This window comes from Enhydrobacter sp. (assembly GCA_025808875.1).
Taxonomy (GTDB): Bacteria; Pseudomonadota; Alphaproteobacteria; order Reyranellales; family Reyranellaceae; genus Reyranella.
The window spans coordinates 5,120,219-5,174,246 of sequence record CP075528.1 but is presented as its reverse complement, the minus strand read 5'-3'; the positions used below and the strand labels follow the sequence as shown (position 1 = coordinate 5,174,246).

The following is a 54,028-nucleotide window of genomic DNA, read 5'->3' as shown; positions in this document are numbered from 1 at the left end:
CTTGCCGACCTGGAAGCGCTCGATTTCCGACCAAGCATAGCGCCGCTCCGATCGTGGGCCGTCGACGGCGCTGAAGCCGCTCTCGTCGATCCGCAGCCTGCCGCGCTCGCCGCGTGCCGTCCGCAGGGCGTAGTAGCTGACCAGGACGACCCAGGGGAGGACAAGGAGGGTCATCCACTCCATGGATCCGTCCGCCCTGGTGTACGTGAACAGGAGATGGCAGACACCGAGGAAGGTCCAGACGATGGCGAGCACGATCCATGCCCTGCCGGGCGGACTGACGATCTCCAACCTCCAGGGCATCGACTCATCGGTTGGCGTGCCGTCCATCATCACTTGCTCCTTGGCGTGCCCTCGAGCCCCAAGTGCACACCTCCTCGCTCACGCCCTCGACAGCAAACGCTCCACGGCGCCGAGCAGCGCCGAATTCACGGAATCGAGCGTCATCGCCAGATACAGGGCATAGAGGCCCCAAAGAAAGAACCCGAGGATGGCGCGATCGACGAAACGACCGAACCGACCCTGCGCCCCGTACAGGGCGGCAACGACGAAGGCGACGGCAAGGCCGCGGGTCTCGGCGTCGCCGAGGTCGACGCCCGCCCGATCGGCGACGAACATCACCACGAATACCGCGAGCACGGCGACGAAGCCGGGCGCAATGCTCAGGAACAGCGACGACAACGAGTCCGTTCGGTCGTGTCCGGCCGCCGTGGCGGGCTCACCGGTCGGCGTCCGGCGCTCCTCCAGTCCAAGCCACGCGCCGTAGAATGTACCGAACGCCACGACGAACAGCATGATGGCCGATGCCAACGTCGTCGGCTGCTCGCCGAGCGGATCGAGATCGGCAAGACCGGTTCCCGCATGGACCAGGAGGAAGGTCGCGGCGAGGGCGGCGAAGACAGCAGCGGCGAAGACGGGCCTCCCGGTCGATACGATCCGGCCGGCCAGCTCGGCCGTTCGCGGAAAGCGCGCCCCGCTCGCGCGAGACAGAGAGATCGTGAATGCCAGAGGCAGACCGATGATGGCCGCGAACAGCACGACGACGCCGGCATTTTCGGTCCGCTCCAGCCAGAGACCTCCGAAGGCGACCAGCAGCGTGGCCAATGGGAACCCGACGAAGTGGAAAAGCGGCGGCGGCCGAACCGCCCACCAGCGGCCGAGGACCCATCGCTGGGCCGCCGCCATCGCCCATCCCCAGAGGGGGGTGACGGCCAGCAGCACCAGTATGAGGCCGGACCTTTGCTCGTATCCCGCCGCCAGAATTCGATCCGCGATCGGCCGACCGACGAGCCAAAGTCCCCCGCCGATCGCATAGGTGACAAGGACTCCGGTCAGCAGCGCGGCCAGCGTGGCACGCACGGCGGACCAGCGATCCGCAAGCACGGATCGCACCGGCAGCCAGGCGGCGAGGAAGTACAGCGTCATCACCGCGAGGCCGCCCGCAGCGCTGCCGATGAAGATGGCGGAGAGGCCGACCAGGCCGGGGATTCGAACGAAGCGAAGTCCGTCGATGTGCGTCGGGGCGTTCATGCCTCGGGGGACCCGACGCACCCCAGCGCAGCAAGCCGGTGCCGCCGCACCAGGACGCCGGCGACCGCGCCCATGGCCAGCATCCCCGTCGCCGCGGCAAGCTCGCCATGGTCAAAGGCAGCGGCCATCGCCACGATCGACGACATCGAGACAGAGGCGCCAAGAGTTCCCGCCACGGTGCCACTGCCAGCGGCGGCCGTCATGGCACAGGCATTCTCCGCGAGTGCGAGAGGCAGGGAAATCACAATCGCCACAGCCGCCGCGATCAAGCCGGCCTGCCGCGCGAAGCGCGCACGGAGCAGTCGTTCGAGCGATTCCGCACGACCATCACCTGCTGCTTGCGCATGCATGGCCGATGACGCCCCGCAGCGTGCTCTCGCATTCACGAGTTCCATATCGCTCCGACATTCCCACGGAGCAACGATTCCCCAGAACGGACGCCACAGGCAATACGCCACATGTACTAGTGGCGAGACCCAAGTTGCTGGTCCATGGCGGTGCCAATGAGTTGCGCAGCGGCGCAGAAACCGCCGGCGCCCTTGCCGTAGCGACTGGTGGTGCTTCGGGCCAGTTTGAACACGCCGCGAGGCATGGGATCGCATTCGGTGCGCGGATCTTCCGTTAGAGACTCATGCCCCCGCCGGGACGTCCTCAGTCGCGCTGAAAGTCGACATGAAGGCTGACGCCCCGATCGGGCCGGTCGGACGGGCCGGGCCCGACGACGACGAAGACCTGGCCATCCTGAACCTCGGCGCGCCATCCGGTCATCGACGGATCGCCGAAGCTCCACGCGCCGAACGAGACGTCGGACCGGGTCCGCAGCAATGCCGCCACGAGTTCGACCACCGGCTTCCTCGTCGCGGATTCCGAAGAGACACCGCAACCGCGCTCCTCGTGACGGTCGCGGCCGGGGGCGACATAGCCCCCGGTGCTCGTCCGCGGATCCCACACCTCGTACATCCGGTTGATTCCCGCCCGGGTCAGCTCGAAGCCGCGCGCGCGCAATTCGTCGACGGCGGGGCCGAACTCGGTCAGGGAGCGCAGGCATACTTCCGCGAACAATCGCACCAACTGCCGCGCCGGCGAATCGTCGGCTCGGGCAGCGCCGGCAGCCATACTCGCGATCGCCAATCCGGCCGCAGCCGACGCCAGCCCGGCCGGAAGCCGCCCTGACCATCGATATACGCACCCGGGTCGTGGCCGGCGACTCACGGAAGCGGCCGCAATCGGATCAACGGGGCCGCCAGCCTTGCCCGGGCCACCGGTAGGTGCCGCTCCCGTCCTGCAAACAGCTCAGCACGGCGCCGTTCGAGTCGAACCGCACCGACTGGGTGCCGGCGGGACAACTCACGCACAGCAGGTTCTGGTTGTTGAAGTTGTAGCCCAGGTAGCCGGACTGACAGGGCAGGATACAGAACTTGTCGCTCCTGTTCGGCCTCGGCTGGTCCACCGTGCCGATCGGGCAGGTCCGGTTGTTCGGCAGGACGCTTACACTCCACGCATAAAACGCGCCTCGGACGGATCGTCCGCCGAGCGACGCGCCTCCACCTCCGCCGGCAGAACCCGAGCCTGAGCCCGCACCACCACCGCTACTGCCGGCCTGCAGGTTGAAGTCCCTGGGATTGCACTTGTAGTGCTCGACAGCCCGCAAGAGAGCGGCGCGATCCTTGGCGGCAAGATAGCCATCGACATACGGCGTGCGATCGCCGCCGAAACTGATGTCCCTGCACTTCGTCTTGACAGGACGGATGTTCTCGCCCCTCTGGGCGGTTTGCAGTCCGTTGTAGAGGCACTGGCAGTTGTTGAGATACTGCGCATGCGCTTCCGGCGCAGCGAGCACGATGAGCAAGCTCGACAACAGCAATGCCGGGAGACCGGCACCCAATAGCCTCACAAGCCTCGAGCTTGCCGCGGCGTCGACTCGCATCATCGTATCCCCTTCACGGTACCTCTTCGGAATGCCGTTGCGCAGGGTGCAGATCAGCCGAGGCCTGCATCACCGCGTCGTGGGAAGCATATCGGCTGTCCGTGAGGGCGAAAGTAGTACACTTCGGCTAGTCGGCACCGGCAGTGCTTCGGCTTACTCTTGCCGTCCTTAGTCACGTGCTCGGGGATCACTTCACTTGACGCCTTCGGCCTTCTTCCGAAATGGCCTGCACATTGGCGGTGCGTTAGGTGCCGCTTGCCTGATGGCCATGGGACAGGCCTTCGCCAGCGATGTCGTCACGATCTTCAACGCGCAGCAGCAACGCGACTGCCCGCCGGCATCCTGCGAAGGCGCCTACGTGATCGATCGCACCGCCAACGGCTTCGAGGTCAGGAAGCAACCCGGCCAGAACGTGGTCGATCTCGTGGTGGATGTCGAAAACGGCTATCTGCGCCTCAACGACGAAGGGACAGGTGGCGGCAACTTCGTCGTGACGGTGGCTCTATTCCGCGCAGAAGGAACGGCTCCGTTCGTCCTGGTGAGCGCCAACTCGTACGATGGACCCGCGATCTACAATAGCGTGCTGTACCTCGCGCGCTACGATCGCGGTCGCTTCTCCCGGGCGCCGGGAGCCTTTCCTCACCTGAGACCACACCATCTCGTTGCCGACGCGGCGCCGACTCACGATCACACCGGCGTCCTGATGGGAGACTTGAAAAGCGACGAAGTCTCGGACCCGCGGGACGAAGAATTCATCGCCTATATTCTGCCGCGGCGCGGCACGGTGGTGCGCGCCTATCTCATCCGATTCGACTCGACGGCGTGCGTGAAGGCAAACTGGCTGTCGCAGCCGCCGTCGCGTCGGGAGCAAGCGTGCGCCGGGCTGGATGAGAACATGGCGGCCATGAGAGAAATCCGCTTCGACCCGAAAAGCGGGCGCTTCACGGCAGGGCCGCGGATTGCCGCCAAAGCACCCGATCTGATGGAGGACGGCAAGTGAGCGGCGCGACAGACGACGCGCGGCGAGCCCTGGATGCCGCGCACGCGGTCAAGCGCGTCATCGTGGTCGACGATCACCCCGTCTTCCGCGACGGGCTTTGCCGCGTATCGAGGCGCGCGCATCCCGCCGCCACGATCGAGGAGGCGAGCACGCTCGAGGCCCTCGAAGCCCACCTCCTGCGAAAGCCGCGGCCCGACCTCATTCTGCTCGATCTCTCCTTCCCCGGCAGCCTGGGAGCCGAGACGGTGTACTCCCTGCGCAAGAGGTGTCCGCTGGCGACGATTCTGGTCGTCAGCATGAATGACGACGCCGAGACCGTACGTTCGGTCCTCGACAAGGGCGCCAACGGCTTCTGCAGCAAGGCGGTACCGGCGAGCGAGATGGTTGCAGCCCTCGACGCCGTGGCACGCGGCGAGCTCGTCGATCTGCGCGCCGCCGGGCCTTCGACGGCAGACGGACATACCGGCACCATCCTGCCGCCGCTGCCGCCGCGGCAGACCGAAGTGCTGTGCCTGCTGGTGCGCGGCTACTCGAACAAGGAGATCGCGCGCGAACTCGCCCTCTCGCCCTTCACCGTTCGCATCCACGTGTCCTCGTTGCTGCGCACTCTGGGCGTGAAGACCCGTGCGGCCGCGGCCGCGATCGGGGCGGAGGCGGGCCTTTGACGCACGGACGATGACCGGGCGCGCGCGGTCCGGCCATCGGAGCTATCCGCTCGACAGCATCGCGGATCGAAGCTGGCCGGGCGCCACGGGCTTGCGCAGGACCACTATGCCCTGCGAGCCGGCCTGCTCCTCCAGTTCGTCGTCTATCGCGGCGGACATCAGGATGCGCCTGCGCGGCGGCCCTGACCCGGGACCGTAGCCCACCAGGATGTCGAGTCCGTCATGTCCGCCTTGCAGATGGCGGTCGATCAGGAGGATATCATGGCCGTCGATATCGCGCGGCGGGTCCGCCATGGCCGTCACGTCGTATCCCCATTGACGCAGCAGGCGGCTCATCGCATCGAGCACGAGCGGATCGTCGTCGACGACCAGCACGGACTTGTCGATCACAGCCGGCTGACGCGAGCCACGAGAGGTCGTCGCGACGCGAGGGGCATCGGTGGTTCTCAGGCCGTCGAGAGAGAACGCGCTGCCCCGTCCCAGTCGAGACGACGCGACGAGCCTCAGTTTGAGAAGGGCGGCCAGGCGGGACACGATGGCAAGGCCGAGCCCCAACCCCTCGGGCTGCCGAGTGCCCGGCTGGGGCAGTCGCACGAAGTCCTCCATCACGGCCGTCAGACGGTCGGCGGGAATGCCCGGCCCCTGGTCGAGCACGACGATGCCGAGACCGTCGGGTCGGCGGCGAACGCCCACGAGCACCTTGCCTCCCGACGCGTACTTGATCGCGTTGGTGACGAGGTTCTGCACCATCGTCTGCAGCAACCCCGGATCGGTTTCGACGCACGCGGAGGTCCGGACGATGCGCAACGCCACGCCCTTGGCCTGAGCGGCCCGGCGATTGGTGGCGTCGATGGAGGCGAACACCTGGGCCAGGGGCACCGCCGAGATCACCGGCTGGATGCGACCCGTCTCGAGGGCGGACACGTCGAGCAGCGAGCGGAACTGCAGGGCCAGCACCTCGGTGGCCGTCTCGATCTGCCGGATGGCGCCGCGAATGTCGGGCGATAGACGCCGCTCCATCAGCCAGCCGACGAGCAGGCCAATGGCGTGGACGGGCTGGCGCAGGTCGTGGCTGGCCTGCGCGAGGAACCGCGACTTGCCGACATTGGCCGCCTCCGCGGCGCGGCGCTGAACCTCCAGTTCGGCGTTGACGCCGCCCAACTCGTCCAGACTCGCCTGGAGTTCGGCCGTCAGGCTGATGCGGTCACGCAGAAAGCGATTGATGCGGCTGGCCAGCACGGTCAGCGTCGCCAGATAGAGAAGGACCATGATCGCCGTGCTGATTCCGGCCGTGCCGACGTGATGGGCGGCGTGGGCGAGCGCGAGCAGGGGCAACGAAATCCAGAGACTGGCGAAGCAGGACCTGAGAAAGGCGTTCTGCGATGCCACGGCGCCGAGCGCGGTGCCGCCGAGGGCGATCGTGTAATAGAAGAAGGGTTCGAGCGAACCCAGGCTCGCGAGCATCGCGCCCGTTCCCCAGGCGATGGCGACGGCGGCGGTGAGCGAGGTGTGGAGCCAGCCGAAGATCGTTGGCCGCCACGCCGAGCGGGCGCGCCCGTAGGACACGGCCAGGGCGATCTGACCGAGGCTCAGTCCGACCTGGAGGACGGTCCAGTAGGTCAGCCATCGATCGGCGAAGACATCCCGGGGGCTGGTGCTGTCGACGGCGAGGGCCGCCAGCAGGACGACGGCGATATGGATGGACCAGCTTTTCGGCCCGTCCACGAACAGATGGTCGAGGCGCCAGTCGTGTCGCGTGGCGTCAGGGGGCGCCACGCCGCCCCCGCGCCGATCCTTTCCCCGCGTCTCTTGCATATCTACTGCACTTTGACAGTTTGCACTCTCAAAGCAACCCACGGCCCCGTCGCAGGACCGGCCCGGCCGACGACGCGAAGACGTCACACCGAAAGCGGCGATGGGTCAGTGCAGGACGACGTCAAAGCCGTTGACGTCGACGCCCGAGCCGGTGCCGTCGCGCGCCGCGCGTGCGCGACCGCCAAGAACGGCGGCGAGGTCGCCATCGCCATCGTTCGCCGGACGCAGCCAGTCGTGGTCGACACACGGGTTGGAAGCACATCCGCGGATTCGGCCGGCCTGCCGACCCGAGGTTCGCGGTTCTGTCCTCTTGGGAATGGCGTCCCCGAGAGGATTCGAACCTCCGACCTCCGGTTTAGGAAACCGCTGCTCTATCCAGCTGAGCTACGGGGACGTGGCGTCCCTATAGCACGAATCTCAGTCGTCGAGCCGCTTGTGCCGCAGCGACTTCAGCGCGCCGTGCCGCTTCTTGCCGTCGAGCCGGCGCTGCCGGCTCGCCCGCGTCGGGCGGGTCGGCTTGCGCGGCACCGGCGGACGGGCGGCGTCGCGCAGTAGCGCCAGCAGGCGCGCCAGCGCCTCCTCGCGGTTGCGCTTCTGGCTGCGCTCGCCCTGGGCCACGATCACCAGTTCGCCGTCGCGGGTCAGGCGGGCGCCGGCCAGGCGCTCGGCCCGCCGCTTCACCGCGTCGGGCAGCGACGGCGAGCCGCGCAGGTCGAAGCGCAGCTGAACGGCCGTGGCGGTGGTGTTGACGTGCTGGCCGCCGGGCCCCGAGGCGCGCACGAAGCTCTCGCGGATCTCCGCCGGATCGAGCCACAAAGTCGCGCTCACCCGGATCGGCGCGCCGGCCGGGCTCACTCGCGCCCGCCCGCCCGCCGCAGCATGGCCTCGATGCTGGTCCTGCCCGACTGCCGCGCGTAGGAGAGCGCGGTGCGCCCGGTGAAGTCGGGCACGTTGGGATCGGCCTTCTTCTCGAGCAGCAGACGCACGATCTCGGCATGGCCGAGGCGGGCCGCCACCATCAGCGCCGTCACGCCCTGGCGGGTCTGCGCGCCGGGCCGGGCGTTGCGCTTCAGCAGGAGGTCGGCGATGTCGGCATCGCCCTTCTCGGCGGCGCGGATCAACGAGGTGTAGCCCTCGCGGTCGAGCGCGTCGACCACGGCGCCCGATTTGAGGAGCGTTTCGACGACGCCGAGATGGCCGTGGAGCGTCGCCACCATCAGCAGCGGCTGGCCCGTCGTGTCGACCTGGTTGGAGTTCTCGCCCCGGAGCAGGAACTGGCGCACCTTCTCCTCGTCGCCTTCGCGCACCGCGCGCACGATCGGCTTGAGCGTCAGCAGATCGAGCTGCGCCAGCGCCGGGGCCATCGGCACGACCGACGCGACAGCCAGCAGGGCGGGAGCGAGGAAGGCGCGGCGGATCATCCCTTGCCCCGCGTTTCCTGGTAGCGCACCTCGATGCGATCCCAGATCTGCGCCTCGAGCGAGACGCCGTCGAAGCGGTCGATCTGCTGCAGGCCGGTCGGCGACGTGACGTTGATCTCGGTGAGGAAGTCGCCGATCACGTCGATGCCGACGAACAGCAGGCCGCGCCGCGCCAGCTCCGGCCCGATGATCTCGCAGATCTCGCGGTCGCGCCGGCTGAGCTCGGCCTTCACCGCCTTGCCGCCGACATGCATGTTGGAGCGCGCCTCGCCCGCCGCCGGCACGCGGTTGATCACGCCCGCCGCCCTGCCGTCGATCAGGATGATGCGCTTGTCGCCCTGGCGCACCTCGGGCAGGTAGCGCTGGGCGATCACCGGCTCGCGGCTGCGCTGCGCGAACATCTCGAGCAGCGAGGCGAAGTTCTCGTCGTCGGGCCGCACGCGGAACACGCCGGCGCCGCCGTTGCCGAACAGCGGCTTCAGGATGACGTCGCCGTGCTCCTTCCAGAACTCGCGCAGCGCGAGCGGGTCGGAGGTGATGAGCGTCGGCGGCATCACGTTGTCGAAATGGGTGACGAAGAGCTTCTCCGGCGCGTTGCGCACGCTCGCCGGGTCGTTGACCACGAAGGTCCGGGGATGGACGTGCTCGAGCAGGTGCGTCGTCGTGATGTAGGACATGTCGAAGGGCGGGTCCTGCCGCAGCAGCACCACGTCCGTCTTCGCCAAGTCGAGCATCTCGGCGGCGCCGAGGGTGAAATGGTTGCCCTTCTCGCGCCGGAGCTTCATCGGCTGGGCGCGCGCCATCACCTTGCGGTCGCGGAACACGAGGTCCCTGGGCGTGTAGTGCCAGACCGAATGGCCCCGCCGCTCGGCCTCGAGCCCGAGCACGAAGGTCGAATCGCCGTCGATGTCGATGGTCGAGACATGGTCCATCTGGATGGCGACAGTGAGCTTCATGGAGGGCTTTCCGTTGTGCTTGCGGGCCGGCTGCCGTCAGTTAAGCCCACGGCGCAGTTCCTGCAACAGGGCCGAGGCGCGCCGGCGCAGGGCGGGATCGGCGCCGTCCGAGCCGACATGCAGGAACCGCTCGAAGGCGGCGATCGCGGCGCGGCGCTTGTCGAGCCGGGCGTTGAGCTGGCCGGCCTCGAACAGCAGCTCCGGCCGGTCCGGCGCGATCGCCAGCATGCGATCGAGCGAATGCGTCGCGCCGAGCCAATCCTCGCGTTGCACCAGGCGCAGCCGCACGTTGTTCTCCAGCCGCAGGATCACGTCGCGATCCGGCACGGCGTCGAAATGCGCCGGGCTGAGCTCGGCGTCGTCGCCCAGCACCTTGCGCACCAGCCCGCGCAGGTCGGCGGCATCGCGCACGGCGCCGTCGTGGAACGGATCGATGACGTGCCGCGCACCGTCGATGGCGACGCGGATCAGGAAGTGACCGGGAAAGGCGAGGCCCTCGGCGTGCCAGCCCTGGCGCCGCGCGACGTGCAGATAGATCACCGACAGCGCCACCGGCAGACCCTTGCGCCGCTCGATCACGCGGGCGAGATCGGCGTTCTGCAGGTCGTCGTAGGTCTCGCTGTCGCCGCGATAGCCGTAGGCACGGGCGATGACTCCGGCCAGCGCCTCCGGCACCGCGCCGCGGCGGTGCACCAGGTTGGCCACGTCCTCCGCCAGCACCGCGACGTGCTGTCGGAACGGCCCGAGGTCGAACGTCTTCGCGCTGTACATCAAGCTCAGCACGAAGGCGGCCTCGAGCAGGTCGAGTCGCACGCCGTCGCCCGCGCACAGATCGCGCAGCCTCGCCAGCAGGCGGGGGTCGTTGGGGGGGATCGACACGGTATTCACTGCGGCGCTCACTCTGGCGCCCGCCAGACGTCGGGCAGATGGCGCGGCCACAGACCGCTCACCAGCACCGCGTCGAAGCGCACCGAGCACACGGCATGGCCGGGATGGCGGGCGATGAACAGGCTCGCCGCGCGCGCCACCCGGCCGAACTGGCGCCCGCCCAGCGCCTCGATCGCGACCAGCGCGTCGCGCCGCGCCTTGACCTCGACGAAGGCCAGCACGGCGCCGCGGCGCGCCACGATGTCGATCTCGCCAAGCCGCGTCTTGTAGCGCCGCGCGAGGATGGTGTAGCCGGCGAGGCGCAGCCGCCACACGGCGCGCCACTCGGCGACATGACCGAGGCGCTCGGCCTTCTGGCGAGCCGCGGTGGTCATGCCGCGAGCTCCCGCTTGAGCGCGAGCGCGCGGGCATAGACGTCGCGTCGCCTGAGACCGTAGCGCGCGGCCACCTCGGCGGCCGCGTCCTTGACCGAGGCGCCACCCAGGGCGGCGCGCAGCGCGTCGTCCAGCACCTCGGCTGCGGGTGCCGCCGTCGCTTCGGGCGGGCCGATCACGATGGCGATCTCGCCCTTCACGTCCGGACTCTTCGCATAGTGGCGCGCCAGCGCATCGAGCGGGGCGCGGCGCACCTCCTCGAAGAGCTTGGTCAGCTCGCGCGCCACAGCGGCGGGACGCGCGCCGAGCAACTCGGCCAGGTCGGCGAGCGACGGCGCCAGCCGGTGCGGGGCCTCGAAGAAGACCAGGGTCGCCGGCACGGCGGCGGCCTCGGCGATGGCGCGGCGCCGCTCGACGGCGCGCGCGGGCAGGAAGCCGCCGAAGAAGAAGCGTTCGGTCGGCAGGCCCGACAGGCCAAGCGCCATCGGCACCGCCGAGGGGCCGGGCGCGGCGGTCACGGCATGGCCACCGGCCAGCGCGGCGCGCACCAGGCGGTATCCGGGATCGGACACCAGGGGCGTGCCGGCATCGGACACGAGGGCGACGCGCCGGCCTCCGGCCAGGGCGGCGAGGATGCGCGGCTCGGCGGCGTCCCGGGTGGCGTCGCTGTAGGCGATAGTGGGCACGCCGATGCCGTAGGTGCTGGCGAGCTTGGCGAACACGCGGGTGTCCTCGCAGGCGATCAGATCCGCGCCGCGCAGGACGTCGAGCGCACGCAGCGTGATGTCGCGCATATTGCCGATCGGTGTGGCGACAATATGCAGGCCCGGCGCCAGCGATGGTTTACGCGGCGCCTGCCCGTCGGTAGCTTGTGACCGTTCGTCCACGTCCATATGCGTTCCGTCCGCCGGAGACACGCGCCGATGCGTCCAGCCTTTCTCGCGCTCGCCACTCTCGCCTTCCTGTTGGGCGCCTGCTCCGACTCTCCCAAGACTAGCACGGCTCCGCCGCCCGCCACGACTGCGCCGCCGGCCGGTTCGCCGATCACCGCCTCGGGCAAGACCCGGATCGCGCTGCTGCTGCCGCTGAGCGGCCGCGCCGCGCCGATCGGCCGGTCCATGCAGCAGGCCGCCGAGCTGGCGCTGTTCGACGCCGGCGCCCGCGAACTGGCGCTGGCGGCCTACGACAGCGGCGATTCGGCCGACCAGGCCGTCCAGGCCTATCGCAAGGCCCGCATCGACGGCGTCGCCCTCGTGCTCGGCCCGCTGTTCGGCACTTCGGCCACCGCGCTCAGACCGCTGGTGCGGCAGGGCGGCGCCAACGTCATTTCCTTCTCGAACGACGAGCAGGCCGCCCAGCCCGGCGTCTTCATCATGGGCATCGCCGCGCCGCCGCAGGTGCGCCGCGTCGTCGATCACGCAGTGCAGGCCGGCATCAAGCGCTTCGCCGCCTTCGCGCCGCGCACCGCCTACGGCGAGCAGATGATCCGCACGCTCGAGAGCCATGCCGCGGCGCGCGGCGGCACCGTTGCCGCGGTCGAGCTCTACGACGACGGCGCCGATCTCGGCGGGCCGGCGCGGCGCCTCGCGACGGCCGTCCAGGGCGACGGCAAGCTCGCGCTGCTCGTTCCGGTGGCGCCGCCGCGCATCACGACGGTGCTGGCGGCGCTGACGGCGGCCGGGCTCGAAGGCGCCGACGTGCAGCTGATCGGGACCGGCGTGTGGGACGTCCAGGGCATCGGCGCGGAGACGATGCTGCGCGGCGCGTGGTATGCCGCGCCCGATCCGGCGCGGCGCGCCGATTTCGAGCGCCGCTTCGTGTCGACCTACGGCCGGCCGCCGCATCGGCTGGCCACGCTCGCCTACGACGCCGTGGCGTTGGCCGGGCAACTCGCCCGCCAGAAGCCGGGCGGCGACTTCTCCGCCCTGGCGATCGCCGATCCCAACGGCTGGTCGGGAGCCGACGGCGTTTTTCGCTTCCTGCCCGACGGCCGCTCCGAGCGCGCGCTGGCGGTGATCGAGATCCAGGGCGACCGCTCGACGGTGATCGGCCCGGCGCCGCGCAGCTTCGTGTCGCCGTCGAACTGAGCGCCATGCCCCACCTGCCGCGCGCCGTCCTGTTCGATCTCGACGACACCCTGATCCGCGCCTACGCCCAGCCCGAGGAGGCATGGACGCGCCTGCTCAACGTCTTCGCCTTTGAACTCGACGCGCACAATCCCGTCGCGGTCGAGCGCATTCGCGCCGCGGTGATGGAGGAGGCGCGCGCGTTCTGGAGCGACCAGGCCGCCGCCGCCAGGTGGCGGCTCGACATTCCCGGCGCGCGACGGCTCTCGGTGCGGCGCGGGTTGGCGCGTCTCGGCCGCGCCGACGACGATCTCGCCGACCGCATCGCCGACGCCTTCACCGAACTCAGGCGCAGCGAATACAGGCTCTACCCCGACGCGCTGGCGACGGTCGACGCGTTGCGCCGGGCCGGCGTCAGGCTCGCGCTGGTGACCAATGGCGCGAGCGAGATGCAGCGTCCCAAGATCGCGCGCTTCGATCTCGCCCATCGCTTCGATCACATCCAGATCGAGGGCGAGTTCGGCCAGGGCAAGCCTGAGCTCGCGGTCTATCGTCACGCCCTGGAGCGGCTGGGCTGCGCGGCCTGCGACGCCTGGATGGTGGGCGACAACTACGAATGGGAAGTGGTCGCACCGCAGGCGCTCGGCATGTGCGGCATCTGGTACAACCCCTTCGAGGTCGATCCGCCGCCGCACGACACGCGCCCCACGCGCATCATCAGGCGGCTGGCGGAGCTGATGGAGTAGGCCGCTCCATCGGCGCTCGACGCCAAGGCGATCAGCTCTTCACGCGGTCCTTGGGCAGCCTGTCGGTCGGCCGCAGCATCAGGCGCTCGACGCGCTCGCCCCTCATCAGGTGCTTCTCGAGCACCTCGTCGATGTCCTCCCGGGTCGGGCACGAGTACCAGATGCCCTCGGGATAGATCACCACGGTCGGTCCGAGCTCGCAGCGATCGAGGCAGCCCGAGGCGTTGATGCGCACGTTCTTCAAGCCCAACGCCTTGGCGCGGTCCTTCATGTGGTCACGCAGTGCCTCGCTGCCCTTGTCGGCGCAGGAGCTGCGCGGATGGCCTGCTGCACGCCGGTTGGTGCAGCAGAAGACGTGCGCCTCGTAGTAGGAGCCCGGGTCGTCCGGCCTCTTGCGGTCGCTCATCTCCTACTCCTTCTTGCCGCCGCCGGCGGCGATGGTGGCGAGCTGCGACCAGAACGCCTGCTGCAGCTGGTTCATCTGCTCGACGCCCTGCATGGAGGCGGGAATCCAGGTCTTGAACACGGCCTCGGGGCTCATCGCATCGAGCCCGGACTTCATGCGCTCCTCGATCTGCGCCAGCACGCGCTCCTGCATCGGCTTGAGGTCGGGCAGGCCGAAGAAGGCGCGTGCCTCTTCGGGTGTGCAGGTCACTTCGACATTCACTTTCATGCGCTGTTCTCCATCGCCGGCACCTTAGGGGATATCGCGGCGTCGGACCATGCTATGAGGCCGCATGGTTCTTCCCTGGCTCGCTCCGAATCCCCGCTGCCGGCGGGGACAAGCCTTCGCCGACGCACAGCGCAATGTCGTCGATCCCGCCGCCCTGCCCGACATGAGCGCGCTGAAGGGTGTGCCGCATGCGCCGACTCCGCTCCATTCCCTGCCCGCCCTGGCCGAACGGTTCGGCGTGGCCGAGCTTCGGGTGAAGGACGAGAGCCAGCGCTGGGGTTTCGGCGCCTTCAAGGCGCTGGGCGGGGTGTTCGCGGTTCACGAGTTCCTGCGCACGCACGAGGAGCGCCCGCCGGCCGACGTCACCTTCACCACGGCGAGCTCGGGCAATCACGGCCGCTCGGTCGCCTGGGGCGCGCAGCTGGCCGGTGCGCGCTGCGTGATCTTTCTGCCCAGGTTCACGTCGGCCGAGAAGGAAGCGGCGATCCGCGCCCGCGGCGCCGAGGTGATCCGCATCGACGGCGACTACGATACCGCCGTCGCCGAGTGCCGCCGCCAGGCCGAAGGCAACGGCTGGACGCTGATCTCGGACACGTCGTGGAGCGGCTACGAGAAGACGCCGCGCGACGTGATGCGCGGCTACATGGTGCTGGCGGACGAGATTCTGCGGCAATGGCCGGACGGGCCGACGCACCTCTTCGTGCAGGCCGGCGTGGGCGGCCTCGCCGCGGCGGTGATCGGATATTTGTGGGCGAGGATGGTGCAACATCCCGTCTCCGTCGTCGTTGAACCCGCGAGCGCGGATTGCTGGTTCCAGAGCAACCTCGCCGGCAAGCCCGCGCTCGCCAGCGGCGACGCCGGCACGGCGATGGGCGGGCTCGCCTGCCGGGAGATCTCGCCGGTGACCTGGCCGGTGATCGGCCTCGGCGCCGACTGGTTCATGACCATCGAGGAGGACGAAGTGACGCCGGCGCGCAAGCTGTTCGCCCATCCGCCGGGCGGCGATCCGGCGCTCGCGTCGGGTCCGTCGGGCTGCGCCGGACTCGCCGGCCTGATGCGCGCCTGCGCCGACGAGACCGCCCGCAGGACGCTCGGCCTCGACAAGGGTGCGCGCGTGCTGCTGATCAACAGCGAAGGAAACCTGGGAGAACGCCCGGCATGATGGAAGGCCGCAACCGCCTCGCTTCCGAGACCAGCCCCTACCTGCTGCAGCACGCCGACAATCCCGTGCATTGGTGGCCGTGGGGCGAGGAGGCGATGGCGGAAGCGCGGCGCACCAACCGCCCGATACTCCTTTCGGTCGGCTATGCGGCCTGCCACTGGTGCCATGTCATGGCGCACGAGAGCTTTGAATCGGAAGACGTGGCCGCGGTGATGAACGAGCTGTTCGTCAACATCAAGGTTGACCGCGAGGAGCGGCCCGACGTCGACGCGATCTACATGCAGGCCCTGCAGCATCTCGATCAGCCGGGCGGCTGGCCGCTCACCATGTTCTGCACGCCCCGCGGCGAGCCGTTCTGGGGCGGCACGTATTTTCCCACGCCGGCGCGCTACGGCCGACCGAGTTTCGTCGACGTGCTGCACGGCGTCGCGCAGGCCTGGCGCGACAAGCCGCAGGACATCGAGACGAATCGAGCCGCCCTGCTGAAAGCCCTGCGGGACGACGCGACCGGCAAGGCCGCGGCGCCCGGGACCGAGGGCGTGGCCGTGCCGATGAGCCTGCTCGACGAAGTCGCCGCGCGCCTCGCCCAGGCGGTCGATCCGGTGTGGGGCGGGGTCGGTCAGGCGCCGAAGTTCCCCGCACCCTATCTCTTCGAGAACATCTGGCGGGCCTGGCTGCGTAACCGCGACAACACACGCCTGCGCGACGCGGTCGTCGTCACGCTCGACCGCATGTGCCAGGGCGGCATCTACGACCATCTCGGCGGCGGCTTCGCGCGCTATGCCACCGACAACGAATGGTTGATCCCGCATTTCGAGAAGATGCTCTACGACAACGCCCAGATGGTCGACCTGCTGACCCTCGTCTGGCAGGAGACCCGCAGCCCGCTCCATGCCGCTCGCATTGCCGAGACCTGCGACTGGATGCTGCGCGAGATGGTCGCCGGGAACGGCGGCTTCGCCGCCAGCTACGACGCCGACAGCGACGGCGTCGAGGGCAAGTTCTACGTCTGGGACTCCGCCGAGATCGACGCGGCGCTGGGCGACGCCGACGGGGCGTTCTTCCGCCGGACCTACGACGTCACCGATGCGGGCAATTGGGAACACCGCAACATCCTGCATCGCAATCGAACGCCGGCGCTGCTCTCCGACGACGAGGAGCGACGGCTTGCCGGGCTGCGCGCCAGGCTCAAGACGGTGCGCGACGGGCGCGTCTGGCCGGGCTGGGACGACAAGGTGCTGGCCGACTGGAACGGCCTCGCGATCGCGGCACTCGCCAACGCGGGGACGGTGTTCGAGCGCACCGACTGGCTGGAGGCGGCGACCCGCGCCTGGCGCTGCGTGATGGACCTGATGCGCGACGACGACGGGCGGTTGTTCCATTCGCTGCGCGCCGGCAAGCGGCGGCATCGCGGCACGCTCGACGACTACGCCAACATGGCGCGCGCCTCGATCGCCCTGCACGAGGCGACGGGCGATGCCTCCTGTCTCGACGCCGCGACGCAGTTGGTCACGATCGTCGACCGGCATTTCGCCGATCCGGCGGGCGGCGGCTATTTCGCCACGGCCGACGATGCCGCCGACCTGATCGTGCGAACGAGGCACTGCCACGACAACGCGGTGCCCGCCGGCAACGCCACCCTGGTCGGGGTGTTCGCGCGGTTGTGGGCGCTGACCGGCGACGCCGCGTGGCGGGACAAGGCCGAGCGGCAGGTGGCCGCCTTCGCCGGCGAGCTGCAGACCAACCTGTTTCCGCTGATGACCCTGCTCAACGGCCATGAAACGCTGCAAGGCCTCGTCGAGCTGGTGATCGTAGGCGACCCCGCCGATCCGGCGACGCGCGCCCTGCATCGCGCGGTCCACGGCAGGAGCCTGCCCAACAAGGTCGTGCGGCCGCTGCGGCCCGACGCCGTTCTGCCCGCCGGCCATCCGGCGCGCGGCAAGGGGCTGGTGCGCGGCCAACCCGCGCTCTACGTTTGCCGCCACATGACCTGCGAGGCGCCGATTACCGACCCCGACGCCGTGCGCCTTTGAGGAGTTTCGTTTCGTGCAGCTTCAACTCAAGACTTGGCAGTTCGTCGAGGACTACCTCAAGAGCAAGACCGGCATCATCATTCCCATCGGTTCGACCGAGCAGCATGGGCCGACCGGCCTGATCGGCACCGATGCGCTGACGGCGGAGATGATCGGCCGCGGCGTCGGCGACAAGGTCGGCGCGCTGGTGGCGCCGACCATCTCGGTCGGCATGGCGCAGCACCATCTCGCCTTCCCCGGCTCGATGACGGTGCGGCCCTCGACCCTGATCGCGCTCATCCGCGACCAGGTGATGTCGCTCGCCCGCCACGGCTTCACGCGCTTCTACTTCATCAACGGCCATGGCGGGAACGTCGCCACCGTGACGGCGGCGTTCTCCGAGATCTATGCCGAGAGGTCGCTGGAGCGGCTCTCCAACCAGCCGCCGATCAAGTGCGTGCTGCGCAACTGGTGGGAGAGCAACGGCATCAGGGCGCTGAGCAAGGAGCTCTACGGCAACGCCGAGGGCAGCCACGCCACGCCGTCGGAAGTGGCGCTGACCTGGTACCGGTTCCCCGAGACCATGCAGCAGAAGCCGATGGAGCCGCGGATCGCGCCCAACGGCTCGTTCGCCGACGCCGAGGATTATCGCCGCAACTTCCCCGACGGCCGCATCGGCTCCGATCCCAACCTCGCCACACCCGAGCACGGCAAGCGCATCTACGAGACGGCGGTCGCCGACGTCGCCAGGGACTACGAGGCCTGGGTGGCGCGGTAGGAGGCGCTATCTCTTGTCCGCCGCCCGCACCCGCTGCCGCCGCAGGATATAGAGGCCCGAAGCGATGATGACGACGATGCCGGCGAGCGCCAGCTCATTGGGCACGTCGCCCCATACGACATAGCCGATGGCGAGCGCCCACAGGACCGAGGCATAGCGGAACGAACCGATGACCGAGAACTCCGCGCCGGAGCGCACGGCCAGCATCAGGAACTGGTAGCCCGCCGCGAGCAGCAGCGAGGAGCCGAGCAGCAGGTGGACGCCGTAGGCGCTCATCGGCTGCCATTCCTCGACCAGCGCCCAGGCGCAGCCGACGACCGCGACGGTGACCGCCGAGCTCAGCGACACGACCAGCGCCGGCACGTCGGCCGGCACGTAGCGACCCAACACGTCGCGCGCCGCCCCGGCGAACGAAGCGGCCAGCACCAGCCAGGTCCAGGCGTTGACGTCCTGCGGGCGCGGCTGGATCACCATCAGCACGCCCGCGAAGCCGACCGCGATCGCGGTCCAGCGCCGCCAGCGCACGTCCTCCTTGAGAAAGATCACGGCGAGCAGGGTGAGGAAGAGCGGCGTCGAGAGGTTGATCGCGCTGGCCACGGCGAACGGGATGTGGGCGAGCGCGATGAGATAGAGGATCGCCGCGGCGGCCTCGAGCAGGCCGCGCGTCGCCACTGCCGGATGGCGAAGCCCGCCGAGGCGGCGCCAGTCGCCGCTCGCCACCACCGCCAGCGCGCACCACAAGGTGGCGAACAGCCCGCGCAAGCCGATCGCCTGCAGGGTCGGCATGGTCTCGGTCGCGAGCTTGACCAGCGCGTCGTTGACGATGAAGACGAAGACAGCCGCGGACATCGCGAGGATGCCGCGTGTGTTGGCGCTCACGGGCCTGTGCTCACTTGTTGGCGCTCACTTGTCGGCGCTCACTCGCCGGTCGTCACTTGGCCATCTTGAGGAGGATCGCCGCCTGCGCGGCATCGACCGGCACGACCGAGAGGCGAGACTGGCGCACCAGGCCGAGATCCCTGAGCCTGGGCTCGGCTTTGATGGCGGCGAGCGTGACCGGCGTGGCGACCGGCTCGACCGCCTTGACGTCGACGCACACCGCCTTGCCCGCCTTGTCGGTCGGATCGGGATAGGCCGTCCTGGTCACCTCGGCGATGCCGACGATCTCCTTGCCTTCGCCCGAATGGTAGAAGAAGCAGCGATCGCCCGCCTTCATCGCCCTGAGGTTGATCGCGGCCTGCGCGTTGCGCACGCCGGTCCAGGCCGTCTTCCTGTCCTTGACGAATTGCTGCCACGAATAGGCACCCGGCTCCGACTTGATCACCCAGTAGGCCATTTCAGACTCCCTCCCGACGCAACGGCCGCGCCAGCAACGCCCGGATCGCCTCGTCGGGCGATGCGCCGCGATGGAGGATAGCATCGACGGCGGCGCAGATCGGCATCTCGATCGCCTGCTGTGCCGCCCGCGCCAGCACGGCGGGCGCCGTCGCCTCGCCCTCGACGATCTGGCGCCGGCCCCGCATGTGGCCGGCGAGCGAGCCGCCCTTGCCGAGAGCCTCGCCGAGCGCACGGTTGCGCGACAGGGGACCGTGGCAGGTGAGCACCAGATCGCCGAGCCCGCTCAACCCCGTCAGCGTCTCGAGCTCGGCGCCGAGCGCGAGGCCCAGTCGCGCCATCTCGGCGAAGCCGCGCGTGACCAGCGCCGCCGCCGCGTTGGCGCCCAGCCCGCGGCCCGCGACAATACCCGCCGCGATTGCCAGCACGTTCTTGACCGCACCGCCCAGCGCCACGCCCGTGACGTCCCGCGTCCAATAGGGACGGAACGCGCCGGCCGCCAGCGCCTCGGCCAAACGGCGGCCGAGATCGGCTTCGGTGGTGGCGATGCTCACCGCCGTCGGCAGGCCGCGCACCGCTTCCTCGGCGAAGCTCGGCCCCGACAGCATGGCGAAGGGCCGCCCGGGAAGCGCTTCCGCCAGCACTTCCGGCATCAACAGGCCGGTCGCGGTCTCGATGCCCTTGGCGCAGATCACGACGGGCGCGCCGGCCGGCAGGCGCCGCACGAGGTCGCGGACCGCCTGGGCCGGGCAGGCGAGCAGCACGGCGTCGCAGGCGCGAAGGTGTGCGAGGTTCGGCGCGGCCTCGATCCCCTCGTCGAGCGCGAGCCCCGGCAGGTAGACCGGATTGGTGCGATCGTGCGCGATCGCCGAGGAGATTGCCGGATCGCGCGACCACAGCGTCGCGCGGCGGCCCGCGCGACGGGCGAGGCAGGCGAGTGCGGTGCCCCAGGCACCGCCGCCGACCACGCCGATATGGCCGATGCCGGTCAACGCGGCGCGCTCACAGGCTGAGGTTGAAGGCGATGGAGATGCGCTCGGCCGTGCCGCGATAGGGCCGCACCTGATGGAGGATCCAGGCCGGGAACAGCACCATGCGGCCGGCCTTGGGCAACACGACCTCGTTGGCGCCGACCGACAGCCCGCCCGGCACGTTGAAGGCGAGTTGCGGCGCGTACATGGCAACGCCCGGCGCGCGCGGATCCATGAACTCCAGCTCGCCGCCCAGCGACGGATCGGCGCCGATGCCGCCATCGTCGACATAGTAGACGCCCGACCAGAAGCTGCCGGGATGGGAGTGGAATTCGTTGCCGTCGCCGGCGCGATTGACGTTGGCCCACATGTTGGCGCGCCAGGTCATGGCGACCGGCTGCCCCTGACGATTGCAGGTGACGCGATTGGCGGTGTTGCGCGCGAAGGCGAGCAGCTTGACCGCCGGCATGCCGGCCCATTTTTCCATGTCCCAGCTCGACTGCCAGCCGCCGTAGTTCGAATGCTGCGTGCCGGCGTCGGTCTTGCGCTGCTTGCCGATCGCCGCCTTCAACTCGACGTTCAACGCCGCACCATCCGGCACGTCGTAGTGCACGATCGGAGTCGGGAACAGCGCGAAGACGTGGAAGCCGTCGCTCATGCCGCCTCTTTCCTGTCCGCGTCCAGCGGCCAACGCGGCCGTGGCCGGAAGTCGAGTCCGTCGGTCCGGCCGAGCCGCAACCGCTCGACGCCGGCCCAGGCGATCATGGCGCCATTGTCGGTGCAGAGCCCGACAGGCGGCGCGACGAGCTTCGCCGGAAGCTGCTCGAGCCGCTTTCGGAGATAGGCATTGGCGGCGACGCCGCCTGCGACCACGAGGGTCGGCGACGGTGCAAGGGAGAGCGCGTTGGCGCAGCGATCGACCAGCACGTCGCCCACCGCGCGCTGGAACGAGGCACAGAGGTCGGCGATGGCGCGCTCGTCGCCCGCCGGCAGTTTCTCGACGGTTTGTCGAACGGCGGTCTTCAGGCCGGAGAAGGAGAAGTCGCAGCCAGGCTTGCGCCACATCGGCCGCGGCAGCGCAAAGCGCCGCGAGTCGCCACCTTCGGCCGCCCGCTCGACGGCGGGACCGCCCGGGAAGCCGAGCCCCAGCAGCTTGGCGGTCTTGTCGAAGCATTCGCCGACGGCGTCGTCGATGGTGGTGCCGAGCCGCGTGAAGTCGCCCGCCTGGAAGTCGGGCCCTCGCACCGTCGCCAGCTGGCAATGCCCGCCCGACACCAGCAGCAGCAGGTAGGGGAACTCGACGGGCTCGGTCAGCCGCACGGAGAGCGCATGGCCCTCGAGATGGTTGACCGCAAGGAAGGGCTTGTCGTGGGCGAAGGCGAGCGCCTTGGCGGTCATGACGCCGACCATCACGCCGCCGATCAGGCCGGGGCCGCCCGTGGCGGCGACGCCGTCGAGATCGCCGAGGCCGACGCCGGCTTCGGCCAGTGCATCGCCGACCAGGCCGTCGATACGCTCGAGATGGGCGCGCGCGGCGATCTCGGGCACCACGCCGCCGAAGCGGCGATGCTCGGCGAGCTGGCTATAGACGACGTTGGCGAGGATGCGGCCCACCGGCGCCCCGCCCGGTGGCGCCTCGACGACGGCCACCGCCGTCTCGTCACAACTGGTTTCGATGCCCAGGATGCGCATTCGTGTCTTCTAGCCTCGCCGCCCCCACTGCGCTAGAGCAGCGCCATGGCGGCTTCCCTCCTGCGGCTCGGCACGCGCGGCAGCAAACTGGCGCTGACGCAGACCGGCCTCGTGCGCGACGCGCTGGCCGCCTCGGTATCGGCGTTGTCGGCACCCGACGCGATCGAGATCGTGCCGATCCGCACCACCGGCGACGCCATCCAGGACCGGCCGCTCGGCGAAGCCGGCGGCAAGGGACTATTCGTCAAGGAAATCGAGGAGGCACTGCTGGCCGGTCGCGTCGATGCCGCCGTGCACAGCATGAAGGACATGCCGACCGCGCAGCCGGCCGGCCTCGTCATCGCCGCCTTCCTGCCGCGCGAGGATGCGCGCGACGTGCTGATTGCCGGCGACGCCACGCGCATCGCCGACCTCGGACACGGCGCCATTGTCGGCACTTCGGCGCTGCGCCGCCGCGCCCAGCTGCTGCACCAGCGGCCCGACCTGCAGATCGTCACCCTGCGCGGCAACGTCGACACGCGGCTCGCCAAGCGCGACGCCGGCGTGGTCCAGGCGACGTTGCTGGCGCTCGCCGGCCTCAAGCGGCTCGGCATGGCCCATGTCGGCGTGCCGATCCCCGAGGACGAAGTGCTGCCGGCAGTCGGCCAGGGCGCGGTCTGCATCGAATGCCGGCAGGACGATGCGCGCACCAACGGGTGGCTCGCCGCGATCAACCATGCATCGACCATGACTCGAGTCGCGGCCGAACACGCCATGCTCGCCATGCTCGACGGCTCGTGCCGCACGCCGATCGCCGGACATGCCGTGCTCGAGGGCGATTCGCTCCATCTGCGCGGCTTGATCGCCAAACCCGATGGCAGCCGCCTGGTCGCAGCGGAGCGGCGCGGAACGTCCGATCAGGCGCGCGCGTTGGGTCGCGATCTGGCCGAGGAGCTGCTGCACCGTGGCGGCCCCGGCTTCCTCTCGACCTGACGACGCTGGCCTCCTAGAGTCATTTCCATGCGTGCTTCATCGCTGCTCGCGCTGTGCGCCGCCCTGCTTGTCTCCGCCTGCGAGGCCGCGCCGATTACCGGCCGCTCGCAGGTGATGCTGGTGAGCGAGGGCGAGGAGTTGCAGATGGGTCTGCAGGCCTATCGCCAGGTCCTGGCGACCGAGCCGGTGTCACGCAACGTGCAGGCCAACGCGCTGGTCGAAAAGGTCGGACGCCGCATCGCCGCCGCCGCCGAGCAACCGCCGGCCAACCTGTGGCGGGCGCCGCGCTACCGCTGGGAATTCAAGGTCATCGACAAGAACGAGCCCAACGCCTTCTGCCTGCCCGGCGGCAAGATCGCGGTCTACACCGGGCTGCTGCCGATCACGCGCGACGAGACGGGCCTCGCCGTCGTCATCGCCCACGAGGTGGCGCACGCGCTCGCGCGCCACGGCGCCGAGCGCATGAGCGACCAGATGGTGGCGTCGGTCGGCGTGGCCGCAGCGGGCGCCGTCCTTGCCGCCACGTCGAGCGGACGCAACCGCAGCCAGCTTCCGCTGATGATGGCAGCGCTCGGTGCCGGCGCCACTGTCGGCTATCTGCTGCCGATGTCACGCGCTCAGGAGAGCGAGGCCGACCATATCGGCCTCGTTCTGATGGCGCGCGCCGGCTACGACCCGCGCGAGGCCGTGGCACTGTGGGAACGCATGCGCGCCGCCAACTCAGGCGGCGGACGCCGGGCCGAATGGCTGAGCACCCATCCGGCCGACGACACCCGCATCGCCGACATTCGCCGCTGGCTGCCCGAGGCGATGCGATATTACAGGGCACCGTGACCGAGACTCTCGAATACGACGCCACCGGCTTGCTCTGCCCGCTGCCCGTGCTGCGCGCCAACCGCAAGCTGCGCGAGCTGCCCGTCGGCGGATTGCTGACCGTACGCGCCACCGATCCTGCGGCCGGGCAGGACTTTCCGGCCTTTTGCCGCCAGACCGGCCACGAATTGGTCTCCGCTTCGCGCGACGGCGAGGTGCTGGTATTCGTCATCCGCAAACGCTGACCTCCGACACGACAAGAGAAACGGCATGCCCAAGGTGACCTTCAAGACCATCGATTCCGCCGACGTCGCGGGCAAACGCGTGCTGGTGAGGGTCGACCTCAACGTGCCGATGAAGGGCGGCAAGGTCAGCGACGCCACCCGCATCGAGCGCGCCGCGCCGACGCTCACTGAACTCGCCGGCAAGGGCGGCAAGGTGATCGTGCTCAGCCATTTCGGCCGACCCGAAGGCAAGAGGGTGCCCGAGATGTCGCTCAAGCCGCTGGTCGAGCCGCTCGCTGCGGCGCTCGGCAAGCCGGTCGCCTTTGCCGACGATTGCATCGGACCGCTCGCGGAGGACGCCATCCGCGCCCTCAAGCCGGGCTCGGTGCTGCTGCTCGAAAATCTCCGCTTTCACAAGGAAGAGGAGAAGAACGACCCGGGATTCATCGACAAACTTTCGGTACTGGGCGACGTGTATGTCAACGACGCCTTCTCGACCGCGCACCGTGCCCATGCCTCCACCGAGGGCATCGCCAACCGCCTGCCCGCCGTCGCCGGGCGCCTCATGCAGGCCGAGCTCGAGGCGCTCGACAAGGCGCTGGGCAACCCGAAACGGCCGGTGTGCGCCGTGGTCGGCGGCGCCAAGGTCTCGACCAAACTCGACCTGCTGGGCAACCTCGTCGGCAAGGTCGACAAGCTGATCATCGGCGGCGGCATGGCCAACACCTTCATTCAGGCTCAGGGCACCAGTGTCGGCAAGTCGCTGTCGGAGAAGGACCTCGGCCCGACCGCGCGCGAGATCCTCGACAAGGCCAAGACCGCGAAGTGCCGGGTGCTGCTGCCGGTCGACGTCGTCGTGGCCGGCGAGTTCAAGGCAGGTGCGGCGAGCAAGGTCGTCGACGCCGACGCCTGCCCCGACGACCAGATGATCCTCGATGTCGGACCGAAGACGATCGCGCTCTACGAAAAGGAAGTCGGCGAGTGCGCCACGCTGGTCTGGAACGGCCCGCTGGGCGCCTTCGAGATCACGCCGTTCGACACGGGCACCGTGGCGCTCGCACGCTGCGTCGCCGGGCTCACCGGCGCCGGCAAGCTGCTGTCGGTGGCGGGCGGAGGCGACACCGTCGCGGCGCTGGCGGCGGCGGGCGTCGAGGAGAAATTCTCCTACGTGTCGACGGCGGGCGGCGCCTTCCTCGAATGGATGGAGGGCAAGGCCCTGCCCGGCGTTGCGGCGCTGATCCGGGCGGCCTAAGAGTCGGGGCATGAGCGCCCCGACACAGAGCGACCGACCACGGCTCCCTTGGGATCCGCCGGACCATTTCGAGAAGCGCGTGCCGGACGGCGACAATCGCGAGCGTCTGGTCTGTGGGCGCTGCGAGTTCATCCACTACCAGAATCCCAAGATCGTCGCCGGCGCCGTCTGCACCTGGCGGGAGGGAGGGGACGACAGGATCCTGCTCGCCAAGCGCGCCATCGAGCCGCGCAAGGGATTCTGGACGCTGCCCGCAGGCTACATGGAGCTCGGCGAGACGACCGAGCAGGCCGCCCAGCGCGAGGCGCGCGAGGAAGCCTGCGCCGCCATCGAGATCGACCGGTTGCTCGCCATGTACAGCGTGGCGCGCATCGGCCAGGTGCAGATCATGTATCGCGCGCGGCTGGTCAGCGCCGACGTCTCCCCGGGCATCGAGAGCGAGGACGTCGGCCTGTTCGAGTGGACGGACATTCCCTGGGAGCAACTCGCCTTCCCGACCGTCGTGTGGGCGCTCGCCCATTTCCACGACTCGCGCGGCAAGGCCGACTTCGTCACCTACTCCAATCCGACGGGCGATCTCGCCCGCATGTGGCCACCGAGGAAACCGGCGGGAATTTGAGCGTAAGCGTCCCGACGCCCTCCGGCGTCCAAGACTTGAGTTCGGCGACGAACGATTGTGGAGGAAGCCATGCTGTCTGCAGCGCACAACGAATTGCTCACCCGCGTCGGCCCCGGCACGCCGATGGGCGAGCTGATGCGGCAATACTGGATCCCGGCCTGTCTTTCGTCCGAGCTTGTGGCTGACGGCGAACCGATGCGATTGCTGCTGCTCGGGGAACAGCTCATCGCCTTCCGCGACAGCGATGGCCGTGTGGGCATCATGGAGCATCGCTGCCCGCATCGCTGCGCGTCGCTGTTCTTCGGGCGCAACGAAGAAAATGGTCTGCGCTGCGTCTATCACGGCTGGAAGTTCGACGTGGAAGGCAACTGCGTCGACATGCCGAACGTGCGGCCGGAGCAGGACTTCAAGCATCGCGTGAAGGCCAAGGCCTACAGGGTGATCGAGCGCGCCGGATTCGTGTGGACTTACATGGGGCCGCGCGCCGAGGCACCGCGCTTGCCGGCCATCGAGGCACTGATGCTGCCCCAGGAGGAGAACCTCATTCGCGTCCATCAGCGCGAATGCAACTGGTTCCAGTCGCTCGAGGGCGACATCGACACGTCGCACTTCGGCTTCCTCCATATCGGTAGCCTCAACGTCGACGATGTCGATCCCACGAGCATGCATCGCTGGGGCGTTCTGGATCGCGCGCCGGAGTACAAGGCGACGGAGACCGAGTGGGGCACGATGTACGCCGCCTACCGCGAGGCCGAGCCGGGCAACAACTACTATCGGGTCGCCCACTTCCTGTTGCCGTTCTACACCTTCTCGCCAAACGGCTCGATCGAGGATCAGATCACCTGCACGATCAACGTGCCGATGGATGACACCCACACCATGACCTACAACGTGAACTGGAAGCACAAGACCCCGCCGTTGCAGACGCTCAGAAACGGCGAGCCGATCCCCGGCCTGGTCCCCGACATGCAGTACCTGCCGCGGACCAACGACTGGTATGGCCGCTGGCGCCTCGTGGCACGGCGCGACAACGACTACTTCATCGACCGCGACATGCAGCGCACCGTCAACTACACCGGCATCCAGGGCATTGGGCGCCAGGATCAGGCGGCAGTCGAATGCATGGGCGAGATCGTCGACCGCACGCTCGAGCATCTGGCGCCAAGCGATCGCATGATCGCACTGACCCGCCGTCGCGCGATAGCCGCCGCGCAGGCCCTCATGAACGAGGGAAAGCTTCCGGCGACCGTCGACAACCCCGACATCTATCGCGGCGCACGCGGCGGCTCGTTCATCGCTCCAGCCGACATCGACTGGCTGGAGGCCTATGCGCGCAAGCTGCGAACGGCCAAGAGCCCGCAGGGTGTCCTCGCGGTGGCGCAGGCCGCGGAGTAGGGCTGCGCCTCAACTGCCACGCGCGAAGGGATTGTCGGCGCCGTCCCAGTGGCGACGGAGCAGCGGCACCTGCAGGAAGGCGAACAGGAGCGTCAGCGGAAAGCTCACGAACATCTTGCTGGCGATCCAGGTGTCGGTCGAGAAACCGCGCCAGAACACCTCGTTGACCGCCGCCAGCACGAAAAAGAACAGTGTCCAGCGCAGCGTGAGCCTGTGCCAGCCCTCGTCGGTCAGGCGGAAGGCGGCGCCGAAGATCGGTTTCAGCAACGGCCGCCGGAAGAGCAGCAATCCGCCGCCCAGGATGGCGCCGAACAGGCAGTTCACGATGGTCGGCTTCATCTTGATGAAGGTCTCGTCCTGCAGCCAGATCGTGAGGCCGCCGAACACCAGCACGAAGAAGCCACCGACCAGCGGCATGACGGGCCAGCGTTTCTCCATCAGGCGATAGCAGGGCAGCGCGATGGCCGTCGCGACGACGAAGACGGCCGTGCCGGCGAAGATGCCCCAGCGGCCGTTGGCGATGAAGAACAGGATCAGCGGTCCGAGCTCCAGCCCCGTGGCGTAGAGCTTGCGCATGCCTTGTTCAGGTTTGACGTCGTCGCTCATGCCGGCAATCCCATGAGGCCGCGGGCGAAGGCGCGCGCCTCGAACGGTCGAAGATCGTCGATGCCCTCGCCGACGCCGATCGCCACAACCGGCAGCTTGAATTTCTCCGCCAGCGCCACCAGCACACCGCCCTTGGCGCTGCCGTCCAGCTTGGTGAGCACCAGAGCGTCGACCGGCGACATGCTCTTGAACGTCTCCACCTGTGCATGGGCATTCTGGCCGGTCGTGGCGTCGAGCACCAGCAGGCAGGAGTGCGGCGCACCGGCATCGAGCTTGCGGATCACGCGGACGATCTTGGCGAGCTCTTCCATCAGGTTGGTCTTGTTGTGAAGCCGGCCGGCCGTGTCGATCAGCAGCACGTCGTAGCCGCCGGCGCGTGCCTTTTCCAGCGCCTCGTACGCCAGGCCGGCCGCATCGGCGCCCGTCTCCTTGGCGATCACCGGCACGCCCGCTCGGGCGCCCCAGACCTCGAGCTGTTCGACCGCGGCGGCGCGGAACGTATCGCCCGCGGCCAGCATGACCTTCCTTCCCTCTCCCTTGAAGAGGTGGGCGAGCTTGGCGATGGTCGTCGTCTTGCCGCTGCCGTTGACTCCGACCACCAGCACCACATGCGGCTTGCGCGCCGAATCGACGGCGAGTTGCGTGGCGACCGGCCGGAGAATCTCGGCGATGTCGTCGGCGAAGGCAGCCCGAACCTCCTCGTCCGTCACTTCCTTGCCGAAGCGCTCCTTGCCGAGCTTCTCGATCAGGCGCGCCGCTACGCTGACGCCTAGATCGGCCTGGATCAGCGCATCCTCCAGATCGTCGAGCGTCGCCTGGTCGAGCCTCTTCTTGGTGAAGAGGCTGGCGATGTTCTCGGTGACGCGCTTGGTCGATTTGGCAAGCCCGTCACGCAGGCGCGACAGCCACGAACCCTTGCGCTCGGTTTCGACGATATCGCTCACAGCTCGCCCCGGTAGGAGTGGGAAATGCCACCCGTCATGGTGACGCGGCCGTCGCCCATCCATTCAATGCCAAGCGTTCCATGCTCGACCACGATCTCGACCTTGCGGCCGGTGAGCCCGCGCCGCGCCGCGGCCACGCCCGCCGCGCACGCTCCCGAGCCGCATGCCAGGGTGAAGCCGGTGCCGCGCTCATAGACCCGCAGACGAAGCCTGTTCTCGCCGACCACCTGGGCGAGCCCGATATTGGCACGCTGCGGAAAGAACGGATGCCGTTCCAGCTCGGCGGCGAGGGGATCGAGTGCCGGCGAGAGTGCATCGGCGACGAAGAACGTGGCATGCGGGTTGCCCATGTTGGTACCGACCGGGTCCTGCAACGGGCCGATGCCGACCGGCATGCGGTTGGTGTCGCAGGCCTCGCGCACGGGAATCTCGCGCCAGTCGAGCTTCGCCGGCCCCATGTCGACCGCGATCACCGGCAGGCCATTGCCATCCATTCCGGTCGTCTGCGCCTCGAGCAGGCCCGATACCGTCTGCACCGTCGCATGATCCGAACGGTGCTCCGCCATGACCAACGACGCCACGCAGCGTGTCGCGTTGCCACAGGCGCCGGCTTCGCTGCCGTCGGGATTGTAGATGCGCATGAAGACGTCGGCGCCACGATCGTTCGGCGGCTCCAGCACGATCAACTGATCGCAACCGACGCCCAGCCGACGATGGGCGATGGCGCGCCGCCGCTCGGGCGGCAGGTCGAGCGTGCCGGCCCGACCGTCGAGGATGACGAAGTCGTTGCCCAGCCCATGCATCTTGAGGAATGGCGTGCCGCCCATGGCGGGCTATATGGCCGTTCGACCCGGCCAGCGCAACGAGCGCATCCGCACCTCGCCAGCGCGCGACCCGCCGATCTCGCGCACGTCGAGGGCGGCCAATCGCTTGGTGTAGATGGTCAGGTGCAGGATTCCGAGCGGCTCGTAGGGCATCGCGGGCTCGACGAAGAGCTCCCGCCCGGCGTCCCAGAACGGCGTGGCGTGGTGGACCGGCCAGTTGCAGCGGCTCGGCAACGCCTCGTACCGATAGCCGCGGTCGTAAGCCAGCACGTTCAGCGCGACCTGATCGGTCATGTTCGTCGAACGTTGCAGCGCTTCGCCCAGCAGATCGCCCCAGCCGACCCAGTGGGGCGCATCGGCCGCCAGTGCGAACACGCCGGCATTGATCAGTGGTCGGCGGATCAGGCGCTCGGCGGTCGCCCGGTCGAAGCAGGATTCGAAGGCGGTGCCATTGACGGTCGAGAACTCCGTCCAGGCATGATGATAGTGGCGCATCGACCGATGGATCTCGGGCGCGACGGCCAGCGCGCCGGTCCGCGCGGCGGCGACGAACAACGCCAGCGCATCGCCTTGCTGCACCCAGCAGTCTCCGTCGATCCAGACATAGACTTCGAAGCCAGGAAAATAGCGCGGCAGGAACGGACGCGCAGTCAGCGCCTTGTAGCCATCCTTGAGTCGGTCGCGTCCGGGAAACTCGAAATCCCACCGCGGCACGACGAGCGAGGCGCCCTGCCCCACGCACCAGCCCCGTTGCGCCTCGGTCAACCCGCAATCGAGCACCCCTAGTGCCATCGCCCGGCCCTCCGGAACGGCACGCAGGGAGGCAACACAGTCGCGCATGAGATCGAAATAGGCGGCGTCGCCGCCGGTGATGGCGATAGTCCCTTGCGTCACCCGGCAAAGATGCCACAGTCCCGGCCCTCGGAGGAAACAGCATGGCCAGGCACGTCGACTACTACGTTTCGCTGAACTCGCCGTGGACCTATCTCGGTTCCAGGCGTTTCGAGGCGATTGCGGCGAAGCACGGCGCCGACGTGACGATCTGGCCGGTCGATTTCGGCTCGGTGTTCGCCGTCTCGGGCGGCCTGCCGCTGCCCAAGCGCGCGCCCCAGCGCCAAGCCTACCGCATGATGGAGCTCAAGCGTTGGCGTGACCATCTCGGCGTCGAGCTGACGCTCGAACCCAGGTTCTTCCCGGCCAACGAGGTTCCGGCCGCCCGTTGCGTCATCGCACTGCGCGAGCAGGGACGAATGAAGGATGCGATCAAGCTCGCCCACGCGGTGCTCGCCGCGCTGTGGGCCGAGGAGAAAGACACCGGCGATCCGGCGACGCTTGCCGGGATCGTTCGCTCCTGCGGCCTCGATGCCGACGCCGTCATGAAGGCGGGCGAGGCGATGGTCGACAAGCGCGAAGCCTATACGAAGCACGCGATCGAGCAGGGCGTGTTCGGTGCGCCGTCTTTCGTCATCGATGGCGAGATCTTCTGGGGCCAGGACCGTCTGGATTTCGTCGACCGCAAGCTCGCGGCCTGATCAAACGCCAAGCGCGGCGGCGGCCATCACCGCGACGCCGTTGTTGACGACATGGGCGAACAGCGATGGCAGGACCGACCGGGTCCGCCAGCGCAACCAGCCGAACAGCAAGCCCAGCGGCGCCACGACGACGATGTGCGCCGGCTCGTAGTGCGCGAGCGCAAAAGCCGCCGAACTGACGGCGACCGCCACGCGCGGGCCCCACACTCCCTCGAGCCAGCCGTAGAACAGGCCGCGAAACACCAATTCCTCGACCAGCGGCGCCAGCACAGCGAACACCAACAGGCTGGCCAAGAAGAGATGCGGCTCGCGCACCATCCGCATGGCGTCGTCCACGCCTTCGGGCGACGGCCCGATGCGGCTGACCGCGATCGACAGTACCATGGTGGCGATCGCCCCCAGCACCAGCGGCGGCCATCCGACCCAGCGGACCCCGAGCGCCGGCAGGGCGTCCCGGCCCATCGGAGCGACGGCCAGAACCGCTGCCAGCCCGCCCGCCAGAAAGAACAGCGACAGCAGGGGCAGCATCGAGCCGCCCTCCCAAAGGTAGCTGGCCGCCGCCGCCAGCGGCAGCGCGATGGCTCCGAACAGCAGCATCGACCAGCCCGGAATGGGCCGAGAATCGTTATCGTTCAACAACTTGGCATCCGTTGCCCGGCTTTTTGACTTGGCACCCGAATCGACTTATACCCCGGCCGCTCAATCGGTCGTGCCGATTTCTGGTTCCCCGTGGGGGAGCTCCGTCGATCCGCGAGGGTTCGCGCATCGGCGCGATAGGTGTTTGGGCGGACGAGAAGGGCATGTTCGAGGGTCTGAGCAAACGACTGGGCGACGTTTTCGACCGGCTGCGTGGGCGCGGAGCGCTCTCGGAGTCCGATGTCGACGCGGCCCTGCGCGAAGTGCGCACGGCGCTGCTCGAGGCCGACGTCGCCCTGCCGGTCGTGCGCCAGTTCATCGACGAAGTCAGACCGAAGGCCATCGGCGCCGACGTGATCCGCTCGGTCACGCCGGGACAAATGGTGGTCAAGATCGTGAATGACCACCTGGTCGAGATGCTTGGCGGCACGGTCGCCGATCTCGATCTCAACGCCATCCCGCCTGTCGTGATCCTGATGGTCGGCCTGCAGGGATCAGGCAAGACGACCTCGTCGGCCAAGATCGCTTACCGTTTGAGCCAGGGCCCGCAGGGCATGGCGGCCGGGATGTTCGAAGGCACCTTCGCGGCGAAGCGCAAGGTGATGATGGCGTCGCTCGACACGCGACGCCCCGCCGCGCAACAGCAGCTCAAGGTGCTGGGCGAGCAGACCGGCGTGCCGACCTTGCCCATCGTGCCGCTCGAGATGCCGCTCGCCATCGCCCGGCGCGCGCTCGAGACGGCGCGACGCGAGGGCTTCGACGTATTGATCCTCGATACGGCGGGTCGTCTCGCCATCGACGAGGAATTGATGGCGGAGGTCAAGCAGATCTCCGAGCTCGCCCAGCCCAAGGAGACGCTACTCGTCGCCGACGCCATGACCGGCCAGGACGCGGTCAATGTCGCCAAGGCGTTCAACGAGCGGCTTGCCGTCACCGGTATCGTGCTGACCCGCGTCGATGGCGACGCGCGCGGCGGTGCGGCGCTTTCCATGCGCGCCGTCACCGGCCGGCCGGTGAAGTTGATCGGCGTCGGTGAAAAATTCGACCAACTCGAGCCCTTCCACCCGGACCGCATCGCCGGCCGCATCCTCGGCATGGGGGACATCGTCTCGCTGGTCGAGCGCGCCGCCGAGACGATCGAGAAGGAAGACGCCGAGAAGCTCGCCGCCAAGGTCCGCAAGGGCCAGTTCGACATGGACGACCTGCTCTCCCAGCTACGCCAGCTACGCAAGATGGGCGGCCTGCAAGGGTTGATGGGCATGCTGCCTGGCGCCATGCAGGCCAAGGCCGCGATGTCGAAGGCGAAGGTCGACGAGAGCCAGCTCAAGCGTCAGGAAGCGGTGATCCTCGCCATGACGCCCAAGGAACGGCGCAACCCCGACATCATCCACGCCTCGCGCAAGAAGCGCATCGCCAAGGGCTCCGGCGTGCAGGTCCAGGACGTCAACAAGCTCCTGAAGCAGCACGCCGACATGCTGAAGATGATGAAACGCGTCAACAAACTCGGAGAGAAAGGATTCATGCGCAGCCTCGGGGGCATGATGCCTCCGGCCGGCTTCCCGCGATGAAATTGTGAAGGAGACAGAATGCTAGCCATCCGCATGACCCGTCACGGCGCCAAGAAAAGGCCGTTCTTCCACATCGTCGTGGCCGATTCGCGCAGCCCGCGTGACGGCCGCTTCATCGAGAAGCTCGGCACCTACAATCCACTCCTGCCACGCGAACACGCCCAGCGCGTGACCCTCGACAAGGAGCGCATCGCGCACTGGCTGAAGGTGGGCGCGCAGCCGTCGGATCGGGTCGCCAAGTTCCTGGCCCAAGCGGAAATGATGAAGCCGCGCGAACGCCGCGAGCAGACCAAAAAGAACCAGCCGCGTGCCAAGGCGCAGGAGCGCATGAAGGCCGCCGCGGCCGGAGACGGAGCGCCGACGGAAGACGCCAAGGAGGCGGCAGCCGGCTGATGCGTGCGGACCGCGTCCTGCTCGGTGTCGTGGCGGCACCGCACGGCGTGCGCGGTCTGGTGCGCATCAAGAGCTACACCGAGGATCCGACCGCGATCGGCGCATACGGCAAGCTGTCGGACGAGACAGGAAGGAAGGAGTATCGGGTCGAGGTTCTGAGCGTCGCGCGCGGCGCGGTGCTCGCCCGGATCGAGGGCGTAGCCGATCGCACGGCGGCCGAAGCGTTGCGGGGCCTGCGGCTCTACGTGTTGCGCAGCGCCCTGCCGGCGACGGGCGAGCGGGAGTGGTACGAGGCGGACCTGATCGGTCTCGCCGCGGTCGGGCGGGACGGACGGAAATGGGGCAAGGTGGTCGCCTTCCACGATTTCGGCGCCGGACCGGTGATGGAAGTGTCGGGTGGCGTGGTTCTGCCGTTCACCGACGAGGCCGTGCCCGAGATTGATGTCGAGGGCGGCAAGGTTGTGGTCGATCCGCCGGCCGGTCTGCTGGCCGGCGGAGAAGCGAAGGAGGCGTGAGGCAACGTGTGGCGCCCAGGATGTGGAGAGTAGCGGCGCTGACGCTCTTTCCGGGGATGTTTCCAGGACCGTTGGGCGAAAGCCTGGCCGGCAAGGCATTGAGGGAAGGGCGCTGGTCGCTGGAGGCGATCGACATCAGGCGGTTCGCCAGGGATCGCCATGGCACGGTCGACGACGCGCCGTTCGGCGGCGGCGCCGGAATGGTCATGAAGCCCGACGTGCTGTCGGCGGCGATCGAGGCGGTCGCCGAGCCCGGCGTGCCGAAGCTGCTGCTGTCCCCGCGCGGGCGCCCGTTCCGGCAAGCGCGCGGGCGGGAGCTGGCGGCGGGTCCGGGTGTGGTGTTGGTGTGCGGGCGGTTCGAGGGCGTCGACGAGCGTGTCATCGAGGCCCACGCGTTGGAGGAGATTTCGGTCGGCGATTTCGTGCTTTCAGGCGGCGAGATCGCGGCCATGGCTGTGATGGATTGCTGTGTGCGGCTGCTGCCCGGTGTAATGGGCGAACCCGCGTCGGCGAGCGAGGAGAGTTTCGAGGACGGATTGCTGGAGTACCCGCACTATACCCGCCCGGCAGCCTGGGCCGGGCCCGACGGGATCGAACGGCGCGTGCCGGAGATCCTGGTATCGGGCCATCACGGCAAGGTCGGCGAATGGCGGATGAAGCAGCGGGAAGAGATCACGCGGCGGCGACGGCCCGATCTGTGGGCGGCGCGGAGCGCGAAGGCGAACGAAGAGAAGTGACGAAAGGACGGATACGATGAACATTCTCGACACGGTCGGCCAAGCGACGATCGACAAGGTGCAGGCCGAACGGCCGGTGCCGCGTTTCGAACCGGGCGACACGCTGCGCGTGCACGTCAAGGTGCAGGAAGGCAACCGCGAGCGTCTTCAGGTCTACGAAGGCCTCTGCATCGCGCGCAAGAACGCCGGGGTGAACTCCTCGTTCACGGTGCGCAAGATCAGCTTCAACGAGGGCGTCGAGCGCGTCTTCCCGCTCTATGGTCCCGGCATCTGGGAGATCGAGGTGGTACGCAAGGGCACGGTGCGCCGCGCCAAGCTCTACTACCTGCGGGACCTGCGCGGCAAGGCGAGCCGTATCGCCGAGGACGTCGAGGCCCAGCGCGAACTGATCGCCGAGCAGGCCGAAGAGGCGGCGAAGCGGCCGCGGCGCGAGAAGCTCAAGAAGGAGAAGCCCAAGTCCGAGGGCAACGTCCGCGCCGCCAAGGGCGGCGGCAAGAAGTAGGCGCGCCATGGCGTTCCGCAAGAAATCGGCCACGCCGCCACCGCCGCCGCCGCGGACGTTGTTCGAGAAGATCTGGGATGCGCATGTCGTGCATCGTCAGGACGACGGCACCTGCGTGCTCTACATCGATCGTCACCTCGTCCACGAGGTGACAAGCCCGCAGGCCTTCGAGGGGCTGCGCATGGCCGGCCGCGGCGTGCGCCGTACGGACGCCACCATCGCCGTCGCCGACCACAACACGCCGACCACCGATTTCAGCCAGGGGATCGAGGATCCGGAATCGCGCACCCAGGTCGAGACGCTGGAGAAGAACGTCGCCGAGTTCGGCGTGCCCTACTTCGGCCTCGACGACCCACGCCGCGGTATCGTGCACGTCATCGGGCCCGAACAGGGCCTGACCCTGCCCGGCATGACCATCGTCTGCGGCGACAGCCACACCTCCACGCACGGCGCCTTCGGCGCACTTGCCTTCGGCATCGGCACGTCGGAGGTCGAGCACGTGCTCGCCACCCAGACGCTGATCCAGAAGCCGGCCAAGAGCATGCGCGTCGCCGTCGAGGGAAGCTTGCCGCTCGGTGTCACCGCCAAGGACGTCATCCTGGCCATCATCGGCAGGCTCGGCACCGCGGGCGGCACCGGCTACGTCATCGAGTATGCCGGCCGCGCGATTCGCGAGCTGACGATGGAAGGCCGCATGACTGTCTGCAACATGTCGATCGAGGCGGGCGCGCGCGCCGGCCTGATCGCGCCCGACGAGACGACGTTCCAGTATCTCGAAGGCCGACCCCATACACCGAAAGGCGGTGCCTGGGACCTGGCGCTCGGCCAGTGGCGGCGGCTGCCGACCGACAAGGGTGCCACGTTCGATACGCAGGTCGACCTTCTCGCGGCGGACATCCCGCCGATGGTGACCTGGGGCACCAGCCCGCAGGACGCGCTGCCGATCACCGACGTCGTGCCCGACCCCGCCAATGCACCCGACGAGAACCGGCGCGAGGCGTGGGCACGGTCGCTGGCCTACATGGGGCTGACACCGGGCACGAAGCTCGTCGACATTCCGATCGATCGGGTCTTCATCGGCTCGTGCACCAACGGCCGCATCGAGGATCTGCGTGCCGCCGCCGAAATCGCACGCGGCCGCAAGGTGGCTCCCGGAGTCTCGGCAATGGTCGTGCCGGGCTCCGGGCTGGTGAAGCAGGAAGCCGAGAAGGAAGGGCTGCACAGGATCTTCCTCGAGGCCGGTTTCGAGTGGCGCCTGCAGGGCTGTTCCATGTGCCTCGCCATGAACGCCGATCGGCTCGAGCCCGGCCAACGCTGCGCCTCGACCTCGAATCGCAATTTCGAGGGCCGCCAGGGCCGCGGTGGACGTACGCATCTCGTCAGTCCGGCGATGGCCGCGGCAGCGGCGATCCGCGGCACGCTGGCAGATGTGCGCGACTTCCAATAGCGAGGTTCCGCCGGGGAGTGGTATCGTGACGGGCGGTGCAGCAATGCACCGCCCGATTTCTTTTGCAAGAATGGGGAGAACGCCATGGCCAACGTTCCCGGTTCCGGTCCGGCCGCTCCGCCGCCGCCGCCGGTATGGAATGCCGGCGCTTCCGGCTCCGGCTCCGCCGCCGTCTCCTATGGCGGCTTCTGGATTCGTGTCGTCGCGTACTTGATCGATGCGATCCTGCTCGGCGGCGCGAGCGCCATACTGGCGAGTCTCCTCGGCGTCGACATGTTCGGCGGCGAGAAGACCGCCTTCGACCCGACAGTGAATGTCGGCTCTCTCATCATCGGCTGGCTCTACTTCGCCCTGATGGAGAGTTCGGAGCGGGGCGCCACGCTCGGCAAGATGGCCGTCGGGTTGAGGGTCGTGACCGATCAAGGCGAGCGGTTGAGCTTCGGCCGCGCCTCCGGCCGCTACTTCGCCAAGCTCCTCTCGGCGCTCATCCTCTGCATCGGCTTCATCATGGTCGCCTTCACCGACCGCAAGCGCGGCCTGCACGACATGATCGCCAGCACCCTCGTCGTGAAGGTGCGATGAACGAACCGAGGCCCCCTGCGCTGATCGACGGTCAGGGGCTGTTCAGCAACCTGCCTCAGCTCGTTTACCTCCTGTACCTGCTGGCGCTGGTGATTGCGCCCGCGGGGTTGGTCGGCATTGTCATCGCCTACCTGAACAGACCGACCGCCACCGACCCGGTTGATCGCTCGCATTTCGAGTTCCAGGTCGCCACCTTCTGGCGCGGCCTGGTGATGGCGATCGTGGGCGTGATCACTTCGTTCTTCTTCATCGGGTTCCTGATCCTGCTCTTCACCGCCGTGTGGCTGGTGGTGCGCTGCGTCAAGGGCCTGAACAACCTGAGCCGCCGGCAGCCCATGCCCGACACGGCCGGATGGGGCTTCGGCTGATCCGGTCTCGGTTGTTGCCATCGCCTAGCCTTCGCGCCTAGGCTGCCGACAGCGGGGAGAGACATCCATGACCGATTCGAGCAATGTTCGGGCGCCGCCGCCGTCGCCCGGATCCGATGCCGCACGTCTCATGCAGTACGATGCTTCGAAGAAGTCGACCGGCATCGCCTATCTGCTGTGGTTCTTCCTGGGCGCCCTGGGCGTCCACCGCTTCTATCTGGGCCAGACGGGAAGCGGTGTCGCGATGGCCATCATCTCGGTGATTTCCTGGGTCACCGTGTTCATCGGCGTCGGCCTCCTGGGCATCGCCGTCATCGCCATCTGGTGGATCGTCGATGCTTTTCTCATCCCAGGCATTGCCACGCGGGCGAACCAGGAACTGGCCACTCGACTGAGCCGACTGTGACATCCGCCGCCATGGCTTGACGACCGGTCGGAAAGCCCGTTTATTCCGGCGTTTCGCGAGGGAGCCATGGAAAAATTCACGACGCTGCGCGGCGTCGCCGCACCGCTGCCGATGGTCAATGTCGACACCGATATGATCATCCCCAAGAACTTCCTGAAGACCATCAAGCGCACCGGCTTGAAGGACGGGCTGTTCTACGAGATGCGCTGGACAGCGGACGGCCAGAAGAAGGACTTCATCCTCGACCAGCCGGCCTACCAGAACGCCAGCATCCTGGTCGCGGGGCCGAATTTCGGCTGCGGCTCGAGCCGCGAGCACGCACCGTGGGCGCTGCTCGATTTCGGCATCCGCTGCGTCATTGCCGAGGGATTCGCGGATATCTTCTACAACAACTGCTTCAAGAACGGCATCCTGCCGATCAAGGTGCCGAAGGAGATCATCGACAAGCTGATGGACGACGCCAGCCGCGGCTCCAACGCCGTGATCGAGATCGACCTCGAGAAACAGGAGATCAAGGGGCCCGACGGCGGCACGGTGCATTTCGACATCGACCCCTTCCGCAAGCACTGCCTGCTGAACGGCCTCGACGACATCGGCCTCACCATGGAGAAGGCGTCCGACATCGATGCCTTCGAGAAGAAGCAAAAGGAAGCGCAGCCCTGGCTGCACGCCGCGGAATAGCGCGCAACATCCGAAAGATCTGAAGCAATGGCGTCAAACCGCAATCTGCTGATGCTGCCCGGCGACGGCATCGGCCCCGAAGTCATGAACGAGGTGCGCAAGATCATTGCCTGGATGGGCAAGAAGCGCGCCGTCGGGTTCGACATCAAGGAAGACGTGGTGGGCGGCGCCGCCCTCGACAAGCACGGCGTGCCGCTTGCCGACGACACGATGAAGCTCGCGCTGGAGGCCGACGCGGTGCTGTTCGGCTCGGTCGGCGGGCCGAAGTGGGACACGGCCGATTTCAGCAAGAAGCCCGAACGCGGCCTCCTGCGGCTGCGCAAGGAGATGGATCTGTTCGCCAACCTGCGACCTGCCAAGGTGTTCGACGCGCTGGTCGATGCGAGCTCGCTCAAGCCCGAGATCGTCAAGGGCCTCGACATCATGATCATCCGCGAGCTGACGAGCGGCGTCTATTTCGGCGAGCCGCGCGGCCGGCACACCAACGCCCAGGGCGAGGTCGAGGCCTTCGACACGCAACGCTACACCGCGGGCGAGATCCGCCGGGTCTGCGCCGTCGCCTTCGAGCTGGCGCGCAAGCGCAAGAACAAGGTCCTCTCGGCGGAGAAGGCCAACGTCATGCACACCGGCGTGCTGTGGCGCGAGGAGGCGACCAAACTGCACAAGGAGCAGTACGCCGACGTGAAGCTCGAGCACATGTACGCCGACGCGCTCGCCATGCAACTGCTGCGCTCGCCCAATCAGTTCGACGTCATCGTCACCGACAACCTGTTCGGCGACATCCTGTCGGACGAAGCCTCGATGCTGACCGGCTCGTTGGGCTTGCTGCCGTCAGCCTCGCTCGGTGCCCCCGACGCGACCGGCCGCCGCAAGGCGCTCTACGAGCCGATCCACGGCAGCGCGCCCGACATCGCGGGCAAAGGACTGGCCAATCCGATCGCCGAGACGCTCAGCTACGCCATGATGCTGCGCTACTCGTTCGATCTCGGCAGGGAAGCCGACCTCGTCGAGCAGGCGGTCGAGAACGTGCTGGCCGCGGGCTACCGCACCGGCGATCTCATGGTCGGCAAGACCGAGGGCACGAAGAAGGTCGGCACCCAGGAAATGGGCGACGCCATCGTCAGGGAACTCGACCGGCTGGCATAGCTACCGCCGCAGGATCGACCCAAGTACGCCGCGCAGGATGGCACCGCCGACACTGGCGCCAATGCTGGCGGCGCGGCCCCGCCCGAACACCGCCTTGGCCGCCTCGCGCGCGGCGATGGTCGCCATGCTGCGGCTCGCCGCCTTCACCACCGTGACGCCGATCGAATCGCGTTGCCGACCGCCCGGGACGCGGGTCTTCGGATCGGGGACCGAAGACGTTCCCGCTGCGGGCACTTCGGGTTCGACCGTGGCCATCCGTCCGGTCAGCACCTCATGCGCCGATTCGCGATCGACGATGGTGTCGTACTTGCCGGACAGGACGCTCGCCGCGAGGAATGCGCCGCGTTCGGCCTCCGTCAGGGGGCCGATGCGGCCGCGCGGCGGCGCGATCATCGCGCGCTCGACCGGAGTCGGAATGCCCTTCCCATCCAGGAACGAGACCAGCGCCTCGCCGACGCCGAGTTCGAGGATCGCCTCCGCCGCCTTGAACTGTGGGTTGGGCCGGAAGGTCTCGGCGGACGCCCTGACCGCCTTCTGGTCCTTGGGCGTAAAGGCGCGCAGGGCGTGCTGGACGCGATTGCCGAGCTGGCCGAGCACGGTTTCGGGGATGTCGAGCGGGTTCTGGGTGACGAAATAGACTCCGACGCCCTTGGAACGGATCAGACGCACCACCTGTTCGATGCGCTCGAGCAGCGCCTTCGGAGCACCGTCGAACAGCAGATGGGCCTCGTCGAAGAAGAAGACGAACTTCGGCCTGTCCGGATCGCCGACCTCGGGCAGGTTCTCGAACAACTCCGACAGCAACCACAGCAGGAAGGTCGCGTAGAGGCGCGGACTCCGCATCAGTCGGTCGGCGGCCAGCACGTTGACGTAGCCGGTGCCGGCCGGATCGCACGCGATCATATCGGCGAGATCGAGTGCAGGCTCGCCGAACAGGCGGGCGCCGCCCTGCTGCTCGAGGATCAACAGCTGCCGCTGGATGGTGCCCACCGTCTGCCGACCCACGTTGCCGTAGACGGTCGTCAACTCGGCGGCATTGGCGGCCAGCCATTGCAGCATGGCCTGCAGGTCCTTGTAGTCGAGCAGCAGCCATCCCTTCTCGTCAGCGACGCGAAAGGCGATATTGAGGACGCCCTCCTGGGTCTCGTTGAGCCGCAGCAGCCGCGCCATGAGCACCGGCCCCACTTCGCTCACGGTCGTGCGGATCGGGTGCCCCTTCTCCCCGAACAGATCCCAGAACCGAACCGGAAAGCCCCGCCCGGCATAGTCGCGGATCTTGAGAAGCCTCGCGCGCTCGACGGCGCGCGGATGGTCGGCGCCGGGCCGTCCGATACCGGAGAGATCGCCCTTCACGTCGGCCAGGAACACCGGCACGCCGTGCGCCGAAAATCCCTCCGCGAGGGTCTGCAGGGTGACTGTCTTGCCCGTGCCCGTTGCGCCGGCAATCAGGCCGTGGCGGTTGGCGTACTTCAGCAGAAGGTACTGGTCGGCCTCGCCTGTACCGACGAACAGGGCTGAATCTTCCATGCTCACACTTTACCCAAACTCCGCGTGTCGTAGTACATTCGGCGCATGACACTGCCCCGTCTTGCCCTCTCGGTCGTCGGTGATGAAATCGGTCCTTCACTGGCCGAGATGATCTCGTTCTGCAAGGAGCACGATATTCGCCGTCTCGACATGCGCACGGTCGATCGTCGCAATCTGCTCGGCATGAAGATCGACGAAGTCAACGCCATCGCGACCACGCTGGAGGCGGCCAGCATCGAAGTGCCGACCTATGTCTCCCCGATTCTGAAGTGGCCTCGCCGCAAACCCAAGGTCGGTCAGCCGCTCCCCGAGAAGGTCGACTTCGCCTTCGATCCGGACGACTGTCCTGCCGAAGACCCGATTGCCTACGCGTTCGACGTTGCCATCGTGTTGCGCGCCCAGAGGGTGAGAACCTTTAGCTTTCTTCGCTACCCCAATTTCGTCCCCAAGCATCTCGACCAGGCAGTGGCACAGATGACCAGCTACGGCCATCTTTTCGACATGCCGGTCGAACTCGAAAACGAGCCGGTCTGCAACATCGGCACGATCGCCGAACTGGCACGGTTCTTTGCGCATGTGAACGATCGGGAAGAGCCGCCCAAGCATCTCAGGCCGTTGATCGACATCGCCAACAGCTGGGCCATGGGAGCGCCACCGAGCGAGGAGGACATCGCCTACCTCGCACCGATGGTCGATGCCCTCCATCTGAAGGACCGCGACTTGACGACCAATCGCTCCGTGCCGCTTGGCGACGGAGACATCCCTTGGTCCGACCTGCTCCTCAAGCTGCTCAGCAAGGTGGAAGTACCCGAGGTTCTCGCGACGATCGAGACTCATTGCTTCGACAATGGTCGCGAGGCCACCGCGCGCTCGATCCACGCTCTACGCCGCATCGCGAAGGAGATCGGCGTCGAGTTGGTGTAGTGGATCCATGCGCCGCTTCACCTTCGTCACCGTCGACGTCTTCACCACCCGGCGCTTCGGAGGCAATCCGCTGGCCGTGTTCCCGGATGCGCGCGGCATGTCCGACGCCGAGATGCAATCGCTCGCCGCCGAGTTCAATCTCAGTGAGACGACCTTCGTGCTGCCGCCCACCGATCCGGCCAACACCGCGCGTGTACGCATCTTCAACCGCAAGGCGGAGATGCCGTTCGCCGGCCATCCCAATGTCGGCACGGGCTGGGTGCTGACACAGCAGGGGGGCGCCAAGGACGGGGTGCTGCGCTTCGAGGAGATCGCCGGCCTCGTCGAGGTGCGCGCCGAAGGCAGGCGCATCGTCATCGCCGCGCCGCAGCCGTTGTCGCTCGGGCGCAAGATGACAGTCGATCTGCTGGCGCCCTGCGTCGGATTGGCGGACACCGACATCGTCATCTTGCACCACGCGCCGATCGAGGCGTCCGTCGGCAATCCCTTCCTGATCGCCGAGGTGACGGGTGAGGCGCTCGGGCGAGCCGCGCCCGACCTGGAGAGCTTCCGCAACGCCGTCGCAAGCTTCGGCGACATGGGCGGCGGCCGACTCTCGATCTACCTCTACGCCCGCGGCGGCGAACGCCTCCGCGCCCGGATGTTCTCCCCTCTCTCCGGCACCGTCGAGGATCCGGCGACCGGCAGCGCCGCCACTTCGCTGGCCGCCCTGCTCCTGTCCCTCACTTCCGACAGCGAGCGGCGCTACGAGATCGTGCAGGGTGTCGAGATGGGCCGACCGAGCCTGCTCGCCTGCACTGCCCGCCTGGCCAGCGACGGGATTCGCGCCAGCGTCGGCGGCGACTGCGTGCCGATGCTCGCGGGCGAAGTATCCCTCTAGCCTGGACGCCGGCTGCCCTCTTTGAGGGCGGCGATGTTCGCTGCGTACTTCGTCGGCCCGCCGGCGAAGACGGCGGTGCCGGCGACCAGAACGTCGGCACCCGCCCGGATGCAGCGCCGAGCCGTCTCGGCATTGACGCCACCATCCACCTCGAGGTCGATCGGCTTGCCGAGCGCATCGATCGCCTTGCGCAGCGCGGCGATCTTCGCGAGCTGACTTTCGATGAAGGCCTGACCACCGAAGCCGGGGTTGACACTCATCACCAGCACCAGATCGAGATCGCCCAGGACATGCTCGATCGCCGCCAGGGGCGTGGCGGGATTCAACACCGCCCCGGCCTTCTTGCCCAGGCTCTTGATGAACTGCAGCGTACGATGCACATGCGGCCCCGCCTCGGGATGGAAGGAGATGATGTCGGCGCCCGCCTCGGCGAACGCCGGCACCAGCGGGTCGACGGGCGTCACCATGAGGTGGACGTCGAACGGCCGTTGGCTGTGCTTGCGCAACGCCTTCACCACCATCGGCCCGATGGTCAGATTGGGCACGAAGTGGTTGTCCATCACATCGACGTGGATCCAGTCGGCCCCCGCCTCCGTCACGGCGGCGATCTCGGCACCGAGCGCGGCGAAATCCGCCGAGAGGATCGACGGGGCGATGCGGACGGGCTGCTGTGGCATGGTGGGCTCGTCTCCTCTGCCTCAGGTGCCCGGGCGCGTCGGCGCGTCCCAGCCCTTGCGGCGGAACGGGTTGGCCGGGAACGTTCCGAGCATCTTCAGCTCCTCCGAGAAGAAGCCCAGTTCCTCGAGCGCCAGGTGCAATCCGCGCTGCTCGGGATGACCCTCCACCTCGGCATAGAATTGTGCCTGCTCGAAATGCGCGCCTGACAGATAGCTTTCCAGCTTGACGATGTTGACGCCGTTGGTGGCGAAGCCGCCCAGCGCCTTGTAGAGCGCGGCCGGCCGGCTCTTCACCCGGAACAGGAAGGCCGTCATGCAGGCCACCGTCCGCCAATCCGGCCGCGCCGCCTCGCGCGAGAAGACCAGCATGCGCGTGGTGTTGTGGTCGGCGTCCTCGATGTTGCGCGCCAGCACCTTCAGGCCGTAGATGCGCGCCGCCAGCGACGAGGCGATGGCACCCACGTTCCGGTCGCCAATCTCGGCGATCTCGCGCGCGGCGCCCGCCGTGTCGGCATGGACCAGCGGCTGCATGCGATGCTTCTTGAGAAAGTTGCGGCACTGCGCCAGCGCCTGGACGTGGCTCTTGACCGTTCGGATGCTCTTGAGCGAAGCGCCGGGCAACGCCACGAGGCAGTGCTCGACGCGCTGGAAATGCTCGGCGACGATCTGCAGCCGGGTGTGCGGCAGGAGACTGTGCAGGTCGGCGACCCGACCGGCGATCGAATTCTCGACCGGGATAATGGCGAGCTCGGCGCGCCGACTCTGGACCGCGGCCATGGCGGTGTCGAAGGTCGGGCAGGGCAGGGTGGTCATGTAGGGAAAGGCCGCCCGGCAGGCCATGTCGGAGTTGGCACCGGGTTCGCCCTGGAAGGCGATCGTGTTGGCGGCCCTATCCCTGGCCCCGGCCTTGGCCTTCGCCATTGCTCGATCTCCCCTTTTCACCCTGCCCGATAGCGGGCCGGTTGTTTCGCCCGCCGGATGCGCCCCGTCAACCACCGGCCCGGGCACGAAAAACCTCGCAATATCCGAGACTTGCGACGTTCCGCCGCGCGAGGGCCGCAGGCCGATGAGATACTACTGACGGGGCTTGGGGCGTGCTACAGGCAGGTCCAGACAATCTGCTGCTGCGGGAACTGACGATGGCCAATTTCAACACGGTTGCGGGCTGCGTTCTGGCCTCCGCCCTCTTCGCGATGGTGGTGGGCAAGGTGTCCAACGCCGTGGTCCATCCACACAAGCTCGACAAGCCCGCCATCGAGGTGGCCGACGCCGCGCCGCAGGTAGCGGCCGCTGCGCCCGCCGCCGCCGAGCTGGCGCCGATCGAGCCCAAGCTGGCCGGCGCGAACGTCGAGGCCGGCAAGGTCGCCTTCCAGAAGCAGTGCTTCACTTGCCACACCACCGACAAGGGCGGCGCCAACAAGGTCGGCCCGAATCTGTGGGCGATCGTCGGACGCGAGAAGGCGGGCCACGAGGGCTTCGCCTATTCATCGGCGCTGAAGGCCAAGGGCGGCACGTGGAGCGTCGAGGACATCAACCATCTGATCTTCAAGCCGACCTCCTATGTGCGCGGCACCAAGATGGCGTTCGCCGGCATCTCCAAGGAGCAGGAGCGCGCAGACATCATCGCCTTCCTGAAGACGCTCGGACCGTAAGCTCGCAGCCGCGATGGCCGGACCGGTTTCCGCCGAGCTGGTCGCTCTGGCCCATCGCCTCGCCGACGCCGCGCGACCCATCGTTTCGCGTTACTTCCGCAGCGGACTGACGGTCGACGACAAGAGCGATCTCAGCCCCGTCACCGCCGCCGACCGCGAGGCCGAGACGGCGATGCGCGCCCTGCTCGACAGGCACGTGCCGAACCACGGCGTGTTCGGCGAGGAGCATGGCGCGGTGCGCACCGATGCCGACTATGTCTGGGTGCTCGATCCCATCGACGGCACCAAGGCCTTCATCACCGGTCTGCCGATCTTCGGCACCCTGATCGCGCTCCTGCACCGCGGCTCGCCCGTGCTGGGCGTGATCGATCAGCCGATCCTCGGGGAGCGCTGGGTCGGCGTTGCCGGCGCGCGCACCACCCTGAACGGCGCACCGATCGCCGTGCGTGCCTGTGAATCGCTCGGCCAAGCCTACATGTATTCGACCTCGCCGATCATGTTCCCCGGCGCCTACGAGCGGCCGCACCGCGCGCTCACCGAGAAGGTGAAGCTCTTCCGCTGGGGCGGCGACTGCTACGCCTACGGCCTGCTGGCGGCGGGGCACGTCGATCTCGTGGTCGAGGCGAGTCTCAAGCTCTACGACTTCGCCGCCCTCGTCCCGGTGATCAAGGGGGCCGGCGGTCTGGTCACCGACTGGCGCGGTGGCGAACTCGACATGCGTTCGGACGGCTCTGTGCTCGCGGCCGGAGACCCGGCAGTCCATCGCGCCGCGATCGAAGTGCTCGCCGGCTAGCGGGCGGCCTGCCAAGCCGGTTTGTCGATGTCGAACCAGACGATCTCCTTGAAGCCCTTGTAGTCGACGCGCTTGCGGTAAGTGAGGCCGATGCGCTTCATCACCGCCTGCGACGACAGGTTCTCGGGCAGGGTGATGGCGAAGATCAGGTCGAGCTTCAGCGTGTCGAAACCGAACGCGAGCGCCGCCTTGGCAACCTCCGTCGCATAACCCTTGCCCCAGCGATCGGGGTGCAGCGCCCACAGCACCTCGGTCTGGCCGAACTCGGGCACGTGGTTCAGGCCGGCATGGCCGATCAGCCTGTCGTCCAGGAACACGCCCCAGGGTGAATGGCCTAGCTCGCGCCACGCGGCGGCGAAGCGACCGATCGTGGTCCGCGCATTGGCGACAGGATCGCCCTCAGCCGGCGGCAGCCACTTCGCCACCTCGGGATGGTAGCGCATCGCGGCGTACGCCTCGGCGTCGCCTGACGCCAGTGGCCGCAGCAGTAGCCGTTCGGTGCGGAGCGTCGTCATCTTTACAGAACTTTACACGCGCGAGAGGAATGGGAAACCGGCGGGCTCCATATCACCGTCCCGGGGTCTCGTAACCCCAGACAAGGAGCAACGAACGATGGCAACCATGACGATCCGGACCATGCTGGCCGCCCTTCTGGTCGGCAGCCTCGCCGCCACCGCCGGCGGCCCGGCCCTGGCGCGCGGCGACAAGGCCGGCGCCGATCCCGCCAAGTTCCAGCAGCGCATCGAGAAGCGCGTGGACCGGGCGCTGGACGGCACCGACGCGAGCGAAGAGCAGAAGAAGAAGGTGACCGAGATCCTGCAGTCGGCGTTCGCCGACATGAAGCCGCTGCACACCAAGCGGGTCGAGGCACGCAAGGCCATGACCGACGCCATGCAGGCGCCGGCCATCGACCGGGCGAAGATCGAGCAGATCCGCCAGGAGCAGATGAAGGTCGCCGACGAGGCCTCCCAGCGCTTCACCAAGGCCCTGACCGACGCCGGCAGCGTGCTGAACCAGGCGCAGCGCCAGGCCTTCTTCAAGAAGTGGAGCGAGCGTGGCGAGCATCGCGGCAAGCGTGGCTGACGTGACATAGGGGGCGGCTCGGCCCGATACTGACGCATGGCCGAGCGTGTCCTGATGATCGACGACGACGCCCGTCTCGCCGGGATGGTCTCGGACTATCTCGGCGGGGCGGGCTTTCGTCTGACCGCCGCCGGCACGGCGCGCGAGGGCGAGACATTGCTCAAGCGCGAGGCGTTCGACGCGGTGATCCTGGACCTGATGCTGCCCGACGCCGATGGCCTCGATCTCTGCCGCCGGCTGCGCGACGTCTCCGATGTTCCCATCCTGATGCTGACGGCGCGCGGCGAGCCGATGGACCGCGTCGTCGGCCTCGAGATCGGCGCCGACGACTATCTCGCCAAGCCCTTCGAGCCGCGCGAGCTGCAGGCCCGCCTGCGCGCCATCCTGCGCCGCCGCCGCGCGCCGGCGAAGGCCGACATCCTGCGCTTCGGCCGTCTCGAGATCGACAAGGGTTCGCGCATCGTGCGGCTCGACGGCGAGGAGCGGACGATCACCTCCTACCAGTTCGCACTCCTGTTGGCGCTGGCCGAGCGGCCGGGGCGCGTGCTGTCGCGCGATGCCCTGATGGATCTCCTGAAGGGCGAAAAGCTCGAGGCCTTCGACCGCTCAGTCGACGTTCACGTCTCGCGCATCCGCGCCGCCATCGAGGACGACGTCAAGAAACCGCGCCGCATCCTGACCGTGCGGGGCGCCGGCTACGTCTTCGCCCGAGACCAGGACCGATGAGGCGCGACGTTCCCCCTCGTCCCCGCGCAGCGGGGAGATAGCATTCAGATGCAGCGCCTCTACCTCCAGTTCTACGTCACCATCGTGCTGGTGCTCGTCGTGTTCGTGGGCGCGGCAGCGCTGCTCTGGAAGCTGGCCGAAGACGAGGCGCGCACCCCGCAATATCTCGACGTCGCGGCCGAGCTCACCGGCGCCCTGCTGCCGGACGCCGACGCGGCGCCGGCCGACAGCCAGAAGGCGATCGAGATCCTGCATCGCAAGCTGCGCTTCGACCTCGCGCTCTATCGGCCCGACGGCACAGCCATCGCAAGGGTCGGCCGCGTGCCGCCGCGCTTCGACCCCAATCGCGCCCGGATCGGCTGGCGGCGCGGTTCGGCGGGCCCGGTGTTCACGCTGCAGCTCCCGGACGGCCGCTGGCTGGTCGCCCGCCAGGTGAAGGAACGCCCTCCCGGCCCGACTTTCTGGATCGCGGCCGTGCTGGCCCTCGTGGCTATCGCCATCGCCGTCGGCGTGTATCCCGTGGTGCGCCATCTCGGCCGTCGACTCGAACGGCTGAAGTCCGGTGTCGAGCGGCTCGGCCGTGGCGACCTCTCGGCCCGGGTCAAGGTCGAGGGTCGCGACGAGCTCGCCGCCCTGGCAGAAAGCTTCAACCGCTCCGCGCAGCGTATCGAGGAGCTGGTGGCGGCGCATCGCCTGCTGCTCGCCAACTGCAGTCACGAGCTGCGCACGCCGCTCGCCCGGATCGGTATGGCGACCGCCCTGCTGTCGGAGAGCACCGACCACAAGACGCGCGATTCGCTCAAGGAGGACATTGCCGAACTCGACCAGCTCATCGACCAGATCCTGCTCGCCAGCCGCCTCGACGCCCAGCCCGAGCTGGAGCGCCGGGAACCCGTCGACCTGCTGGCCGTCGCCGCCGAGGAGGCGGCCCATTACGATCTCGAAGCGGATGGCGAGCCGGTAATGGTGGAGGGCGATCGCCTCCTGCTGCGCCGCCTGATCCGCAATCTGCTGGAGAATGCGCGCCGCTACGGCGGCGGCACCGTCGCCCTGTCGGTCGCCCGGGAACGCGACCGAGCCATCCTCGAAGTCAGCGACCGCGGCCCCGGGGTGCCGCCCGCGGAACGCGAGCGCATCTTCGAACCCTTCTATCGGCTCGCCTCCTCGCCCGAGAGCGGACGCGGCAGCGGGCTGGGCCTCGCCCTGGTCCGCACGATCGCGCGCCGGCACGGCGGCGAGGCGGTTTGCCTTGCGGCAGACGGCAGCGGCAGCCGCTTCCGGGTCGACCTGCCGGCGGCGTAGTCTGGGCGCGCCACCCCGGTGGCGCCATCATGACGCGGCACCGGAGTGCCGCGCCCCAGCGAAGAGAGAGCCATGAATTTCGACATCCCTGCCGAGATCGCCGCCTATCTGCGCGAGCTCGATGAATTCATCGAGCGCGAGATCCGGCCGCTGGAGCGCGAGAACGACAACGTCCGCTTCTTCGACCATCGCCGCGAGCATGCGCGCACCGACTGGGACAATGACGGCCAGCCGCGCCACGAATGGGAGGAGTTGCTGGCCGAGATGCGCCGCCGCGCCGACAAGGCGGGCCATCTGCGCTTCGCCCTCCCGAAGGAACTCGGCGGCAAGGACGGCTCCAATCTCGCCATGGCGATCATCCGCGAGCATCTCGCGCACAAGGGGCTCGGCCTGCACAACGACCTGCAGAACGAGAGCTCGATCGTCGGCAACTTCCCGGTCGCGCTGCTGCTCCACCGCTTCGGCACAACGGAGCAGAAGGAGCGCTATGTCGAGGGCATGATCACCGGCAGGGAGCGCATCGCCTTCGGCCTCACCGAGCCGCATCACGGCTCCGATGCGACCTTCATGGAGACCACGGCGGTCAAGCAGGGCGGCGACTGGATCATCAACGGCATGAAGCGGTTCAACACCGGCATGCACACCGCCACCGTCGACCTCGTCTTCGCCCGCACCTCGGGCAAGCCGGGTGATGCGCGCGGCATCTCGGCCTTCCTCACGCCGGTGACGTCGCCGGGCTTCAAGGTCGAGTACATGTGGTGGACCTTCAACATGCCCTCAGACCACGCCGAGGTGTCGCTCACCAACGTCAAGGTGCCCGGCTCGGCGATGCTGGGTGAGGAAGGGCGCGGGCTCGACGTGGCGCAGACCTTCGTGCACGAGAACCGCATCCGCCAGGCCGCCTCGAGCCTCGGCGCCGCGCAATACTGCATCGACATGTCGGTCGCCTATGCGCGGAACCGCAAGGTGTTCGGCAAGCCACTGGCCGCCAATCAGGCGATCCAGTTCCCGCTCGCCGAGTTGCACACCGAGGCCGAGATGACGCGCGGCCTGGTGCGCAAGACGGCCTGGCACCTCGACCGCCAGCACCACATGCAGGTCAGCGAATGGGTGGCGATGTCGAACTACCGCGCCAACCGCCTGGTCTGCGACGCCGCCGACCGCGCCATGCAGGTCCATGGCGGCGTCGGCTATTCCCGGCACTTCCCGTTCGAGCACATCTACCGCCACCACCGGCGCTACCGCATCACCGAGGGGTCGGAGGAGATCCAGATCCGCCGCGTCGCCGGCGCGCTGTTCGGCTTCTGGGGCGCGCAGAAGGCCTCGACAGCGCCGACCTGACGCGGCCGGCCGGCCTCGACCCGGGCTCGTGCCTTCTGTATGAAGGCGCCATGCCCGATACGGCCGCATCCTCAGCCCAGCTCACGACCCCCGGCACCGGCGGGCGGCGCGCGTCCGTGGCGCGTCAAACCAAGGAGACGCGCATCGCCGCCGCCATCAACCTCGACGGCACCGGCGCCTACGACATCAAGACCGGCATCGGCTTCCTCGACCACATGCTCGAGCAGCTCAGCCGCCACAGCCTCATCGACATCACGTTGCGTGCCGAGGGCGACCTTCACATCGACTACCACCACACCACCGAGGACACCGGCATCGTGCTGGGCGAGTGCCTGACGAAGGCGCTGGGCGACCGCAAGGGCATCCGCCGCTACGGCAGCGCCAAGATCCCGATGGACGAGACGCTGACCGAGGTGGCGCTCGACGCCTCCAACCGACCCTACCTGATCTGGAAGGTGGATTTCTCCAAGCCGAAGCTCGGCACCATGGATACCGAGCTGTTCAAGGAGTGGTTCCAGGCCTTCGCCCAGCTCGGCGGATTGACCCTGCACGTGTGGAACCAGTACGGCGACAACAACCATCATATCGTCGAGAGCTGCTTCAAGGGGCTTGCCCGCGCGCTGCGCGTCGCGGTCGAGATCGACCCGCGGCAGCAGACGGCGGTGCCCAGCACCAAGGGCGTGCTCTAGGTCCAAGCCCCGCCCCTGACACCATGACCGTCGCCATCGTCGACTACGGCTCGGGCAATCTCCGATCCGCCGCCAAGGCCTTCGAGCGCGCCGCGCGCGAGACGGGCATGAACGAGCGCATCGTCGTGACCTCGAGCCCGCGCGAGGTCGCCGACGCCGACCGCATCGTGCTGCCCGGCGTCGGTGCCTTCGCCGACTGCCGCGCCGGCCTCCACGCCGTCCCGGGCATGGTCGACACCCTGCAGCAGGAGGTGATCGAGCGCGCCAAGCCGTTCCTCGGCATCTGCGTCGGCATGCAGCTGATGGCGACGCGCGGCGTCGAATACGGCATCCACGATGGGCTCGACTGGATCGCCGGCGACGTCGTGCGCATCGAACCGGGGCCGGCGCATCTCAAGATCCCGCACATGGGCTGGAACGAGCTGAAGGATCTCCGGCCGCATGCCCTGCTCGAGGGCATCGCGCCGAACGATCACGCCTATTTCGTGCATTCCTTCCAGCTTGCGGTCGCCACCCCGGGCTCGCTGCTCGCGATCACAGACTATGGCGGGCCCATCACGGCCATCGTCGGCCGGGACAACCTCGCCGGCACGCAGTTCCATCCCGAGAAGAGCCAGGCGACCGGGCTGCGGTTGATCGGCAACTTTCTGCGCTGGAAGCCGTAGAGAACCGTCCTCCGCGCGGCTTTGGCCTTCATCGGCCTTCACCGGATGCGCAACAGGATGTTAGCATCCGCATGGCTTCAGGGGTATCCGGCGCGCGTGATTGGTCCCCAGTGGAGTCGATCGTCCGGCGAAGCCGGCGGCAACGACTGCCGGCAGGCGGGCAAACGGAGGCTGGCAATGAAAATGAAAAGACGTGTCCTGACGCAGGTGCTGGTGATGGGCTTGGTGGGAACGCCGGCCCTCGCGGCAGATCCGCTGCCGACGATGCAGGAGACGCCCAGCCTGGTGGATCGGGTGAAGTCGGGCGCATTGCCGCCGGTCGACAAGCGCATCCCCCGGCAGCCCCTGGTCATCGAGCGGTTCGCCGGCGGCGACGGCCCGGGCAAGCACGGTGGCCAGCTCAACATGCTGATCTCGGGCTCGCGCGACACCCGTCTGATGACGGTCTACAGCTACACACGACTGATCGTCTACACCGACAAGTTCGAGCTGCGGCCCGACATTCTCGAGAGCTTCGAGGCCAGGGAAAATCGCGAGTTCACCCTGAAGCTGCGCGCCGGCCACAAATGGTCGGACGGCCATCCCTTCACCACCGAGGACTTCCGCTTCTACTGGGAGGACATCGCCAACAACAGCGAACTGTCGCCGGCGGGGCCGTCCGTCGAGCTCCTCGTCGACGGCAAGCCGCCCAAGGTCGAGATCATCGATGAGCGGACGATCCGCTACAGCTGGGACAAGCCCAATCCCTATTTCATCGCCAGCCAGTCGCGCGCCGCGCCGCTCTTCCTGTTCCGGCCGGCGCACTACCTCAGGACGCTGCACGGCAAGTACACGCCCGAGGAGGAGATTCTGAAGCTTCACAAGGGCAGCCGCTGGGCCAACGTCTTCCGGCGCCAGGACGTGATGTACGGCAACAGCAATGTCGACATGCCGACGCTCAACCCGTGGGTGCTCACGACGGTGCCGCCGGCCCAGCGCTTCGTCTTCGTGCGCAATCCCTACTATCACCGCATCGACCAGAAGGGACAGCAGCTGCCCTACATCGACGAGGTGATCATGACCGTGGCGGCGGCCAACCTGATCCCCGCCAAGGCGGGCCTCGGCGAGGCCGACCTGCAGCCGCGCTACCTCAACATGCGCGACTACACCTTCCTGCAGACGAGCGCCAAGACGTCGGGCGTCAAGGTTCATCTCTGGGAGTCCGGCTCTGGCTCGCAGATCGCGCTCTACCCCAACCTGACCGCGAGCGACGGGGAATGGCGCAAGCTGATGCGCGACGTCCGGTTTCGCCGCGCGTTGTCGCTGGCGATCGACCGCGAGGAGCTCAACCAAAGCGTCTACCTGGGCCTGGCCAAGCCTTCCAACAACACGGTCATGGAGCGCTCCGAACTGTTCAAGCCCGAGTATGCGACCAAGTGGGCGAGCCACGACCCCAAGCTCGCGGGCAAGCTCCTCGACGAGGCCGGCCTGAACAAGCGCGGCTCCGACGGCATCCGCCTGCTGCCCGACGGTCGGCCGGCCGTCATCATCGTCGAGCATGCAAGCGAGGAGACCGAGGACGCCGATACCCTTCAGCTCATCGGCGAAGCCTGGAAG

General features: G+C 68.2%; 64 protein-coding genes and 1 tRNA gene (2 of these 65 cut by a window edge). 36 read left to right on the top strand and 29 right to left on the bottom strand.

Features of this window, described 5'->3' with window-relative positions; all coding sequences use genetic code 11:
• The 5 genes from KIT25_25670 to KIT25_25650 all read right to left on the bottom strand — a co-directional run.
• Positions 1-333, bottom strand: the 5' portion of a protein-coding gene (locus KIT25_25670; GenBank protein ID UYN95352.1) for a hypothetical protein. It extends 225 nt beyond the left edge of the window; 333 of the gene's 558 nt are visible here — the first part of the coding sequence; the start codon lies at positions 331-333; the stop codon falls past the left edge of the window.
• Between the two features lie 48 nt (positions 334-381).
• Complete coding sequence (locus tag KIT25_25665; GenBank protein UYN95351.1) at positions 382-1,530, bottom strand: hypothetical protein; 1,149 nt, start codon at positions 1,528-1,530, stop codon at positions 382-384.
• Entirely contained in the window at positions 1,527-1,880 is a 354-nt protein-coding gene (locus KIT25_25660; protein ID UYN95350.1) for a hypothetical protein, read from the bottom strand. Before KIT25_25660 ends, KIT25_25665 begins: the two co-directional genes overlap by 4 nt.
• Before the next feature lie 301 nt (positions 1,881-2,181).
• Positions 2,182-2,646, bottom strand: coding sequence for a hypothetical protein (locus KIT25_25655; protein ID UYN95349.1), 465 nt, complete (start codon positions 2,644-2,646; stop codon positions 2,182-2,184).
• A 115-nt stretch (positions 2,647-2,761) separates the two neighbouring features.
• Positions 2,762-3,379 (bottom strand): hypothetical protein, encoded by a 618-nt coding sequence (locus tag KIT25_25650; protein UYN95348.1) that lies wholly within the window; start codon positions 3,377-3,379, stop codon positions 2,762-2,764.
• Between the two features lie 274 nt (positions 3,380-3,653).
• Between KIT25_25650 and KIT25_25645 the strand changes: the two genes are divergently transcribed.
• On the top strand, positions 3,654-4,457 hold the full coding sequence (locus KIT25_25645; GenBank protein UYN95347.1) for a hypothetical protein: 804 nt from the start codon (positions 3,654-3,656) through the stop codon (positions 4,455-4,457).
• Entirely contained in the window at positions 4,454-5,122 is a 669-nt protein-coding gene (locus KIT25_25640) for a response regulator transcription factor (GenBank protein UYN95346.1), read from the top strand. Before KIT25_25645 ends, KIT25_25640 begins: the two co-directional genes overlap by 4 nt.
• 42 nt (positions 5,123-5,164) lie before the next feature.
• On the opposite strand, the gene KIT25_25635 is transcribed toward KIT25_25640, so the two are convergent.
• The 8 genes from KIT25_25635 to rsmI form a co-directional block, all read right to left on the bottom strand.
• On the bottom strand, positions 5,165-6,898 hold the full coding sequence (locus KIT25_25635; GenBank protein UYN95345.1) for a hybrid sensor histidine kinase/response regulator: 1,734 nt from the start codon (positions 6,896-6,898) through the stop codon (positions 5,165-5,167).
• A 356-nt stretch (positions 6,899-7,254) separates the two neighbouring features.
• Positions 7,255-7,331 (bottom strand) — tRNA-Arg (locus KIT25_25630).
• Positions 7,332-7,354: 23 nt separating this feature from the next.
• Positions 7,355-7,792 (bottom strand): aminoacyl-tRNA hydrolase, encoded by a 438-nt coding sequence (arfB, locus tag KIT25_25625; GenBank protein UYN95344.1) that lies wholly within the window; start codon positions 7,790-7,792, stop codon positions 7,355-7,357.
• A complete protein-coding gene (locus tag KIT25_25620; protein UYN95343.1) occupies positions 7,789-8,358 on the bottom strand; it encodes an ankyrin repeat domain-containing protein in 570 nt (189 codons plus the stop codon). The genes arfB and KIT25_25620 overlap by 4 nt, the downstream gene beginning before the upstream one ends.
• Positions 8,355-9,314 (bottom strand): glutathione synthase, encoded by a 960-nt coding sequence (gene gshB / locus KIT25_25615; protein UYN95342.1) that lies wholly within the window; start codon positions 9,312-9,314, stop codon positions 8,355-8,357. Before gshB ends, KIT25_25620 begins: the two co-directional genes overlap by 4 nt.
• Before the next feature lie 36 nt (positions 9,315-9,350).
• Positions 9,351-10,214, bottom strand: a complete 864-nt coding sequence (locus KIT25_25610) for a transglutaminase family protein (GenBank protein UYN95341.1) — start codon at positions 10,212-10,214, stop codon at positions 9,351-9,353.
• Positions 10,211-10,576: a YraN family protein gene (locus KIT25_25605; protein ID UYN95340.1), complete on the bottom strand. Its 366-nt coding sequence runs from the start codon at positions 10,574-10,576 to the stop codon at positions 10,211-10,213. Before KIT25_25605 ends, KIT25_25610 begins: the two co-directional genes overlap by 4 nt.
• Positions 10,573-11,469: a 16S rRNA (cytidine(1402)-2'-O)-methyltransferase gene (gene rsmI / locus KIT25_25600; GenBank protein ID UYN95339.1), complete on the bottom strand. Its 897-nt coding sequence runs from the start codon at positions 11,467-11,469 to the stop codon at positions 10,573-10,575. The genes KIT25_25605 and rsmI overlap by 4 nt, the downstream gene beginning before the upstream one ends.
• Positions 11,470-11,499: 30 nt before the next feature.
• On the opposite strand from rsmI, the gene KIT25_25595 reads away from it, so the two are divergent.
• Complete coding sequence (locus KIT25_25595) at positions 11,500-12,663, top strand: penicillin-binding protein activator (protein UYN95338.1); 1,164 nt, start codon at positions 11,500-11,502, stop codon at positions 12,661-12,663.
• 5 nt (positions 12,664-12,668) lie between these two features.
• Positions 12,669-13,388 (top strand): HAD family hydrolase, encoded by a 720-nt coding sequence (locus tag KIT25_25590; protein ID UYN95337.1) that lies wholly within the window; start codon positions 12,669-12,671, stop codon positions 13,386-13,388.
• Positions 13,389-13,419: 31 nt separating this feature from the next.
• On the opposite strand, the gene KIT25_25585 is transcribed toward KIT25_25590, so the two are convergent.
• Positions 13,420-13,794, bottom strand: coding sequence for a (2Fe-2S) ferredoxin domain-containing protein (locus KIT25_25585; protein UYN95336.1), 375 nt, complete (start codon positions 13,792-13,794; stop codon positions 13,420-13,422).
• Positions 13,795-13,797: 3 nt separating this feature from the next.
• Positions 13,798-14,061: a hypothetical protein gene (locus KIT25_25580; protein UYN95335.1), complete on the bottom strand. Its 264-nt coding sequence runs from the start codon at positions 14,059-14,061 to the stop codon at positions 13,798-13,800.
• 64 nt (positions 14,062-14,125) lie between these two features.
• Here KIT25_25580 and KIT25_25575 point away from each other — a divergent pair, with 64 nt between their 5' ends.
• From KIT25_25575 to KIT25_25565, 3 genes are read left to right on the top strand one after another with little or no spacing between them, the layout of a single operon-like run.
• Positions 14,126-15,223: a diaminopropionate ammonia-lyase gene (locus KIT25_25575; protein UYN95334.1), complete on the top strand. Its 1,098-nt coding sequence runs from the start codon at positions 14,126-14,128 to the stop codon at positions 15,221-15,223.
• Positions 15,220-17,256: a thioredoxin domain-containing protein gene (locus tag KIT25_25570; GenBank protein UYN95333.1), complete on the top strand. Its 2,037-nt coding sequence runs from the start codon at positions 15,220-15,222 to the stop codon at positions 17,254-17,256. Before KIT25_25575 ends, KIT25_25570 begins: the two co-directional genes overlap by 4 nt.
• 13 nt (positions 17,257-17,269) lie before the next feature.
• Positions 17,270-18,013, top strand: a complete 744-nt coding sequence (locus KIT25_25565) for a creatininase family protein (protein ID UYN95332.1) — start codon at positions 17,270-17,272, stop codon at positions 18,011-18,013.
• 6 nt (positions 18,014-18,019) lie between these two features.
• Here KIT25_25565 and KIT25_25560 read toward each other — a convergent pair whose 3' ends face one another.
• The 5 genes from KIT25_25560 to tsaD are packed head-to-tail and all read right to left on the bottom strand — an operon-like array spanning position 18,020 to position 22,011.
• Complete coding sequence (locus KIT25_25560; GenBank protein UYN95331.1) at positions 18,020-18,892, bottom strand: DMT family transporter; 873 nt, start codon at positions 18,890-18,892, stop codon at positions 18,020-18,022.
• 52 nt (positions 18,893-18,944) lie between these two features.
• Positions 18,945-19,349 carry an EVE domain-containing protein gene (locus KIT25_25555; GenBank protein ID UYN95330.1) on the bottom strand — a complete coding sequence of 135 codons (405 nt, stop codon included), beginning with the start codon at positions 19,347-19,349 and terminating at the stop codon, positions 18,945-18,947.
• Position 19,350: 1 nt separating this feature from the next.
• A complete protein-coding gene (locus tag KIT25_25550; GenBank protein UYN95329.1) occupies positions 19,351-20,340 on the bottom strand; it encodes an NAD(P)-dependent glycerol-3-phosphate dehydrogenase in 990 nt (329 codons plus the stop codon).
• A gap of 10 nt (positions 20,341-20,350) precedes the next feature.
• Positions 20,351-20,977, bottom strand: coding sequence for a 2OG-Fe(II) oxygenase family protein (locus KIT25_25545; GenBank protein ID UYN95328.1), 627 nt, complete (start codon positions 20,975-20,977; stop codon positions 20,351-20,353).
• Positions 20,974-22,011: a tRNA (adenosine(37)-N6)-threonylcarbamoyltransferase complex transferase subunit TsaD gene (tsaD, locus tag KIT25_25540; GenBank protein ID UYN95327.1), complete on the bottom strand. Its 1,038-nt coding sequence runs from the start codon at positions 22,009-22,011 to the stop codon at positions 20,974-20,976. Before tsaD ends, KIT25_25545 begins: the two co-directional genes overlap by 4 nt.
• Before the next feature lie 45 nt (positions 22,012-22,056).
• Between tsaD and hemC the strand changes: the two genes are divergently transcribed.
• The 6 genes from hemC to KIT25_25510 all read left to right on the top strand — a co-directional run bounded on the left by hemC (position 22,057) and on the right by KIT25_25510 (position 27,286).
• Entirely contained in the window at positions 22,057-22,983 is a 927-nt protein-coding gene (hemC, locus tag KIT25_25535) for a hydroxymethylbilane synthase (protein ID UYN95326.1), read from the top strand.
• A 27-nt stretch (positions 22,984-23,010) separates the two neighbouring features.
• On the top strand, positions 23,011-23,817 hold the full coding sequence (locus tag KIT25_25530) for a M48 family metallopeptidase (GenBank protein ID UYN95325.1): 807 nt from the start codon (positions 23,011-23,013) through the stop codon (positions 23,815-23,817).
• Positions 23,814-24,041, top strand: a complete 228-nt coding sequence (locus KIT25_25525) for a sulfurtransferase TusA family protein (GenBank protein ID UYN95324.1) — start codon at positions 23,814-23,816, stop codon at positions 24,039-24,041. The genes KIT25_25530 and KIT25_25525 overlap by 4 nt, the downstream gene beginning before the upstream one ends.
• Positions 24,042-24,066: 25 nt before the next feature.
• The gene (locus KIT25_25520) at positions 24,067-25,272 is read left to right on the top strand and encodes a phosphoglycerate kinase (GenBank protein ID UYN95323.1); all 1,206 of its coding nucleotides are present in this window, start codon (positions 24,067-24,069) and stop codon (positions 25,270-25,272) included.
• A gap of 10 nt (positions 25,273-25,282) precedes the next feature.
• Positions 25,283-25,891, top strand: coding sequence for an NUDIX hydrolase (locus KIT25_25515; protein ID UYN95322.1), 609 nt, complete (start codon positions 25,283-25,285; stop codon positions 25,889-25,891).
• Positions 25,892-25,960: 69 nt separating this feature from the next.
• Entirely contained in the window at positions 25,961-27,286 is a 1,326-nt protein-coding gene (locus KIT25_25510) for a Rieske 2Fe-2S domain-containing protein (GenBank protein UYN95321.1), read from the top strand.
• A 9-nt stretch (positions 27,287-27,295) separates the two neighbouring features.
• On the opposite strand, the gene KIT25_25505 is transcribed toward KIT25_25510, so the two are convergent.
• Genes KIT25_25505 through KIT25_25490 form a run of 4 tightly spaced genes read right to left on the bottom strand, consistent with a single transcriptional unit; the run spans position 27,296 to position 30,554 of the window.
• Positions 27,296-27,862 (bottom strand): septation protein A, encoded by a 567-nt coding sequence (locus tag KIT25_25505; protein ID UYN98065.1) that lies wholly within the window; start codon positions 27,860-27,862, stop codon positions 27,296-27,298.
• 26 nt (positions 27,863-27,888) lie between these two features.
• Positions 27,889-28,899, bottom strand: a complete 1,011-nt coding sequence (gene ftsY, locus KIT25_25500) for a signal recognition particle-docking protein FtsY (GenBank protein UYN95320.1) — start codon at positions 28,897-28,899, stop codon at positions 27,889-27,891.
• Positions 28,833-29,663, bottom strand: a complete 831-nt coding sequence (locus tag KIT25_25495; GenBank protein ID UYN95319.1) for a diaminopimelate epimerase — start codon at positions 29,661-29,663, stop codon at positions 28,833-28,835. Before KIT25_25495 ends, ftsY begins: the two co-directional genes overlap by 67 nt.
• A gap of 6 nt (positions 29,664-29,669) precedes the next feature.
• A complete protein-coding gene (locus tag KIT25_25490; GenBank protein UYN95318.1) occupies positions 29,670-30,554 on the bottom strand; it encodes a hypothetical protein in 885 nt (294 codons plus the stop codon).
• 41 nt (positions 30,555-30,595) lie between these two features.
• Here KIT25_25490 and KIT25_25485 point away from each other — a divergent pair, with 41 nt between their 5' ends.
• Entirely contained in the window at positions 30,596-31,192 is a 597-nt protein-coding gene (locus KIT25_25485) for a 2-hydroxychromene-2-carboxylate isomerase (GenBank protein ID UYN95317.1), read from the top strand.
• On the opposite strand, the gene KIT25_25480 is transcribed toward KIT25_25485, so the two are convergent.
• Complete coding sequence (locus KIT25_25480; protein ID UYN95316.1) at positions 31,193-31,831, bottom strand: CPBP family intramembrane metalloprotease; 639 nt, start codon at positions 31,829-31,831, stop codon at positions 31,193-31,195.
• Between the two features lie 161 nt (positions 31,832-31,992).
• Here KIT25_25480 and ffh point away from each other — a divergent pair, with 161 nt between their 5' ends.
• The 11 genes from ffh (at position 31,993) to leuB (ending at position 40,173) form a co-directional block, all read left to right on the top strand.
• Complete coding sequence (ffh, locus tag KIT25_25475; protein ID UYN95315.1) at positions 31,993-33,396, top strand: signal recognition particle protein; 1,404 nt, start codon at positions 31,993-31,995, stop codon at positions 33,394-33,396.
• Between the two features lie 18 nt (positions 33,397-33,414).
• Positions 33,415-33,789 carry a 30S ribosomal protein S16 gene (gene rpsP / locus KIT25_25470; protein ID UYN95314.1) on the top strand — a complete coding sequence of 125 codons (375 nt, stop codon included), beginning with the start codon at positions 33,415-33,417 and terminating at the stop codon, positions 33,787-33,789.
• Entirely contained in the window at positions 33,789-34,304 is a 516-nt protein-coding gene (gene rimM / locus KIT25_25465) for a 16S rRNA processing protein RimM (protein UYN95313.1), read from the top strand. Before rpsP ends, rimM begins: the two co-directional genes overlap by 1 nt.
• 20 nt (positions 34,305-34,324) lie before the next feature.
• Positions 34,325-35,041, top strand: a complete 717-nt coding sequence (gene trmD / locus KIT25_25460) for a tRNA (guanosine(37)-N1)-methyltransferase TrmD (GenBank protein ID UYN98064.1) — start codon at positions 34,325-34,327, stop codon at positions 35,039-35,041.
• Positions 35,042-35,057: 16 nt separating this feature from the next.
• Positions 35,058-35,543 carry a 50S ribosomal protein L19 gene (rplS, locus tag KIT25_25455; protein UYN95312.1) on the top strand — a complete coding sequence of 162 codons (486 nt, stop codon included), beginning with the start codon at positions 35,058-35,060 and terminating at the stop codon, positions 35,541-35,543.
• A 7-nt stretch (positions 35,544-35,550) separates the two neighbouring features.
• Complete coding sequence (leuC, locus tag KIT25_25450; protein UYN95311.1) at positions 35,551-36,990, top strand: 3-isopropylmalate dehydratase large subunit; 1,440 nt, start codon at positions 35,551-35,553, stop codon at positions 36,988-36,990.
• 84 nt (positions 36,991-37,074) lie between these two features.
• Complete coding sequence (locus tag KIT25_25445; protein ID UYN95310.1) at positions 37,075-37,572, top strand: RDD family protein; 498 nt, start codon at positions 37,075-37,077, stop codon at positions 37,570-37,572.
• Positions 37,569-37,940 carry a hypothetical protein gene (locus KIT25_25440; GenBank protein ID UYN95309.1) on the top strand — a complete coding sequence of 124 codons (372 nt, stop codon included), beginning with the start codon at positions 37,569-37,571 and terminating at the stop codon, positions 37,938-37,940. Before KIT25_25445 ends, KIT25_25440 begins: the two co-directional genes overlap by 4 nt.
• A gap of 67 nt (positions 37,941-38,007) precedes the next feature.
• Positions 38,008-38,346 (top strand): TM2 domain-containing protein, encoded by a 339-nt coding sequence (locus KIT25_25435; GenBank protein ID UYN95308.1) that lies wholly within the window; start codon positions 38,008-38,010, stop codon positions 38,344-38,346.
• Between the two features lie 66 nt (positions 38,347-38,412).
• Entirely contained in the window at positions 38,413-39,027 is a 615-nt protein-coding gene (gene leuD, locus KIT25_25430; GenBank protein ID UYN95307.1) for a 3-isopropylmalate dehydratase small subunit, read from the top strand.
• Between the two features lie 27 nt (positions 39,028-39,054).
• Positions 39,055-40,173 carry a 3-isopropylmalate dehydrogenase gene (leuB, locus tag KIT25_25425; GenBank protein UYN95306.1) on the top strand — a complete coding sequence of 373 codons (1,119 nt, stop codon included), beginning with the start codon at positions 39,055-39,057 and terminating at the stop codon, positions 40,171-40,173.
• Here the strand turns inward: leuB and KIT25_25420 are convergent, their stop codons facing one another.
• Complete coding sequence (locus tag KIT25_25420) at positions 40,174-41,700, bottom strand: DUF853 family protein (protein UYN95305.1); 1,527 nt, start codon at positions 41,698-41,700, stop codon at positions 40,174-40,176.
• Positions 41,701-41,745: 45 nt separating this feature from the next.
• Between KIT25_25420 and KIT25_25415 the strand changes: the two genes are divergently transcribed.
• Together KIT25_25415 and KIT25_25410 are read left to right on the top strand one after the other, a co-directional pair.
• Complete coding sequence (locus KIT25_25415) at positions 41,746-42,624, top strand: hypothetical protein (GenBank protein UYN95304.1); 879 nt, start codon at positions 41,746-41,748, stop codon at positions 42,622-42,624.
• Positions 42,625-42,631: 7 nt separating this feature from the next.
• Positions 42,632-43,504, top strand: coding sequence for a PhzF family phenazine biosynthesis protein (locus tag KIT25_25410; protein UYN95303.1), 873 nt, complete (start codon positions 42,632-42,634; stop codon positions 43,502-43,504).
• On the opposite strand, the gene KIT25_25405 is transcribed toward KIT25_25410, so the two are convergent.
• Both KIT25_25405 and KIT25_25400 read right to left on the bottom strand, forming a co-directional pair.
• Positions 43,501-44,181 carry a ribulose-phosphate 3-epimerase gene (locus KIT25_25405; GenBank protein UYN95302.1) on the bottom strand — a complete coding sequence of 227 codons (681 nt, stop codon included), beginning with the start codon at positions 44,179-44,181 and terminating at the stop codon, positions 43,501-43,503. The genes KIT25_25410 and KIT25_25405 overlap by 4 nt on opposite strands.
• A gap of 21 nt (positions 44,182-44,202) precedes the next feature.
• Complete coding sequence (locus tag KIT25_25400; GenBank protein ID UYN95301.1) at positions 44,203-45,102, bottom strand: prephenate dehydratase; 900 nt, start codon at positions 45,100-45,102, stop codon at positions 44,203-44,205.
• Between the two features lie 218 nt (positions 45,103-45,320).
• Between KIT25_25400 and KIT25_25395 the strand changes: the two genes are divergently transcribed.
• Together KIT25_25395 and hisN are read left to right on the top strand one after the other, a co-directional pair.
• Positions 45,321-45,833 carry a cytochrome c family protein gene (locus tag KIT25_25395; GenBank protein ID UYN95300.1) on the top strand — a complete coding sequence of 171 codons (513 nt, stop codon included), beginning with the start codon at positions 45,321-45,323 and terminating at the stop codon, positions 45,831-45,833.
• Between the two features lie 13 nt (positions 45,834-45,846).
• Entirely contained in the window at positions 45,847-46,626 is a 780-nt protein-coding gene (hisN, locus tag KIT25_25390; protein UYN95299.1) for a histidinol-phosphatase, read from the top strand.
• Here hisN and KIT25_25385 read toward each other — a convergent pair.
• The gene (locus tag KIT25_25385; protein ID UYN95298.1) at positions 46,623-47,141 is read right to left on the bottom strand and encodes a GNAT family N-acetyltransferase; all 519 of its coding nucleotides are present in this window, start codon (positions 47,139-47,141) and stop codon (positions 46,623-46,625) included. The genes hisN and KIT25_25385 overlap by 4 nt on opposite strands.
• Positions 47,142-47,238: 97 nt before the next feature.
• Here KIT25_25385 and KIT25_25380 point away from each other — a divergent pair, with 97 nt between their 5' ends.
• The 7 genes from KIT25_25380 to KIT25_25350 form a co-directional block, all read left to right on the top strand.
• Positions 47,239-47,709, top strand: coding sequence for a periplasmic heavy metal sensor (locus KIT25_25380; protein UYN95297.1), 471 nt, complete (start codon positions 47,239-47,241; stop codon positions 47,707-47,709).
• 36 nt (positions 47,710-47,745) lie between these two features.
• Entirely contained in the window at positions 47,746-48,435 is a 690-nt protein-coding gene (locus KIT25_25375; GenBank protein UYN95296.1) for a response regulator, read from the top strand.
• Positions 48,436-48,483: 48 nt separating this feature from the next.
• The gene (locus KIT25_25370) at positions 48,484-49,737 is read left to right on the top strand and encodes a HAMP domain-containing protein (GenBank protein ID UYN95295.1); all 1,254 of its coding nucleotides are present in this window, start codon (positions 48,484-48,486) and stop codon (positions 49,735-49,737) included.
• 72 nt (positions 49,738-49,809) lie between these two features.
• Complete coding sequence (locus KIT25_25365; protein ID UYN95294.1) at positions 49,810-51,078, top strand: acyl-CoA dehydrogenase family protein; 1,269 nt, start codon at positions 49,810-49,812, stop codon at positions 51,076-51,078.
• A 50-nt stretch (positions 51,079-51,128) separates the two neighbouring features.
• On the top strand, positions 51,129-51,767 hold the full coding sequence (gene hisB / locus KIT25_25360; protein UYN95293.1) for an imidazoleglycerol-phosphate dehydratase HisB: 639 nt from the start codon (positions 51,129-51,131) through the stop codon (positions 51,765-51,767).
• A gap of 23 nt (positions 51,768-51,790) precedes the next feature.
• A complete protein-coding gene (hisH, locus tag KIT25_25355) occupies positions 51,791-52,432 on the top strand; it encodes an imidazole glycerol phosphate synthase subunit HisH (protein UYN95292.1) in 642 nt (213 codons plus the stop codon).
• A 183-nt stretch (positions 52,433-52,615) separates the two neighbouring features.
• On the top strand, positions 52,616-54,028 hold the 5' portion of the coding sequence (locus KIT25_25350; GenBank protein UYN95291.1) for an ABC transporter substrate-binding protein. Its footprint extends 486 nt past the window's final position; 1,413 of the gene's 1,899 nt are visible here — the first part of the coding sequence; it begins with the start codon at positions 52,616-52,618; its stop codon lies beyond the right edge, outside the window.

What these genes read in the sequence shown, in the direction of transcription:
- KIT25_25665 (UYN95351.1), bottom strand. Translation starts at nt 1,530, where the DNA reads ATGAACGCCCCGACGCACATCGACGGACTTCGCTTCGTTCGAATCCCC.
- KIT25_25660 (UYN95350.1), bottom strand. Translation starts at nt 1,880, where the DNA reads ATGCATGCGCAAGCAGCAGGTGATGGTCGTGCGGAATCGCTCGAACGA.
- KIT25_25655 (UYN95349.1), bottom strand. Translation starts at nt 2,646, where the DNA reads ATGGCTGCCGGCGCTGCCCGAGCCGACGATTCGCCGGCGCGGCAGTTG.
- KIT25_25620 (UYN95343.1), bottom strand. Translation starts at nt 8,358, where the DNA reads ATGATCCGCCGCGCCTTCCTCGCTCCCGCCCTGCTGGCTGTCGCGTCG.
- gshB (UYN95342.1), bottom strand. Translation starts at nt 9,314, where the DNA reads ATGAAGCTCACTGTCGCCATCCAGATGGACCATGTCTCGACCATCGAC.
- KIT25_25605 (UYN95340.1), bottom strand. Translation starts at nt 10,576, where the DNA reads ATGACCACCGCGGCTCGCCAGAAGGCCGAGCGCCTCGGTCATGTCGCC.
- rsmI (UYN95339.1), bottom strand. Translation starts at nt 11,469, where the DNA reads ATGGACGTGGACGAACGGTCACAAGCTACCGACGGGCAGGCGCCGCGT.
- KIT25_25595 (UYN95338.1), top strand. Translation starts at nt 11,500, where the DNA reads ATGCGTCCAGCCTTTCTCGCGCTCGCCACTCTCGCCTTCCTGTTGGGC.
- KIT25_25590 (UYN95337.1), top strand. Translation starts at nt 12,669, where the DNA reads ATGCCCCACCTGCCGCGCGCCGTCCTGTTCGATCTCGACGACACCCTG.
- KIT25_25585 (UYN95336.1), bottom strand. Translation starts at nt 13,794, where the DNA reads ATGAGCGACCGCAAGAGGCCGGACGACCCGGGCTCCTACTACGAGGCG.
- KIT25_25580 (UYN95335.1), bottom strand. Translation starts at nt 14,061, where the DNA reads ATGAAAGTGAATGTCGAAGTGACCTGCACACCCGAAGAGGCACGCGCC.
- KIT25_25575 (UYN95334.1), top strand. Translation starts at nt 14,126, where the DNA reads ATGGTTCTTCCCTGGCTCGCTCCGAATCCCCGCTGCCGGCGGGGACAA.
- KIT25_25570 (UYN95333.1), top strand. Translation starts at nt 15,220, where the DNA reads ATGATGGAAGGCCGCAACCGCCTCGCTTCCGAGACCAGCCCCTACCTG.
- KIT25_25555 (UYN95330.1), bottom strand. Translation starts at nt 19,349, where the DNA reads ATGGCCTACTGGGTGATCAAGTCGGAGCCGGGTGCCTATTCGTGGCAG.
- KIT25_25545 (UYN95328.1), bottom strand. Translation starts at nt 20,977, where the DNA reads ATGAGCGACGGCTTCCACGTCTTCGCGCTGTTCCCGACTCCGATCGTG.
- tsaD (UYN95327.1), bottom strand. Translation starts at nt 22,011, where the DNA reads ATGCGCATCCTGGGCATCGAAACCAGTTGTGACGAGACGGCGGTGGCC.
- hemC (UYN95326.1), top strand. Translation starts at nt 22,057, where the DNA reads ATGGCGGCTTCCCTCCTGCGGCTCGGCACGCGCGGCAGCAAACTGGCG.
- KIT25_25530 (UYN95325.1), top strand. Translation starts at nt 23,011, where the DNA reads ATGCGTGCTTCATCGCTGCTCGCGCTGTGCGCCGCCCTGCTTGTCTCC.
- KIT25_25520 (UYN95323.1), top strand. Translation starts at nt 24,067, where the DNA reads ATGCCCAAGGTGACCTTCAAGACCATCGATTCCGCCGACGTCGCGGGC.
- KIT25_25515 (UYN95322.1), top strand. Translation starts at nt 25,283, where the DNA reads ATGAGCGCCCCGACACAGAGCGACCGACCACGGCTCCCTTGGGATCCG.
- KIT25_25510 (UYN95321.1), top strand. Translation starts at nt 25,961, where the DNA reads ATGCTGTCTGCAGCGCACAACGAATTGCTCACCCGCGTCGGCCCCGGC.
- KIT25_25505 (UYN98065.1), bottom strand. Translation starts at nt 27,862, where the DNA reads ATGCGCAAGCTCTACGCCACGGGGCTGGAGCTCGGACCGCTGATCCTG.
- ftsY (UYN95320.1), bottom strand. Translation starts at nt 28,899, where the DNA reads ATGGATGGGCGACGGCCGCGTCACCATGACGGGTGGCATTTCCCACTC.
- KIT25_25495 (UYN95319.1), bottom strand. Translation starts at nt 29,663, where the DNA reads ATGGGCGGCACGCCATTCCTCAAGATGCATGGGCTGGGCAACGACTTC.
- KIT25_25485 (UYN95317.1), top strand. Translation starts at nt 30,596, where the DNA reads ATGGCCAGGCACGTCGACTACTACGTTTCGCTGAACTCGCCGTGGACC.
- ffh (UYN95315.1), top strand. Translation starts at nt 31,993, where the DNA reads ATGTTCGAGGGTCTGAGCAAACGACTGGGCGACGTTTTCGACCGGCTG.
- rpsP (UYN95314.1), top strand. Translation starts at nt 33,415, where the DNA reads ATGCTAGCCATCCGCATGACCCGTCACGGCGCCAAGAAAAGGCCGTTC.
- rimM (UYN95313.1), top strand. Translation starts at nt 33,789, where the DNA reads ATGCGTGCGGACCGCGTCCTGCTCGGTGTCGTGGCGGCACCGCACGGC.
- trmD (UYN98064.1), top strand. Translation starts at nt 34,325, where the DNA reads ATGTGGAGAGTAGCGGCGCTGACGCTCTTTCCGGGGATGTTTCCAGGA.
- rplS (UYN95312.1), top strand. Translation starts at nt 35,058, where the DNA reads ATGAACATTCTCGACACGGTCGGCCAAGCGACGATCGACAAGGTGCAG.
- leuC (UYN95311.1), top strand. Translation starts at nt 35,551, where the DNA reads ATGGCGTTCCGCAAGAAATCGGCCACGCCGCCACCGCCGCCGCCGCGG.
- KIT25_25445 (UYN95310.1), top strand. Translation starts at nt 37,075, where the DNA reads ATGGCCAACGTTCCCGGTTCCGGTCCGGCCGCTCCGCCGCCGCCGCCG.
- KIT25_25440 (UYN95309.1), top strand. Translation starts at nt 37,569, where the DNA reads ATGAACGAACCGAGGCCCCCTGCGCTGATCGACGGTCAGGGGCTGTTC.
- KIT25_25435 (UYN95308.1), top strand. Translation starts at nt 38,008, where the DNA reads ATGACCGATTCGAGCAATGTTCGGGCGCCGCCGCCGTCGCCCGGATCC.
- leuD (UYN95307.1), top strand. Translation starts at nt 38,413, where the DNA reads ATGGAAAAATTCACGACGCTGCGCGGCGTCGCCGCACCGCTGCCGATG.
- leuB (UYN95306.1), top strand. Translation starts at nt 39,055, where the DNA reads ATGGCGTCAAACCGCAATCTGCTGATGCTGCCCGGCGACGGCATCGGC.
- KIT25_25420 (UYN95305.1), bottom strand. Translation starts at nt 41,700, where the DNA reads ATGGAAGATTCAGCCCTGTTCGTCGGTACAGGCGAGGCCGACCAGTAC.
- KIT25_25415 (UYN95304.1), top strand. Translation starts at nt 41,746, where the DNA reads ATGACACTGCCCCGTCTTGCCCTCTCGGTCGTCGGTGATGAAATCGGT.
- KIT25_25410 (UYN95303.1), top strand. Translation starts at nt 42,632, where the DNA reads ATGCGCCGCTTCACCTTCGTCACCGTCGACGTCTTCACCACCCGGCGC.
- KIT25_25405 (UYN95302.1), bottom strand. Translation starts at nt 44,181, where the DNA reads ATGCCACAGCAGCCCGTCCGCATCGCCCCGTCGATCCTCTCGGCGGAT.
- KIT25_25400 (UYN95301.1), bottom strand. Translation starts at nt 45,102, where the DNA reads ATGGCGAAGGCCAAGGCCGGGGCCAGGGATAGGGCCGCCAACACGATC.
- KIT25_25395 (UYN95300.1), top strand. Translation starts at nt 45,321, where the DNA reads ATGGCCAATTTCAACACGGTTGCGGGCTGCGTTCTGGCCTCCGCCCTC.
- hisN (UYN95299.1), top strand. Translation starts at nt 45,847, where the DNA reads ATGGCCGGACCGGTTTCCGCCGAGCTGGTCGCTCTGGCCCATCGCCTC.
- KIT25_25385 (UYN95298.1), bottom strand. Translation starts at nt 47,141, where the DNA reads ATGACGACGCTCCGCACCGAACGGCTACTGCTGCGGCCACTGGCGTCA.
- KIT25_25380 (UYN95297.1), top strand. Translation starts at nt 47,239, where the DNA reads ATGGCAACCATGACGATCCGGACCATGCTGGCCGCCCTTCTGGTCGGC.
- KIT25_25375 (UYN95296.1), top strand. Translation starts at nt 47,746, where the DNA reads ATGGCCGAGCGTGTCCTGATGATCGACGACGACGCCCGTCTCGCCGGG.
- KIT25_25370 (UYN95295.1), top strand. Translation starts at nt 48,484, where the DNA reads ATGCAGCGCCTCTACCTCCAGTTCTACGTCACCATCGTGCTGGTGCTC.
- KIT25_25365 (UYN95294.1), top strand. Translation starts at nt 49,810, where the DNA reads ATGAATTTCGACATCCCTGCCGAGATCGCCGCCTATCTGCGCGAGCTC.
- hisB (UYN95293.1), top strand. Translation starts at nt 51,129, where the DNA reads ATGCCCGATACGGCCGCATCCTCAGCCCAGCTCACGACCCCCGGCACC.
- hisH (UYN95292.1), top strand. Translation starts at nt 51,791, where the DNA reads ATGACCGTCGCCATCGTCGACTACGGCTCGGGCAATCTCCGATCCGCC.